The following is a 46,567-nucleotide window of genomic DNA, read 5'->3' on the forward strand; positions in this document are numbered from 1 at the left end:
GGAGAACCATCCTCAACGGGTGGCTGCGTATTTTAGAGATCCGAAGGTGAAGTATGCTGCATAAACATTTCAATATTTAATTGCCGAATCAATAGCTTACTTTTTTGAATTGGTATAAAAGGTTAATAAATTTAACCATTGATTTGAGGTCGCCGCTGAAGCAAATCTGCTCAGGCAACCAAGAAAGTTGTCGATTGGATATTTGTATCCGACACTTGTTCGCAGAACAAGGCACGCACATCGCTTTGGCCGTTGACCAAACGTCGGATTCGAGAATCCGACCTACGCGGATGATGCTGCCGAACTGCTTTTATTTTGTAAGGTTATTTTTTTGGATTGGTATAAAACCGTGCCGGTTTATTTGTTTGCATGCAAATGATGCGGCGCCAAACCGGGCGTATGCTTCCAACACGCTGCGGTGTGTTCTGCGGTGCCGGCCAGCGGCGGCACTTGCTCGGCGCAGGCGGTTTCGGCTTCGGGGCAGCGGGTGCGGAACACGCAGCCGGCGGGCGGCTTGAGCGGGCTCGGCAAATCTCCGGGCAAGAGCTGGATTACTTTATGCCGTTGGGCTTCAGGGTCGGGAATGGGCACGGCGCTGATTAAGGCGCGGGTGTAGGGGTGGGCGGGGCAGTCATACACAGCCTGCTTGCTGCCAAGCTCGACGGCGCGGCCGAGATACATCACCAGCACGCGCTCGGCGATGTGTTTCACCACCGATAAATCGTGGGCGATAAAAATCATCGCCAAGCCCATTTCACGCTGAACCTGTTTCAATAAATTGACCACCTGCGCCTGAATCGATACATCCAAGGCCGACACCGGCTCGTCGCAAATCAGCAGTTTGGGCTTTAAAATCAAGGCGCGGGCAATGCCGATGCGCTGGCATTGGCCGCCTGAAAATTCGTGCGGATAGCGGTTGATCTGGTTGGGCAGCAAGCCCACTTTCTGCATGATTTCCTGCACTTGCCGCATGATGTCGGCTTTTTTTAACTCAGGATGAAAGGTGCGCAGCGGCTCGGCGATGATGTCGCCCACGGTCATGCGCGGATTGAGCGAGGCCAATGGGTCTTGAAAAATCATCTGGATATCGCGCCGTTGCAGCCGCAGCGCTTTGCTGCTCAGTGCGGCTAAATCCTGCCCCTGCCACAACACGCTGCCGCTATGCACTTTGGCCAGCCCGATAATCGCGCGCGCCAGCGTGGATTTGCCGCAGCCCGATTCGCCCACAATGCCCAGCGTTTCGCCGGCCTGCAAGGTAAACGACACGCCGTTTACCGCTTTGAGCGCAGCCGCTTTATGCCACGGCCGGCTGCCGGCGGCGCGCACGGCAAATTGCACATGCAAATCGTTTACAGCCAACAAAGCTTCTTGTTTCATGCGCCCGCTCCTTGTGCCTGCCAATGGCAGGCGCGGCGGCCGCCGTCGGCCAAGGTGGCCAGCGGCGGCATTTCGTGCCGGCAGATTTCCTGCACTTTTTCACAACGTGCCTGAAACGGGCAGCCCGGCGGCAGCGCGGCCAAATTGGGCGGGTTGCCTACGATGGTGGGCAATTCGGCGGCTTCATCGTCGAGGCGCGGCACGGCACCCAGCAGGCCGATGGTGTAGGGGTGGGTGGGGCGGTAAAAAATCTGTGCCACCGAGCCGTATTCCATGGTTTGGCCGGCATACATCACCAGCACATGATCGCAAATGCCGGCCACCACGCCCAAATCGTGGGTGATCAGCATAATGGTGGTGCCGAAATCGCGCTTTAATTCGTTGAGCAGCGCCATAATCTGCGCCTGCACGGTCACGTCCAGCGCGGTGGTGGGCTCGTCTGCAATCAGCAGCTTCGGGCGGCACAGCAGCGCCATCGCAATCATCACCCGCTGGCGCATGCCGCCTGAACATTCGTGCGGATACATATCCATGCGTTTTTGCGCTTCAGGGATTTTCACCGCTTCGAGCATGCGCAGCGCTTCGGCGCGCGCCGTCGCTTTGCTCATTCCTTGGTGCTGCACCAACACTTCGGCCAGCTGTGCGCCCACTTTCATATAAGGGTTGAGCGAAGTCATCGGGTCTTGAAAAATCATCGCAATTTCGCGGGCGCGGATTCGGTTCAGACGGCCTTCGCTCAGATTGAGGATTTCCCGGCCATCAAAGCGCACCGAGCCTTGCGCGCGCCCGTTTTTCGCCAGCAAGCCCATAATGGCAAAGGCCGTTTGCGATTTGCCCGAGCCCGATTCGCCCACGATGCCCAGCGTTTCACCTTGCTGCAAAGCGAAGTTCAGCTTGTTTACAGCGGTGATGTTGCCCTCTTCCGTGTGGAAGGCCACCTGCAAATCCTGTATGTTTAAAAGGCTCATGATTATCTGTCTTTCGGGTCGAGCGCATCGCGCAGGCCGTCGCCGATAAAGTTGAAACAAAACAGCGTGGCCACCAAAAACACGCTGGGCACCAAAAGCTGCCACGGTGCCACCTGCATGGTTTGCGCGCCCTCTTGCAAAAGCGCGCCCCAGCTCGTCATCGGCTCTTGCACGCCCAAGCCCAAAAAGCTCAAAAACGATTCAAACAAAATCATGCCCGGCACCAAAAGCGAGGCATACACCACCACCACGCCGAGCACATTGGGCACGATGTGGCGGAACACAATCGCCGTGTTTGACACGCCGCTCACTTCGGCCGCTTCCACAAATTCTTTGCGCTTGAGGCTCAGCGTTTGGCCGCGCACAATCCGCGCCACATCCAGCCACGACACCATGCCGATGGCCACAAAAATAAACGCCAGATTGCGGCCGAAAAACGTTACCAGCAAAATCACGAAAAACATAAACGGAAAAGCATTTAAAATTTCCAGAAAGCGCATCATCAGCATATCGGTTTTGCCGCCGAAAAAGCCCGACACCGCGCCGTAAACCGTGCCCAGCAACACCGCCACCAGCGCACCGGCCAGCCCCACCGTGAGCGACACCCGCCCGCCCACCGCCGTGCGCACCAGCAAATCGCGGCCGAGCGAATCGGTGCCGAAATAATGGCCGTCTGAAAAAGAAGGCGGCATCTGCATGGCGCTCCAATCGGTGTAATCGTAGGCAAAAGGCGAGAGCAGCGGTGCGATGCACACAAACAGCGTAATCAGCAGCAACAGCACCATGCTCGACACCGCCGCCCGATTGCGTTTAAAGCGCCGCCAGGCATCTTGCCGCAGGCTGCGGCCTTTGATGGCGGGGGCTTCTGCCGGCGTTTGAAGTGCGGCGGGTTGATGGAAAATGGGTTTCATAAGGTGTTTGCTTGCGGTGGATGGGGTTGAGTTTAGGGCAAACTTTGCAGCTTGCGGCGCTCTGTGTGGGCAATAATTTCAGGCCGTCTGAAACTTGGCCGTTGCAGCAATCGGTTCTCTCTCCCTGAGAAAGAGGGCGGCAAACGCAAGGTTTGCATCAAACTTCAGGCCGTCTGAAAAAAATGCAAAGCAAATCGTTCAGACGGCCTCAATCAATAGCGTATTTTCGGATCAATCAGCGCATAAAGAATATCCACCACCGCATTAAACGCAATCGTGAGTGCGCCCACCAAAATGGTGAGGCTCAACACCATGCCGTAATCGCGGTTGAGCGCGCCGTTGACAAACAATTGGCCGATGCCGGGCAGGCCGAAAATGGTTTCAATCACAATCGAGCCGGTGATGATGCCCACAAAAGCCGGCCCCAAATAGGAAACAACCGGCAGCATGGCCGGGCGCAGCGCATGGCGCAACACGATGTGGCGCATCGGCAGCCCTTTGGCGCGGGCGGTGCGGATAAAGGGGCTGTTCATCACCTCTATCATCGAGCCGCGCATAATGCGGGCGATGCTCGCCACATAAGCCAGCGAGAGCGCGGCCACCGGCAGCACCAGATTGGGCAGCGCGCCGCCGTTCCAGCCGCCGGCGGGCAGCCATTTGAGCGTAATCGCAAACACCAGCACCAAAAGCGGCGCTTTCACAAAGCCGGGCACCACCACGCCGGTCATCGCCACGCCCATCAGCGTATAATCCAGCCACGAATTGTGTTTCAAAGCCGCCCACACGCCCAGCGCCATGCCCAGCAGCAGCGCCACGATAAAAGCATAAACGCCCAATTCGAGCGACACGGGAAAAGCCTGCGCGAGCAATTCGTTGACAGTGTAATCTTTATATTTGAACGAAGGGCCGAAATCGCCTTGCGCAAGCTGCTTCAAATAATGGAAATATTGCAGATAAAGCGGGTCGTTAAGATGATATTTGGCTTCAATATTGGCCAGCACCGCCGGCGGCAGATTGCGCTCGCCGGTAAACGGGCTGCCCGGCGCCAGCCGCATCATAAAAAACGACACGGTAATCAGCACCAAAAGCGTGGGCACGGCCTCGAGCAGGCGGCGGAAGATTAATTTCAACATAACATTCTTTCAGACGGCCTCATCTGTGTGTTTTACCGTGGCACGATGAAAATCAGCGCAAGGCAACGCAACGCTGTATTGATTTGAATCGCGCCCCTTTCGGGTAGAAAAACGATTGTTTGAAACCTTGCGCACAAATGAAACAGAAACCTTAAATGTCCGCAAGCTTGGCCTGCACCGCCTGCCACACCGCATCTGTGGGAATGGCTTCGAGCAGGCGCGTTTCATCGTCGGTGTTGATGCTGTCGGGGTGGGGCAGCGGGCCGAAATCGCCCGCCCAAATCACGGTGGCGCGCTCGGAATAAGGCCGCCAGCGCGCCAAATGGCTGGGGCCGAATAAAGCCACTTGCGGCTTGTCGAGCGCAGCGGCCATGTGCATGGGCACAGAATCCACGCCGATAAACAATTTGGCACCATCAATCGCAGCGGCCAATTCGCGCAGATTGAGGCAGCCCGAAAGCCGCCACACTTTGGCTGGGCCTGTGGGCTTCAGACGGCCGGCAATATCATCCAGCATGGTCTGCTCGCGCGCATCGGGGGCGGCGGTGAACACGATATTTTCACCGGCATCGAGCAGCTTTTGCGCCAGCGCGGCGGTTTTGTCGTTGCCCCAGCATTTAAAAAACCAGCGCGAGCCCGGGTGTAGCAACACATAATCTTCGCCTCGCCGGCCTTGTTCGGCAAGCTTGGCGTGCAGGCTTTGGCGCTGCTCGGGCGAAATTTCCATGCGCACTTTCGGCACATGGCCGGCTTGAGGCAGCCCCAGCGGTGCGAGGGCGGCCAAATGGTGCGCCACCATGGGGTGCTCGTGCCCCAAATCGGTGGCGAGCCGGCTGTGCGCCCAGCGCCACAAAGCCCCGTGGCGCTTTTCAAAGCCTATGCCTATGCTTTGTTTGCCGCAAAATTTGGCCACCCAAGCGGCGCGCCATTGGCCGGAAAGATTGATTACCCAGTCATAATGTTGCGCACGCAAATCGGCAAATAAAGCATATTCGCGGGCAAGATGGTGGCGCGCACCGAGTTTTTTCCATTGGCGGTCGATGCCGAACACATGCCGCAATTGGCGGTTGTCGCGGAGCACATCGGCGGTGGCGGCATACACCAGCATATCGATTTCGCAATCGGGCCAGGCCTGTTTGAGCGCATCGGCCACCGGCGTGGCCAAAAGCACATCGCCGTGGTGTTGCAGCTTGATAATCAAAACCCGCTTGGGCGCAGAAGCATTGAGCATAAGATTTGCCGGCTGTTCAGACGGCCTTTCATAAAGAAAAGATTGTAATTTTGATGAGGAGATACGTCAATTTCAAGTGTGATTGCCGCTTTAATGGGTATAAGGCCGTCTGAAAGATTGCTATAGTAACAGCATTACCCAGTTTTGATACCGCAAACGGAAACCCCATGCGCCCCACCGACATCGCCCGCCGCCATTCCCACTATCTCGACCGCCATCTCACCAACGGCAAGCTTGATCCGGCCACGCTCGAGCCGATGCTGGGCAAAGCGCTGGGCAGCGAAGATTTTCAGCAATTTGCCGATTGGCAGGCCTTTCAGACGGCCTTTGACGAAGCCGGGCTGGCGCGCCAATTGCGTGTGTTGCGCCGCTATGTGATGGCGCAAATCATCAGTCGCGATGTGTGTCGCATCAGCGATTTGGCCGAAGTTACCCGCACCATCACCCTGTTTGCCGATTTTGCCGTCAATACCGCACTTGAATTTGCCCACGCCTATTATGAAGATCTTTACGGCACGCCCATCGGCCGCCACAGCGGCCTGCCGCAGCATTTGAGCGTGGTGGCGATGGGCAAGGCCGGCGGCTACGAATTAAACGTATCCTCCGATATCGACCTGATTTTCATTTATCCCGAAAGCGGCGACACCAACGGCAAACGCGAGCGCAGCAATCAGGAATTTTTCACCAAAGTGGGGCAGAAGCTCATCAGCCTGCTCAACGACATCACCGACGAGGGGCAAGTGTTCCGCGTAGACATGCGCCTGCGCCCCGACGGCGATGCCGGCGCCTTGGTGCTGAGCGAAACCGCGCTGGAGCAATACCTGATTCAGCAAGGGCGCGAATGGGAGCGCTATGCCTGGTGCAAAGGCCGCGTGATCACCCCTTATGCCAACGATATTGCCGCGCTGGTGCGCCCGTTTGTGTTCCGCAAATACCTCGATTTCAACGCCTATGAAGCCATGAGGGGGCTGCACCGGCAAATCCGCCAAGAAGTGAGCCGCAAAGGCATGGCCGGCAATGTGAAGCTGGGCGCAGGCGGCATACGCGAAGTGGAATTTATCGCCCAGATTTTCCAAATGATACGCGGCGGCCAAATCCGCGCCCTGCAGCTCAAAGGCACGCAGGAAACCCTGCTCAAGCTGCAAGAGCTGGATATATTGGATTCGGAAACCGCCGCCGCCCTGCTGGCGGCCTACCGCTTTTTGCGCGATGTCGAACACCGCCTGCAATATTGGGACGACCAGCAAACCCAAACCCTGCCCGACAGCCCCGAGCAGCAGCAATTGTTGGCCGAAAGCATGGGCTTTGCCGATTACGCCGCTTTTTCAGACGGCCTCAACGCCCACCGTGAAAAAGTAAACACCATCTTCAATGAAATCCTCACCGATCCCAACGAACAAGCCCCCGCGCTCGATGGCTGCTGGCATTGCGTGTGGCAGGAAAACCCCGACGAAGAAGCCCGCTTCAACCAGCTCTCCGCCCACGGCTTTGAAGCCGGTGCCATTGCCAAGCGCCTCGACCAGCTGCACGCCGGCCACAAATACCGCCAGCTCTCGCGCACCGCCCAGCCGCGCTTTGATGCCATCGTGCCGCTTTTGGTGCAGGCCGCCGCCAAACAAGCCCGCCCCACCGATACCTTATTGCGCCTGCTCGACTTTCTCGAAAACATCAGCCGCCGCTCTTCTTACCTCGCCCTTTTGCACGAACACCCGCAGGCGCTCGAGCAGCTCGCCGCACTGATGAGCCAAAGCACCTGGGTGGCCGGCTATCTGATGCAGCACCCGATATTGCTCGACGAATTATTGAGCGCCCAATTGATGCAGGCCCGCAACGATTGGCCCAAGCTTGCTGCCGAGCTTTCAGACGGCCTCTCCAATGCCCGCGGCGACACCGAAGCGCAAATGGACGTGTTGCGCCATTTTCAGCACGCCCAAGTTTTCCGCCTTGCCGTGCAGGATTTGGCCGGCTTGTGGACAGTAGAAGCCCTATCGGACGAGCTTTCCGCGCTGGCCGACACCATTCTGGCCGCCGCCATTCCCTGCGTGTGGGCCGACACCCCCAAAACCCACACCGACACGCCCCAAATCGGCATCATCGGCTACGGCAAGCTCGGCGGCAAAGAGCTCGGCTACACCTCCGACCTCGATTTGGTGTATGTGTATGACGACCCACACCCCGACGCCCCCGATATTTACGGCCGCTTCGCCCGCCGCCTCACCAACTGGCTCTCCGCCGCCACCGGTGCCGGCACGCTCTACGATGTTGATTTGCGCCTGCGCCCCAACGGCGATTCCGGCTTTCTCGCCTGCTCCGTGGCCGCTTTTGAAAAATACCAGCGCGAAAGCGCCTGGACTTGGGAGCACCAATCGCTCACCCGCGCCCGTTTTATCACAGGTTTTGAAAAAGTCGGCCAAGCCTTCGACACCATCCGCGCCGAAATCCTCACCCAAGCGCGCGACCTGCCCGCGCTCGCCCAAGAAATCATCGCCATGCGCGAAAAAATGTTCGCCACCCACCCACCCAAAGACAGCGATGTGAAATACGCCCGCGGCGGCGTGGTCGATGTCGAATTCATCGTGCAATACCTGATTTTGGCGTATGCAAACAAACTGCCGCAGCTGCTCGACAACTACGGCAACATCGCCTTGCTCCACATCGCCGCCGACGCCGGCCTCATCAGCCACACCCTCGCCGACCAAGCCCGCACCGCCTACCGCTTCTACCGCCAGCAACAACACAACACCCGCCTGCGCGATGCCGATAAAGTGGAAATCAATGAAGAAGTGATGGGCTATTACCAAAGCGTGCGCGAATTGTGGACGCAGGTGTTTGGGGAAGAAGTAAGGTTTGCGGCGCGGTGATTTAGTGGGCAAGGCCGTCTGAAAACCAAACGTAGGTACGATTAGCTTTGTGAAAACAAAGCGTAATCGTACGCATGGCACACAGAGGCCGTCTGAAACCTTTCTTCAGACGGCCTGATAATTATTGCAAAATCTGCAAATGTTTTTTCACAAACCCCCGCTTTTTAGCAAAAACATTTGCGTCTATAATCTGCCGTGTTTGAAACCCATGACCAGCAAAACCACTATGAACATTTTATTGTTAAACGGCGGCAAATCATTCGGCCACTCGCATGGTCGTTTGAACGCCACTTTGCACGATGTTGCCAAAGAAACCTTAAGCGGCCTCGGCCACGTAATTCAAGAGACCGTTATCGATGCGGGCTACGACATTGAAGCCGAAATCGAAAAATACCTGTGGGCCGATGCCATTGTGTATCAAATGCCCGGTTGGTGGATGGGCGAGCCGTGGATTGTGAAAAAATACATCGATGAAGTGTTCACCATCGGCCACGGCAGGCTTTATGCCAGCGATGGCCGCAGCCGCCGCGATGCGGCAAAAAAATACGGCAGCGGCGGCCTGCTGCAAGGACGCAAGCATATGCTTTCACTCACTTGGAATGCGCCGCTGGAGGCTTTTATCGAGCCGGATCAATTTTTCAACGGCACGGGCGTGGATAATGTTTATATGCATTTTCACCGCGCCAATGAATTTCTCGGCACCGAAGCGCTGCCCACTTTTTTGTGCAACGATGTGATTAAAGCGCCCGATGTGCCGAAATATACCGCCGCTTATCAGGCGCATTTGCAGCAAGTGTTCGGGCTTGCAGGATAAAAGGTATACCAAATCAAAGGCCGTCTGAAGCGTTTCAGCAAGCGCAGGTACAGTTATCTTTTTGAAAACAAAGCGCAATCGTAGACATGGCACACAGATGCCGTCTGAAATTTTTTTCAGACGGCCTCATTTTGTTTCCCGTATTCAAGGCAGCAAAATGTAACAAGCTTATTTTTTGGATGGGTGCAACCTGCACAGAAATAACGGGTTTAAGCAAGCGTAGCTACGATTATCTTTGTGAAAACAAAGCGCAATCGTACGCATGAAATACATAGGCCGTCTGAAACTTTTTTCAGACGGCCTTTTGCCGGTAAATTAAGCCAAACACATCAATCATAAGAAATCGGCGTACTGCTGTTTTTCTTGTTGCGGAAATAGCCGCGCATCGAAGTGTCGGCTTGGCCGACGGGCACATCTTCGCTGAATTGCCACGTTACCTGATTGCTGCCGCCGATGGGATGTGAGCCGCGCAGGCCGATGTGGCTGCCCAAATCGTCTACCGAAGTGGTGGTGAAGCGCTCATTGCCGATTTTGGTTTGCGACACGCTCACGCCGCTGCGGATGGTGCCGTAAAGCTGCACATCGGCCAAGGCCAGCGCGGGCAGGGCAGCCGATAAAACGAGCAGGGTTTTTTTCATGGCGGTTTCTTTTCAAGTGGGATTTGGTTAAAGTCTAGCATAAGCGCCGCGCCGCGATTTTTAAGAAAGCATAAAGCCGTGTAAGGCCGTCTGAAAAATTAAAATCAAAAGGAGCAAAACCATGCATACCCTCACCGCCGCCGCCGTGCAAATGGTGTCGGGCACGCACCCCGAAACCAATATCGACACCATGCGCCGCTTGGTGCGCCAGGCCGCCGAGCGCGGCGCAGATTGGGTGCTCTTGCCCGAATATTGGCCGCTGATGGGCGCACGCGACACCGACAAGCTCGCTTTTGCCGAGCCTTTGGGCGCGGGGGCGTTTCAGACGGCCATGAGCGAAATTGCGCGCGAATGCAACATTGTGCTTTTTGGCGGCACCGTGCCCCTGCAAAGCGGCGAGGCGGGCAAAGTGCTCAACACCCTGCTGGTGTATGGGCGCGACGGTGCACCCATCGGCGCTTACGATAAAATGCATTTATTCGGCTATTCCGGCTTGGGCGAGCGCTATGCCGAGGCCGACACAATTGCCGCAGGCGCCGCCGTGCCGCGCTTGTCGGCCGATGGCATAAACGTGGCGGCTGGCGTGTGCTACGATGTGCGCTTTCCCGAATTTTTCCGCGCCCAGCAGCCATTCGAGGTGCTGCTGCTGCCCGCCGCTTTCACCCACACCACAGGCCAGGCGCATTGGACGCTGCTGCTGCGCGCCCGTGCGGTGGAAAACCAATGCTATGTGGTGGCCGCTGCACAAGGCGGGCTGCATGAAAGCGGCCGGCGCACCTTCGGCCACAGCATGATTATCGACCCGTGGGGCGAAGTGATCGACGAGCTGCCCGAAGGCGAAGGCGTGGTAATCGCCCCGCTCGATGCCGCCCGCCTGGCCAGCGTGCGCACCCGCCTGCCCGCGCTGGCGCACCGTTTGCTTTAGTGCACGGGCAGGTTTTCAGACGGCCTTTTCGAGAGCTGATTGGGTTAGGTTGCAGGTTGTACAGCAGCGTAGGTACGATTAGCCGCCCAAAGGCGGCGTAATCGTACGCATGCGTGCTACGATGTTGCAGCAGGGTTGCGGTGGTTATTGCGACAAAAATCCATCCCGTTTAACCATCAAGTTAAACGGGATGGATTTTTGTCGGCTGCCGGTTTAGATAATTTCGCGCCAGCTGATGCGGCGGATGGACGACACGCATTGCGGGCCGGAAATGCCCAGTTTGTCCAAACTCACGTTGTTGTCGGAGTTGGATGGGTTGTTGGTGTCGGAAGCGCTGTTACGCAAGGTATTGATCAGGCGGGCAGATTTTCCGGAGAAACAATGGTTTTTGGGCAGACCCGTGCCGCTATTCTCGCCCAACTCCAAATCGGTGCCCGAGCCGCCGGCATCACCGTCAACCGTGGTGCTGGGGTCGGCCAAGGTTTTGCCATCAGCACCGAGGCGGTTGGTATCGGTATAGGTGAAGCTAAGTATGCCTTGGCTTTTGCGGCCGTTGGCATAATAGCTGGCATTGCCGGAAGCATCGGTTTGCACCACTTTGAAATCAATGTAAGCATCTTTCTTGGTGAGCGCGCCGCCGGTTTCGGCGTTCAAGCCCATCAACCAGCTAGCGCTGTTGGTGGTGCTGGAGCTGCTGGTGGGCAGGCACACATCACCCATGCCATTGTTATTCGGGTTGGTTTGGGTGGTTTCGGTTTTGTACATGCGGCTGCTGACAATGGCGGTGCGCAAAATCATGGTGGGCTTGACCACCACGCGCTCGCCTGTGTCGGGCAGCGCCACCTTCCAGCCTTTGTTGGTGTCGCTGATGGCATTGTTGCTGAGAAAGCGGTATTCATCGTTGCCCGTTTTGCTCACGGTAATGGTTTGCGCCAATAAATCGGCTTGCGTAGCAGCGCTGGCCGGCTTTGTGGTGTCGTCAAAAATGCCATACACCGCCTGCGGGTCATTTCTGCCCAGATCTTCCTGATAAATATCGCTGCCGGTGCCGAAAATCACCACATATTTGCCATAGGTTCGGCGCGACACGGCCGGTGCCGAGGTGATGGGCTGGCTGTTGCTGCCCTGATAAATGCGGCTTACCGACCATTGCTCCGGCTTGGTGTCGGTGGCGGCTTGGCTGGTGTTGGTGGCGTGTGCACCGCGCAAATCGAAGCGATACATATTGCCGCCATAATCGCCGGCATAAACCACGTCCACCAAGCCATCGAAGTCAACATCCACCAACGTGGGTGAAGAGAGGCCGCCCACGCCACCGGGCACGGTGATTTTGCGGATAAGCGTGCCCGGCGTGCCGACCACAGCGCCGCTGCGGGCTTCCTGCCCCAGTGTGTCGTAGATATAGAGCGCGGTTTCGTTGTTGTCGGTGGCGGCCTTATTGCTGCGGTAACCGCTGGCGAGGAAGGTGGCGTAGCGGATGTCTTTATCCATGGCGATGCTGCCGGCGGCGCGGTTGATCGACACGCGGCCGATTTGCGGCGTGCCTATGGTGTAGCCCAGCGTGTTGGTTGCGCCTTTGGCGGTTTCAAACAGCGGCACGTCTCTCAGCATATCGCCGCCGTTGAGCGCCAAGCCGCTGCCGCTCACGCGGTTTTTGCCGCCGATATTGAGCGCATAAGCGCCGCGCCCGCCTTGCCCCATCGCGCCGGCCATAAAGATTTGCTGGCCTTTGGAATGGCTGCTGTCGGGCGTTTGGCGCAGCGTGAAGCCGCCGTTGACCATATAGCGGTGGGATTTATCAAGGTTGCCATAGCCTTCTTGCGCCAGCTCTTTCAGGGTTTTGCCCATGGTGTCGCCGCCATTGTCGCCATCGCGCTGCATATCGGCGGGGATATAGCTCAATTTCAAATGATAGGGATTGGGGGCGCCGGCGGAAGCATCGCTTTGAAACAGATGCACCATGCCATCGTTGGCCGCCGTAACCAAAAATTCCTGGCGGCCGCCTACGCGGTTGCCGATGGCGCTCACGGGGCTGTCGAGAATATCGCCCAGGTTGCGCTGGTCGGGGCTGGTGTTGCGCACGCGGTAGGCTTGGCTGTATTTTTTATTGGCGGCTTCTGCCTGTATGGCGGCATCGGTTTGGGTGGCGGAGCGGGCTGTCCACGGCAGCAGCGCGTTTTGCCATTCTTTATTATCGGTGGGATTGCCACCGCTGATAGCGAAATCGCTGTTGGCCAAGTCGGTGAAGTCGGCTATTTTTTTCACTTGGCCTTTGGTGCTCAGCAATACCGTGCGCTGGCTAAACGAAGGTTGTTTGTAGGTTTTGCTGTTTAAATTGCCTTGGGCATCTAAATCGAAAAAGCGCAGCTGGCTGCTCCACGATGAAGTGTCCAAATGCACAGCAGCGGCCATATTGGGCACATTACTGCTCATGATTGCCGGCGCTACCGTGCCATAGGAGGCAGTCGGGTTGGTCATACCGATTTCGATTTTGTCGAAAATATTATTGAAAGCGTCCACCAGATTTTGTGGATTATCGGCATGAAAATAATACTCGGGCTTGCTGGCTCCTTGGAGAAGATAATTACGCCCCCGTTCGGTAAAGGCAGAGCCAAAACCCACGGTGAAGGTTTCGACCAATTGGTTTTTATAAATGCTCTGACCGTCGCTACCTTTGAGATCATCAGGGTGGCCGTTCCAATATTTATTGCCGCTTGAGCCGTCTATATCTTTGAAATCTTTGGTGGCTAGGGTTTGGCTAAAAAAGCGCAAACCATCGTTTGCATCCCACACGGTATCGTAATAGCCATTACTGCCTTGATCCCAGCGGCAGACGCCGCCCGCTTGGTTGCCAAAATAAGGGTCGCCCCGATAATTGAAAGTAATGCCATTGGAAGAGCGGCAGCTGGTGTTGGCATCGCCATCCGACATCATCACGATATAGCTTTTTTGGCATCGGTGTTGCAGGCTGTTGCGCACCAAGCTTTGAATTTCATAATAGCGGCGTGTGGTGGGGGTGCCGGCATTAGGCCATAAAGCATTAACATGCTTTTGAACGGTTTCCCATTGATCGGTAAAGCCGGCCATATTCGGGCGCAGCCTGCTGGGATTGGTGGAGTTTGTGTCGCGGGTATCGATATTGTTGTGCAGGGTTTGCAGATTCCAATTGATTTTATCTTGGTGTGTGTCAAGCAGGCCGTGTAAGGCCTTTTTGGTGATGTCTATCTTTTGCTGTCCACCAATCAACCGTTTCATACTGCCCGAATCGTCGATAAACAGCATCACATTGGGCTTGGGGAAGTTGCTGTTGGTGACAAGCGTTTGGTTTTGCAGATAAAACGGGGTTTGCGCCAGTGTATCCGCCGCTTGCGCCGCACCGGTGGCCAAAGCGGCAGCGATGCTCAAAACCAGCGGTTTGCAGATGCCCGTAAAGTGAGTGGGTGATTTTTTTGTTTTCATTATGGTATTCCTTGCATGGCGGGCGGCGGCTTGGCCGGCCCGCAAATGGCTCGAAAATATCGCGTGAGTAATCAGGGGATTATTTTAGCATAGCTTTACGTTTTGCCATGCGTTGGCTGCATCGGGCGGTGTGTGAGTGTTGCCAATATCCGACTGGCCGCCGTGCACGCTTTTCAGACGGCCTGCGATTCTTTCCTTGAGCCTAGCGGCGATTTCGTTTAAAATGCATTGCTTCTACAGGCATGCGCGCCATGCCCCAAAAAGCACGTCACCCCATTTTCGAAATGGCGGCGCGTGTTTTTTTTTAGCCAAATATTTTGAGGCCGTCTGAAGCCTGCTTGCGCAAATATTTTCAGACGGCCTGTTCTAGGGCATCCTAGGCATACTATAGTGAAATGCAAGAAAAAGTGATACAAAACCACGCACTATCACGGAGTAGGTTGGGTTGATAAACCCAACGTTTCAGACGACCTGTGGGCTTGTTGGGTTTTCAACCCAACCTACTCGTTGTGTCACTTTTTTATGCATTCCACTATATCGACAAACATCAGGCACAGGAAATCATCATGACAACGAGCGCCATTCTTGTATTGGCAGACGGCAGCGTGTTTCACGGCACTTCGGTCGGCCACCACGGCACCACTTCGGGCGAGGTGGTGTTCAACACTTCGATGACCGGCTATCAGGAAATTCTCACCGACCCCTCTTATGCCAAGCAAATCGTTACCCTCACTTATCCGCACATCGGCAACACCGGCACCAACGGCGAAGATGAAGAGAGCCGCGGCGTGTTTGCCGCCGGCCTGATTATCCGCGACCTGCCGCTTTTGCACAGCAATTTCCGCGCCGGCGAAAGCCTGCAAGAATATTTGGTGCGCCACCAAACCGTGGCCATTGCCGACATCGACACCCGCCGCCTCACCCGCATCTTGCGCGACAAAGGCGCGCAAGCGGGTGCGATTCTCACCGGCGCAGACGCCACCGAAGAAAAAGCGCAGGCGCTGATTGCCGAATTCGGCAGCATGGTGGGCAAGGATTTGGCCAAAGAAGTGAGCTGCGATAAGGCTTATGAATGGAACGAAGGCGAATGGAAGCTCGGCGAAGGCTTTGGCAATCCGGTCAAGCAATTTCATGTGGTGGCTTATGATTTCGGCGTGAAAACCAATATCTTGCGCATGCTGGCCGAGCGCGGCTGCCGCCTCACCGTGGTGCCGGCGCAAACACCGGCTAAAGACGTGTTGGCAATGAACCCCGACGGCGTGTTTTTATCCAACGGCCCGGGCGACCCCGAGCCGTGCGATTACGCCATTGCGGCGGTGCAAGAGATTTTGGCGACGAAAAAGCCGCTGTTCGGCATTTGCTTAGGCCACCAATTATTGGGCTTGGCGGTGGGCGGGCAAACCCGCAAAATGCCGTTCGGCCACCACGGCGCCAACCATCCGGTGCAGGATTTGGATAGTGAAAAAGTGATGATCACCAGCCAAAACCACGGTTTTGAAGTGGATGCGGCCAGCCTGCCGCAGAATGTGCGCATCACGCACAAATCGTTGTTTGACGGCTCGCTGCAAGGCATCGAGCTAGCAGATCAGGCGGCATTTTCATTCCAGGGCCACCCCGAAGCCAGCCCCGGCCCGAACGATGTGGCATATTTGTTCGACAAGTTTATCGACAGCATGAAAGCGGCCAAGGCCGTCTGAAAGCAGCGCCGTAGGTTGGATTCTTGAATCCGGCATTTGGCCGCAAGGCCGAAAAGAATGGCGGGAGATGGGAAAATCTTGTTCTGCGAACAAGTGTCGGATTCGAGAATCTGATTTTAAAATACGCTTAAAGGCCGTCTGAAAAGAAACGCACCATCATGTTCGGCATCACCGATTTACCCACTTATATTATCGGCACCATTGCCGTGATTCTGCTGCCCGGCCCCAATTCGATGTATTGCCTGGCAATGGCGGGGCAACACGGCGTGCGGACGGCTTACCGCTCGGTGGCGGGCATTTTGCTGGGCGACAATGTGTTGATGCTGGCCACGGCGCTGGGCGCGGGCGCGTTGCTCAAAGCGGTGCCGGAATTGTTTCACGCGGTGAAGCTGGTCGGCGGCTTATATTTGGCCTATATCGGTTGGAATCTGTTGCGCGGCGCGGTGAAAAAATGGCAGGCGCATTTAAGGCCGTCTGAAAGCGCCGCACCGAGCGTGCATAACACGGCACCTGCGCATGTGTTCAAACGCGCTTTGCTGCTGAGCCTCACCAACCCTAAGGCGATATTGTTTTTGCTGTCGTTTTTCGTGCAGTTTGTCGACCCGGCCTATGCCCACCCGGGGCTGACCTTTTTGGCGCTGGCGCTGATTTTGCAAATCATCAGCTTTATTTACCTGAGCGTGCTGGTGTTTGCCGGCTTCCACCTCACGCAGGTGTTCAGACGGCATCAAAAAACCGCCGCCGCCGGCATGGGCATCGTGGGCGCGGCCTTTATCGGCTTTGCGGTGAAAATGTGGACGGCCACTTTGTGAGGCCGTCTGAAAAGGAAAAGAAAGCGATGCGCGAATATCCGTTTCAATTGGTGAATGTGTTTGCCGAAAGCCATTTCGGCGGCAACCCGCTGGCGGTGTTCCCCGATGCGGCGGGTTTGAGCGATGGTGATATGCTGCAAATTGCGCGCCAGTTTAATTTGAGCGAAACCGTGTTTGCCTTTGGCGGCAGCGCGGGCGCGGCGGCAGATTTGCGCATTTTCACGCCCGGTGGCGAATTGCCGCTGGCCGGCCATCCCACGCTGGGCGCGGCGTTTGTGTTGCAACAACAGCGCGGGCTACCTGAAAATTTTGTGCTGAATACCCGCGCCAAACCGGTCAAGTTGCATGGTGTAAATGGCAGCATAACATTGCACATCAGCGGCTATACCTGTGAAGCCAGTGCCACCGGCGCTGCGCCATTGGCAGCAGCGACAGGTATTGATGCGGATAAGATGGCTGCACAAGCATTTTGGGTAAACAGCGGCTCGGCGCAATTATTGCTGCAAGTGTATGATTTAGCGGCTTTGCAACATGCGCGCCCCGATTTGCGCGCTTTGCGTGAAATTTGCCAAGCCGATGGCCATTGCACGGTGGTTTATTTATGGTGCGAGCAAGGTGAAAAAGCATTCGTGCGCCTGTTTGCCGAAGTAAACGGGGCGTTGATTGAAGACAGTGGCACCGGTTCGGCCGCCGCCAATCTCGGCGCTTATTATGCCGCCCAAGGCTGTGTGCCGTTGGTGCGCCATATTTACCAAGGCGATGAAATGGGCCGCCCCAACCGCCTGTATTTGCGCGTGGATGCAGAGCAGCATATTTTTGTCGGCGGGCAGGTGGTGGCGGTGGGCGAGGGTGTGTTCCGTTTGCCCTGAATGGTTGAAAGCAGGCTTGAGGCCGTCTGAAAAAGAAAAGAAACAAAGTTTGATAATCCGTCATCAAAAGAAAAAAGCGGCTGCAGCCTGTTTGCTGGCTTTGTTGTCGGCAGGCGCGTTGCCGAGCGCCCATGCAGCGCCGAGCGTTGCCGCTGTGGCATGGCAAAGCTGCCGTGCGCCGGCGTTTAAAGGCTGGTTCAGCAAAGAGGCGCCGGCGGCGCGCGGCTTGGAGTGTGCGGTGTTGGCAGTGCCTTTGTCTTACCAGCCGCAAGAGGCCGCACATCAGCGCGAAGTGAAGCTGGCGCTTACCCGCCAGCGGGCTAAAAACAGCCACGGCGCATTGTTGTTTATTGCCGGCGGGCCGGGGCAGGCGGGGATTAACCCGCTGGCGAGTAAAAGCGCGGCCACGCAGCAATTATTGAGTGAATACGATATTATCGGCTATTCCCCGCGCGGCGTGGCGCCCTCGCTGCCCACCATTGCCTGCCCCGCACCGGAAGAGAGCGGGCAAGTGTATGAAAGCAAAATGTTTGTCGACAGCTGCATCCGGCATATGGGCGCGGACACACTCAAATACATGAGCGCCCGTGATGCGGTGGAAGATGTGGAATCCATCCGCCGCGCGCTGGGCAACGAGCGCCTGAATTTGGTGAGCTATTCCTACGGCACCAAAGTGGCCGCGCTTTATGCCCAACGCTATCCCGCCCATGTGCGCAGCGCCGTGCTCGACGGCGTGGTGGATTTGGCCGAAGACTACACCACGCAGCGCTTAACCCAAGAGCAAGGCTATCAGCATACGTTTGAACAATTTGCCGCTTGGTGCGCACACAGCCGCCCAGATTGCCCGCTGGCCGCCGAGCCTGAAGCCGCCAACCAGCGCATGCACACTTTATTGGCCAAGCTGAATGCGCATCCGCTCACCGACAAACAAGGCGAAGCCATCGACAGCGATGCCTTAATCGGGCTGATGAGCACCGAAATATTGTGGCAGGAAGGCTGGCCGGATTTGGCCCAAACCCTGCGCGATTTGCAAAAAGGCCGCACCGGCAGCTACAACCGCCTGAAATACCAAAGCCCGATGGGCGAGCACGAACAAGATGCGCTCACCGTGATCAGCTGCGCCGATGCCGCCCTGCAACTGCCGCGCGAGCAGGAATTGCAGCGCCTGCGCCAAATCGATGATGCTTCGCGCTTTGACAACTACCGAGCCAAAAGCGACGAAGAATTGCTGGAACCCTGCTCTTATTGGCCGCATGCAGGCACCGATATTGTGCACACGCCCAAGCCCGACCCGAGCCTGCCCAAGCTGCTTTTTGTGGCGCAAACCCACGACGGCACCACGCCCTACCGCAACGCACAGGCCATGGCCGCCGCCTTTAGCGGCCACCTGCTCACCCGCGAAGGCACCGGCCATACATTGGTGCTAAACGGCTTAAGCGAGTGTGTGGATAAACAAGTTTCGGATTATTTGCTTGATCCTGCGGGGTTTGTTGAAACGCAGGTTTGTCGGGCGGATGATTGAAGCAGAGGTAGTTTGGCCGCTAGGCCAAAGATTAGCGGCAATGGTAGGAAAGCTTGTTCTGCGAACAAGTGTCGGATACAAGTATCCGACCTACGGTTGCTACTTGTTCTGGCGAACAAGTGTCGGATACTGCGCGGAAAATGACCGGTATCGGCCAACGTGTAGGTCGGATTCTCGAATCCGACATTTGGCCGCAAGGCCAAAGATTTGGTAGCAATGGTGGCAACTTGTTCTGGCGAACAAGTGTCGGATACGACTATCCGACCTACTCTGTATGAGGGAAATGACATGGATTATCGGCGCTATTACCAAGCTGGCGGCACCTACTTTTTCACCGTGGTGTCGTATCGGCGTGAGCCGATATTAATCCAACCCGAAGTGCGCGTGGCGGTGCGCCAAGCGATTGAAACCGTGCGGAAGCGCTATCCGTTTGAAATTTCGGCATGGGTGCTGCTGCCGGACCATTTGCATACCATTTGGCAATTGCCGGAAAATGATGTGGATTTTTCCGAGCGCTGGCGACAGATTAAGCGGCATAGCCAATATATTTTGAAAAATGAATATCCCAAGCTTTGGCAACCGCGTTTTTGGGAGCATTATATTCGTGATGAAAAAGATTTTGCCCGCCATTATGATTATGTGCATTTTAATCCCGTGAAGCATGGTTATGTGCAGCAGGCCGCCGATTGGCCGTATTCCACCTTTCATCGTTGTGTGAAGCAAGGTATTTATTCGCACAATTGGGGCGGCGGCCAACAGGATTTTACGGCTGATTATGATGAGTAGGTCGGATTCTTGAATCCGACATTTGGCCGCTAGGCCAAAGATTAGCGGCAATGGTAGGAAAGCTTGTTCTTGCAAACAAGTGTCGGATACGAGTATCCGACCTACGGCTGAACAACAATATTTTTCAGGTAGCCTGAAACCGATAAAATTGAAATAACCCGAAGCGAGAGAAAAAAATGCCCAAACGTACCGACCTAAAATCCATCCTCATCATCGGCGCCGGCCCTATTGTTATCGGCCAAGCCTGTGAATTCGACTATTCCGGCGCGCAGGCCTGTAAGGCTTTGCGCGAAGAGGGCTATAAAGTCATCCTCGTCAATTCCAATCCGGCCACGATTATGACCGACCCCGATATGGCCGATGTCACCTATATCGAGCCGATTATGTGGCAAACGGTGGAAAAGATTATCGCCAAAGAGCGCCCCGATGCCATTTTGCCCACCATGGGCGGGCAAACGGCGCTCAATTGCGCGCTGGATTTGGCCAAACACGGCGTGTTGGCGAAATACGATGTGGAGCTGATTGGCGCCACGGAAGATGCGATTGATAAAGCCGAAGACCGCGGCCGCTTTAAAGAGGCGATGGCGAAAATCGGCCTGCACACGCCGCAATCGTTTGTGTGCCACACCATGGAAGAATCGCTGGCGGCGCAGGCCGAAGTGGGCTTTCCCACGCTGATTCGCCCCTCGTTTACCATGGGCGGCTCCGGCGGCGGCATTGCTTATAATAAAGACGAATTTCTGGCCATTTGCGAGCGCGGTTTCGATGCGTCGCCCACGCATGAGTTGCTGATTGAGCAATCGGTGTTGGGCTGGAAAGAATATGAAATGGAAGTGGTGCGCGACCGCAACGACAACTGCATCATCATCTGCTCGATTGAAAACTTCGACCCGATGGGCGTACACACGGGCGACTCGATTACGGTTGCCCCCGCGCAAACGCTCACCGACAAAGAATACCAAATCATGCGCAATGCCAGCTTGGCGGTGTTGCGTGAAATCGGTGTCGACACCGGCGGCTCGAATGTGCAGTTTGCGGTGAATCCGGCCAACGGCGAGATGATTGTGATTGAGATGAACCCGCGCGTGAGCCGTTCTTCCGCGCTGGCCTCCAAAGCCACCGGTTTTCCGATTGCCAAAGTGGCGGCCAAGCTGGCGGTGGGCTACACGCTCAATGAATTGCAAAACGACATCACCGGCGGGCGCACGCCGGCTTCGTTTGAGCCGAGTATTGATTATGTGGTCACCAAAATCCCGCGTTTTGCGTTTGAAAAATTCCCCGCCGCCGACGACCGCCTCACCACGCAGATGAAATCGGTGGGCGAGGTGATGGCGATGGGGCGCACCATTCAAGAATCAATGCAGAAAGCCTTGCGCGGCCTGGAAACAGGCTTGTGCGGCTTTAACCCGAAAAGCGCCGATAAATCGCTGATTCGCAGCGAATTGGCCAACCCCGGCCCCGACCGCATTTTATATGTGGCCGATGCGTTCCGCGCCGGTTTCAGCGCAGAAGAAATCCACGAAATCTGCGCCATCGACCCGTGGTTTTTGGCGCAAATCGAAGACATTGTGCAAGAAGAGCAAAAAGTTTCAGACGGCCTGTTAAGCGATTTGGATTATGACACCTTGCGCCGCTTGAAACGCAAAGGCTTTGCCGACCAGCGCTTGGCGCAATTGCTCAATATCAGCGAAACCGAAGTGCGCGCACACCGCTATGGTTTGAACTTGCATCCGGTGTATAAACGTGTCGACACCTGCGCGGCCGAGTTCCAATCCGACACCGCTTATCTTTATTCCACTTATGAAGAAGAATGCGAAGCGAGGCCGTCTGAAAACAAAAAAGTGATGATTTTAGGCGGCGGCCCCAACCGCATCGGCCAGGGCATCGAGTTTGACTATTGCTGCGTGCACGCCGCTTTGGCGCTGCGCGAATCGGGCTTTGAAACCATTATGGTCAATTGCAACCCCGAAACCGTGTCCACCGATTTCGACACTTCCGACCGCCTCTATTTCGAGCCGCTCACGCTGGAAGACGTGCTCGAAATCGTGCGCACCGAAAACCCGTGGGGCGTGATTGTGCATTACGGCGGCCAAACCCCGCTTAAATTGGCCAACGCGCTGGTGGAAAACGGCGTGAACATTATCGGCACCTCTGCCGACAGCATCGACGCCGCCGAAGACCGCGAGCGCTTCCAAAAAGTGCTCAACGATTTGGGCTTGCGCCAGCCGCCCAACCGCACCGCCCGCGCCGAAGAAGAAGCGCTGGTGTTGGCCGAAGAAATCGGCTATCCGCTGGTGGTGCGCCCCTCTTATGTGCTCGGCGGCCGCGCCATGCAGGTGGTGCACTCGGCCGATGATTTGAAAACCTATATGCGCGAAGCGGTGCAGGTGTCGAACGACAGCCCTGTGTTGCTCGACTTTTTCTTGAACAACGCCATCGAAGTGGACGTGGATTGCGTTTCAGACGGCCAACAAGTGGTGATTGGCGGCATTATGCAGCACGTTGAACAAGCCGGCATCCACTCGGGCGATTCGGGCTGCTCGTTGCCGCCTTATTCGCTTAGCGAAGAAGTGCAAGACGAAATCCGCCGCCAAACCCGCGCCATGGCTGAAGCCTTGGGCGTGGTGGGCTTGATGAACGTGCAATTTGCCGTGCAAGACGGCGTGGTGTATGTGCTCGAGGTCAACCCGCGCGCCAGCCGCACCGTGCCTTTTGTGTCCAAAGCCACCAGCGTGCCGCTGGCCAAAGTGGGCGCGCGCGCCATGGCGGGCATCAGCTTGCAGGCGCAAGGCGTTGAAAAAGAAGTGATTCCTGATTTTTATGCGGTGAAAGAAGCGGTGTTCCCGTTTATCAAATTCCCCGGTGTCGACACCATTCTCGGCCCCGAGATGCGCTCCACCGGCGAAGTGATGGGCGTGGGCGCTACCTTCTCCGAAGCCTACCTGAAAGCGCAATTGGGCGCAGGCGAGCGCCTGCCCGAAAGCGGCAAAGTGTTTATCGCCGTGCGCGATGAAGACAAACCGCTCACCGTCAAAACCGCGAAAAACTTCCAAGCGCTGGGCTACGATTTAATCGCCACCCGCGGCACCGCAGGCTACCTGAAAGCGCACGGCGTGGAAAATGTGGAAGTGGTCAACAAGGTAACAGAAGGCCGCCCGCACATTGTCGATGCGATTAAAAACGGCGAAATCGCCGTGGTGATCAACACCGTGAGCAGCGACGCGCAAGGCGTGAAAGACAGCCACAGCATCCGCCGCACCTCGCTCACCCAGCGCGTGCCGCAATACACCACCATCGCCGGCGGCGAAGCCCTGAGCGAAGGCGCCAAAAGCCTGAACAATATGGGCGTGTATAGTGTGCAGGAATTGCACGGGCGTTTGAAGAAATGATGTTTTAAACTTTTGAAGTGAAGCAGCAGGCCGTCTGAAAAGGGTTTCAGACGGCCTGTTGCTATTGTGCCATAGCCTGTAGGTCGGATTCTCGAATCCGACACTTGTTCGCAGAACAAGACACGCACATTGCTTTGGCCGATGGCCAAACGTCGGATTCAAGAATCCGACCTACGCGGTTGGTGCTATCGAACTGCTTTTATTTTGTAAGGTTATTTTTTAGAATTGGTATAACAAATGAAAAGGATGGATGATGCTGGAAAAGCTTACGATGGAAACGGCAATTGCCCACAGGATATACGAAGTTGCAGACAAACCGGGAGAAGAAGTGCAAATATTCATCGGCAAGCCGGTGCAATATGATCTGAATGAATGGCATTGTCCTTATCGGATTGTTGGCGCCGGAAAGGATTTGAATTTTCACATTGCTGCTGTTGACAGCATTCAGGCATTGCAATTGATTTGGCCTGTGGTTGATAGCGCCATCAGCGGCGCTGATTTATCGCTATTGTGGGGTGGTGGTAAAAACTTGGGTTTGGTATCTGAATAAGCCTTAAATCGGTTTGCCAAAGCCCTCTTGGCTTTGGATTTCAGCTGAAAGAGGTTTCATGCCAAACATCAAAAGTAATATATAAACAGGCAGACCTACGCGGATGGTGCTGTTTAACTGATTGTATTTTTTAATATTATTTTTTGAATTGGTATCATGCCTATCCCAAAAAAATCACCTTACTGCGTTGACTCGCCTTGCCATACTATCTGTATTGTCGCAGGCGCGCCGCCTTGTAAGCTTACTGTTTGAATGGGTTTCAGACGGCCTATTTGATGATTTATCTCAATGTGATTGACACAGAAAAAGCCTGTCTGAAAACCTTTCAAACAGGTTTTTTCAATACCAATCAACCCGCTGCCGCAACCATCAGCATCACCCCCAAACCCATCAGCAATATGCCGATAACGCGGTTGACCACCTGCTGTTTTTGCAGCAAACGGTTGCGCACGGCGGGGCTGGAGAGCACCACGGCCACAAAGGCAAACCACAGCAAATGCGCGGCGGACATAAACGCACCGTAGCCGATTTGAATGCCCAAAGGCGTGGCGGGGCTGACGATTTGGGTGAAGGTGCTGAGCACAAACAGCGTGGTTTTCGGGTTGAGCGCATTGGTGGCCAAGCCGTTTTTAAAGGCCGCCCAATCGCCGATGGCCTGTCCGCCGGCCTGCATCGCGGCCGATACGGGGCGGTGGCGGAAAGTGGTGTAGCCGATATACACCAAATAAGCCGCACCCAAGAGCTTCACCGCGTGGAAAAGGTTGGGCGATTGCAGCAGCAGAATGCTCACGCCCAAAAGCGTGTAGCCCACGTGTATCCACACCGCGGCGGCGATGCCGATGGCGGTGAAAATGCCGGCGCGGCGGCCGTAAAGATAGCTGTTGCGCGTGACCATGGCGAAATCGCCGCCGGGGCTGACAACGGCAAGCAGGGTGATGGCGGCAACGGCGAAAAGCTCTTGCATGGTGGGGTTCCTTTGGGGTGGGTTGATTTTGTTGGAGGTAAGGCAAACCTTGCGGTTTGCTGCCCTCTCCCTAACCCTCTCCCGCGGGAGAGGGAACTCGGATGCAGAAGCTGGAAATATTACAGACCACCTGAAATATTCTATGATTAATCATCTGTTTTAATTTTGCTATTTTTCAGACGGCCTACAACAGTTATTGCAGCAGAAATCTAATCCCCTCTCCGGCGGGAGAGGGCAGCAAGCCACAGGCTTGCATTCTGTGGCATACAGATACCAATCATTGCTTATCAAATCTATGTTCCAAAACCGAATTCTGCTTTAAGATAGGCCGTCTGAAAATCGATATATTTTCAATATAAAGGTGAGATTTTGGAACAGATTAAACGGCTGCCGCTCAAGGCGCTGAAGTTTTTCTTTTTTACTGCCAAACACGGCAGCCTCACGGCGGCCGCGGAGGCTTTGCACGTTACTCACGGGGCGGTGAGCAAGCAGCTGAAGCTGCTGGAAGCGCATCTGGGCACGGCTTTGTGGTTGAAAGAAGGCCGCCGGCTGCGGCTCTCGCCGGCGGGGCGGCAGTTGCAAGCGGCTTGCGGCGAGGCGTTTGCCGGGTTGGACGAGGTGCTGGGGCGTTTGCAGGGCGGCAAGAGCCGTGATTTGGTGGTGTCGTGCGAGCCGACTTTGGCGATGAAATGGCTGATTCCGCGCATCACCGCGTTTCCGCAAGATGCGGGTTTCAACGTGGTGATTTTGGCGGCCGGCGGCGCGGTGGATTTCGGGCGGCAATCGGTGGATGTGGCGATTCGGCGCAACGATTTTGCTTGGCCGGCAGGCATCGCGGCAGAGCGCTTGGGCGATGAAAAAATGGGCGCGGTGCAGATTCCCGCTTTGGCGCATTTCAGACGGCTGCACAGCCACAGCCGCCCCGAAGCCTGGAATGCGTGGCTGCAACACGGCGGGGCAGGCGCGGAAATGGCGGAAGACATGTATTTCGAGCATTTTTACCTGTCGATACAGGCCGCGGTGGCCGGGCTGGGCGTGGCGATGGCTTCGCAATGGATGGTGGTCGATGAAATTGAAAACGGGGTGTTGGCCGCACCCGAAGGCTTCAAACCCGACGGTTCGGCTTATTATCTGCTCTCGGCCGAGCCATTTGAAGCAGATGAGCGCAAACAGCGCTTTTTGGCTTGGATTCAGGCGCAGATGGGCGGGTAGCCGCTGCGGATTTTTGCCTGAGATTTGTTTTGCGAGAAGGAAGCGGAGGCCGTCTGAAAAATTTTCAGACGGCCTTGTGTTGTGTTGCCGCCGCAATACGGGTTGTTTGTCACGGTATCGGCTATCTGTTGCGGCAGTTTCGGCTATATGTAGTGAAATGCATAAAAAAGTGGCGCAACCTACGCGGTTGCTGAAATATTGATGTTTCAGACGGCCTTGTTACCGGCTGAAAAAAACGCGTGTGTGGATGAGCCACATCGTGTTCAGGTGACGGGTGGTTGTTTTCAGACGGCCATCAATCATGATGTTGAATCAATAGCTTGAGCGGTTTATCGCAGCATCGGCCATTGATTGCGGCAGCTTTGGTTGCGCAATGGTGCATATCGGGCATATTGTTTCAGACGGCCTTTTCCAGCAAGGCCGTCTGAATCTTTTTTAAGATTGCAACTATTTGATAAATCATATATAAACCGTTTTGTTGGTAAATATTAATATCAACACAACAAGAGGGCGGAAAATCAATGGATATTGTTGCGCGGCTGCAAAGCCTGCCGGTGGGCAGGTTTCACTACAAGCTTTTGGTGCTGGTGGGCTTGGGCTGGCTGTTTGATGCGATGGACACGGGCATGGTGTCGTTTGTGTTGGCCACGCTGGGCAAGGAATGGGGCTTGAGCCCGAAAGAATTGGGCTGGGTGGTGAGCATCGGCTTTGTGGGCATGGCCATCGGCGCGGTGATGGGCGGGCGCACGGCGGATAAAATCGGCCGCAAAACCGTGTTTGCGGTGAGCTTGGTGGTGTATAGCATTGCCACGGCTTTGTGTGCCGTGGCGCCGGATTTGGGCTGGCTGTTGGTGTTTCGCTTTTTTGTGGGCGTGGGGCTGGGGGCGCAATTGCCGGTGGCGGTGACGCTGGTGAGCGAATATGTGCCGGCCAAGGTGCGCGGGCGCTTTATTGTGCTGCTGGAGAGCTTTTGGGGCTTGGGCTGGCTGGCGGCGGCGCTGGTGTCTTACTTTTTCATTCCGCAATATGGCTGGCACAGCGCGTTTTTAATCGGCGGCTTGCCGATTTTTTATGTGTTTTTCATTTGGAAATACATTCCCGAATCGGTGCCTTATCTGATTAATAAAGGCCGGGTGGACGAGGCGCATGCGATTGTGAGCCGGCTTGAAGCCGAGGCGGGTTTGCCGGTGGCGGAAAAAGCGCTGGTGGCGCAGGCGGCATCAAAAGAGCCGTTGCGCTTCGGGCAACTCTGGCAGCCGCCGTTTGCCAAGCGCACGTTGATGTTGTGGCTGATTTGGTTTGGCATTGTGTTTTCGTATTACGGCATTTTCACTTGGCTGCCCAAGCTTTTGGTGGACCAGGGCTACACGGTAATCAAAACCTTCGAATATGTGTTGGTGATGATTCTGGCGCAGCTGCCGGGCTATTTTGCGGCGGCGGTGTTGGTGGAAAAAATCGGCCGCAAGGCCACGCTGGCGGGCTTTTTGTTTGCCTGCGCCATCTGCGCTTATTTTTTCGGCCAAGGCGGCAGCGTGACGGCGGTGGTGGTGTGGGGCTGTTTGATGTCGTTTTTCAACCTCGGCGCCTGGGGCGTGCTCTATACTTACACCCCCGAGCTTTATCCGGTGCGCTTTCGCGCTTTCGGCTCGGGCTGGGCGGGCGCGGTGGGGCGCGTGGGCGGCATTCTCGCGCCGATGGCTGTGGCCGCGCTGATCACGCAGCCTGAGGGCTTCAGCAAAATCTTTATGATGTTTACCGGTGTGTTGCTGGCGGTGGTGGCGGTGATTGTGCTTTTGGGCGAGGAAACGCGCGGGCGCACGCTGGAAGACATCAGCAGTTAGCATGAAAGTTATCGTGGAATGCATGAAAAACGATACGGGCTGTGTGTGGCAAACCATACACGCATAAGCCGTTTGACCCGCGTGCGCGGCTGCACCACACACGCTACGCACGGTTTGAGATTTATTTTTTGCGGCCGTTTTTCTTTGGCTTCACTTTCACTATAGAATGGATAGCAGGTCGTCTGAAAGAAAGGCTTCAGACGGCCTTTTTATGCGTGTGTGATGCGGTGGGCAAACGCTTTGTGTTAAGATTATGCAAATATATGCCGTCTGAAATTATTTCATACCCAACCTAAAAAAATAAGATAACAAGGCGACGAGCCGCAGACAGTACAGCGAATACGGCAAGGTGAGGCAACGCAGTTGGGTTGTTTTTTTAGGTTGGGTTTCAGACGGCCTCAATTAATGATGGGTTGATTTAGCATGAATGTTTCTATCGAAAAAGCGTTGCAGCAGCTCGACGGCCTGATTTTGGGCAAGCAGGCGGTGTTGCGCCAGTTGCTCGCCTGCATTTTGGCCGGCGGTCATGTGCTGCTCGAAGATGTGCCGGGCGTGGGCAAAACCACGTTGGCGCATGCGCTGGCGGCGGTGCTGGGGCTTGATTACCGGCGGGTGCAGTTTACCAACGATATGTTGCCGGCCGATTTGCTCGGCGTGAATGTTTACCGCCCCAATGAAGGGCGCTTTGAGTTTCATCCGGGGCCGGTGTTTCATTCGTTTTTGCTGGCCGACGAAATCAACCGCGCTTCGCCCAAGCTGCAATCGGCGCTGCTCGAAGCGATGGAGGAGCGTCAGGTGTCGGTGGACGGGCAAACTTATATGCTGCCCGCGCCTTTTGTGGTGGTGGCTACGCAAAATCCGAGCGAGCAGCTGGGCACATTTGCGCTGCCCGAATCGCAGCTCGACCGCTTTATGATGCGCTTGAGCCTGGGCTATCCGGATGCGGCGGCCGAAAAGCAGCTTTATGTACACGGCGACCGCCGCCGCGCGCTGCCGGCTTTGCAGGCGGTGTGTGATGCGCCGCTGTTGCAGCAATGGCAGCAGCAGGCGGCAGAGGTGAAATTTGCGCCGGCGGCGGCCGATTATGTGTATCGGCTGGTGCAGGCCACGCGCCAGCCGGGGCGCTTTGTGTTGGGTTTGAGCCCGCGGGCGGGGCTGGCGGTGGTGAATGCGGCCAAGGCGTGGGCGTTTATGCAGGGCAGGGGGCATGTGTTGCCCGACGACATCAAGGCGGTGTGGGTGGCGGTGGCGAATCACCGCTTGCAGCCGGTGCAGCAAGGGCCTGCCGGCGCGCAGATTTTGGCGGATTTGCTCCAGCATGTGGCCGTTGCCTAAGCCGCAGCCGCCGCTGGCGGCGGGACGCACACCGGCTTTGCGCGATCTGCATTGCCGCCCCACCGGGCTGGGCGCGGGGCTGGCGGTGATGGTGGGGCTTTTGTGGCTGGTGGGGCTCAATTATCAGGTGAATCTGGCTTATGCGGCGGCTTTTTGGCTGGCGGGCTTTGCCTTGGTGGCGGTGTTGATGAATCTGCGCCAGCTTTTGGGCGTGCAGATTGATGTGGTGCTGCCGCAGGAAGTGTTTGCCGGCGGCGAGGCCTGTTTGCGCCTGAGCATGCCGGATAATGTGCGTGCGCGCTGGCTGTGGCTTTGCAATGAAGACGATTATCTGCAAAGGCCGTCTGAAAGTGCTTTGTGGCAGCCTTGGCATGCGCAGGCTTTCGGGGGCGAAGCGGCATTTGAATGGCGTGTGCCGGCCGGGCGGCGCGGCTATTTGCGTGTGCCGCCGCTGCGCACCGCCGCCATTGCGCCTTTCGGCCTGAGTATGGTGCAATGTGTGTGGCATTGGCCGAGCGATGCGCTGGTGTATCCCGCACCCATATCGCATGATGTGCCTGCCCGAGCCGCCGGCACCGATGACACCGACCGCACGCGGGCGCCTTTGAGTGGCGGCGAGGATTTGGCTTATTTGCAGGCGCACCAGCCCGGTGCATCGTTGCAGCATGTGGCTTGGAAAAGCTATGCCAAAACCGGTGAAATGCTCGACAAGCGTTTTGAGAGCGAGCCGGCGGCGGTGGATAACACGGTGTTGTCTTATCTCGATTATCCGCCCGACACGCCCAAAGAGCGCCTGGCCGGCCTGCTCTGCCACCGTGTGCTCGAAGCCGAGCGGCGCGGGCTGGCTTATTCGCTGCAATTGCCCGAGCGCGTGATTGCGCCGCAAAACGGCCGGCGCGAACGCTGCTTGAGTGCGCTGGCTTTGTGGTAGGCATTCCGCAGGCTTTCAGACGGCCTGTTTTTATGGCGGCACGATTTAAACCGGCACAGTGCTTTTCTGCTTTGCCGTGTTATACCCATTCAAAAAAGTAAGCTGACAAGGCGGCGAGCCGCAAGCAGTACAGATAGTACGGCAAGGCGAGGCAACGAAGTTAGGTTATTTTTGGATTGGTATTATCTATGCAGACCCCAGCTTGCTGCTTGGTTGTGATTTAAACCGTGTCGCTATGCATTTTAAGTTTTTTCAAACCGATGGTTTCCATGTATATCCTCAATCCGCCTTTTCTGCGCCAAACGCCGCCGCGGCGCACGCAATTTGCCGTGCTGCTGGTGTTGTTGTGCTCGGCGCTGCCGCTGGCCGCTTCGTTGCCGCTGGTGGTGATGGCGCTGTTTGGCGGCCTGTGGCTGCTGCGGCTGGCTTTGTTGCGCTTGAACATCAGCAAAATCCCGCTGGCGGCGATGCTGCTGCTGATGGTGATGGCCGCGGTGTTGGTGTGGCAGCAGCTGGGCACGCTTTTCGGGCGTGAGGGCGGCATTGCTTTTTTGCTGCTGATGGTGATGCTCAAAGCGTTTGAGGGCAACACGCGGCGCGATTGGCAGGTGTTGCTTTTGGCGATGCTTTTCTTGGCGGGTGCGGGGGTGCTGTTGAACCAAAGCCTGCCGGTGGGCATTTGGCTGGTGCTCACGCTCGCGGCGGTGGGCGCCTGCATGGCGATGCTGGGCGGGTTGCCGCCCATGCAGGCGCTGCGGCGCGGCGCTTGGGCTTTGTTGCTCACGCTGCCTTTGATGGCGTTGCTGTTTGTGAGCGTGCCACGCTTAAGCGAGCCTTTGTGGCGCATTCCGCAGCAAAGCGGTGCAGCAGCGCAAACGGGTTTGTCCGACACCATGCAGCCGGGCAGCATCAGCAATCTTGTGCAGAGCAATGAATGGGTGGCGAATATCACGTTTTCAGACGGCTATATGCCGCAGCCGGGCGATTTATATTGGCGCGCCATTATTATGGGCGCGTTTGACGGCACGCGCTGGCAGGCGTTTGACGGTACTTATATCGATAGCGCCGAAGTGCCGGCCGCACCGCGCAGCGTGCATTATCAAATGATAGTGCGCGATCAGCAGGGCGTGCTGCCCGCGCTGGATTATCCGACCGATGTGCCGCCGGGTCTGACCGGCCGCCTGGGGCGGGTGGTGCGCGCCGAGCGCAGCCGCGAAGGTTTGCGCCGCATCGAATTGGCCGCCGCTTTGAGCGACACCTTGCCGCATCGCTTGAATGAGGGCGAGCGCGCTTATTACACCCGCCTGCCCGAGGGCAATCTGCAAACGCGGCTGCTGGCCGAGCGCTTGTGGCAGCAATCGGCGCACGAGCGCCAGTTTATCGACAATGTGCTGCATTATTACCGGCGCCAATCGTTTGCCTACACTTTGCAGCCGCCGAAAATGCCGGGCAGCAACGGCATCGATGAATTTATGTTTCAAGCGCGGCGCGGCTTTTGCGAACATTATGCGCAAAGCTTCGTGGTGATGATGCGCGCCGCCGGCCTGCCCGCGCGGGTGGTCACCGGCTATCACGGCGGCGAATACCATCAGGCCGGCGGCTTTTGGCAGCTGCGCAGCAAAGATGCACATGCGTGGGCAGAAGTGTGGCTGGCCGGTGAAGCGGCATGGTTGCGCGTGGATCCGACCGCGGCCGCCGCTTCGGTGCGCCCCGGCGCCAATCTGGAAGAAGCCCTGCCCGAAAGCGAGCGCGCCTTGTTGGCCGGCCACAGCGGCGCTTGGTCGCGCTGGAGCGAAACCGGCCAATATTACTGGCAGCAATGGGTGGTGAATTATGACCAAAGCAAGCAAAACAGCCTGTTTGCCGCGCTGGGCTTGGGCGGCTTCAATTGGAAAACGCTGCTGTTGGTGCTGCCCGTGGGGCTGCTGCTGGCGCTGTTGCCGCTTCTGCGCTGGTGGGCGGCCGGGCGGCGGCGCGATGTGTTGAATGAAGGCTTTATGCTGTTGAAATCGGCCTTGTTGGGCGATGACAACGAGCAGCTGGCCGCCGCCAGCGCAGGCGAAATCAAAGCCTTGTTGCAGCAGCACGGTATCGACGATGCACAATTGGTGCGGCTTTTGGATGAATACGAGCATTGGCTTTATGCCGCCGAGCCGCCGGCCGCGCGGGTGCAGCGGCGCTGGCTGCGCCAGGTACGCCGCGCGGCCGCGCGCTATCGGCGCTCGGCGCGGCAGGCCGTCTGAAAGGTTTTCAGACGGCCTCTGCATGCCGGTTGTAGATACCATCCCAGCATCATGCATACGATTGCGCCGTAAAAAAGCACGGTGTGCCTAGGGTCTGTTCACAATTCATCTCGTGGCAATCTTTTGGCTCAAAAACGCGCCTGCCGTGTTGAAAATGCTCGAAAGGTGTCCAACCTTGCTGCGCTTTTCGCCTTGCAAGCGCGCTTTTGCGCTCAAAATCTTACGCACGGATGAAATGTGAACAGACCCTAACTACGCATTAATTGTTGATTTTAATAGATGATATTTTGGTTAACTTGATTGGCAAACAAAAAGGCCGTCTGAAAGAAAATTTTCAGACGGCCTTTTTGTTTTTAACGATGGCCGCACACGCGGCAGGCGGGGTTTTTGTCGAAAGCGAGCCGCTGCCATTCGTTGGCGAGCGCATCGTAAAGCAGCAACTCGCCGCTTGCGTTTGCGCCTATGCCCATCAAGAGCTTGAGCGCTTCGGCCGCCTGTGTGGTGCCGATAATGCCCACCAAGGGTGAAAACACGCCGAACACGGCACAAGCGCCGTCGTTGGCAGATTCGCCGTCAAACAGGCAGGCGTAGCAGGGGGTGTCGGGCAGGTCGGGGCGGTAAACGGCAATCTGCCCCTCAAAGCGCACGGCGGCGCCGGAAACCAGCGGCGTGCGGGCGGCCACGCAGGCGCGGTTGACGGCTTGGCGGGTGGCGAAGTTGTCGCAACAGTCGAGCACAAGATCAACGCTTTGTGCCAGCTCAAGCAGGTGCGCTTCGCTCAGGCGCTCGTTGAGGGCGCTGATTTGTGTGCGGCTGTTGAGGGCATTCAGACGGCCTTGCAAAACCTCTGCCTTGCTTTGGCCGATGTCGGCTTCGCAAAAAGCGGTTTGGCGTTGCAGGTTGGTGTCGTCGATGGTGTCATCGTCGGCAATGATCAGCCGCCCCACGCCTGCTGCGGCCAAAAAGGGCAGTGCCGCCGCACCTAAGCCGCCGCAGCCGACCACCAACACGGCGGCATTGAGCAACTTTTGTTGGCCTTCGATGCCGATTTCGTCCAGCAGCAGGTGGCGGCTGTAGCGCAGCAGGTCGCGATCGTCCATGGCTTAGTAATCGATGTTTTCGAATTGGTCGGTAAAGGTGAAGGGGCCGCTTTTGCCGCCGCTTTTTTCTTCCAGATGAATTTGGCTGATCACCATGCTTTTATCCACGGCTTTGAGCATGTCGTAAATGGTGAGCAGGGCGATGTTGACGCCGGTGAGCGCTTCCATTTCCACGCCGGTTTGGCCTTCGGTGCTGGCGGTGACGCTGGCTTTAACGCGGCTCAATTCGGCATCCACTTCAAAATCCACCCGTACATGGGTGAGCGTAATCGGGTGACACAGCGGAATCAGAAAGCCGGTTTGTTTGGTGGCCTGAATGGCGGCGATGCGGGCAATGCCCAACACGTCGCCTTTTTTGGCGGAGCCTTCAATTACGGCATCGAGCGCGGGTCGGCTCATATTGATGATGCCGCTGGCACGAGCGCTGCGCACGCTGGGCGCTTTGCCGCCGATATCGACCATATGGGCTTCGAGGTTTTCGTTGAAATGGGTGAGGTTGGACATAATGGTTTTCCTGAATGTGTTGGCAACAAGCCGAAGGCCGTCTGAAAGCGGCAAATGTGCAGCTTGCGTATTTTAAAAGATTTTGCCCGCCACGCCTATGAAAACTGCATCCAAGCGGCTGTAAAATCAGCATCTTCTCTAAAATAAACTCAACTGATTGATTGTTATGTAAATTTAAATTTTATCAGTGATTATTTTAAATAATAAAAAATGAATTGCCGACTGTCGGCAATAGAAGCCGCTGAGGTAATTGTCATAATTACATGCCATTACAGCGGTAGCATGGCACCCGCAGTAATTATATAAAACACCATTCAATATCAAAAAAACAGCCTTAAAAAGCTCGACGCCACACGGAAAACGCAGGCCGCCCGCCGGCTGCATACTCTTTTTAAAATCGAACCAAGCTGTTTTATTGCCGGGCAGGCATTAACCTGAGGCCGGTATTTTAAATTATTAAAACATGAATAGATTACATCATTTTTCCCGCATGGCCGTATGCCTGGCTTTGGCATGGGCAGGTGCCGCGCCGGCGTGGGCAGACGATATCCAGGCCGAGCGCGAGCATTGGGCGGCGCATGCCCGTCAAAGCGAAGCGGCGCTGGGCGAATCGGTGGCCGCTTTGCAAAAACTCTATGCCCAAAGTGGCGATGCCAAAGTGCGCGCCGATCTGATTGCGCTGTTGGTGCGGCAGGGGCGCGCGGAAGCGGCGTTGGCCGTGTGCAGCCGCTGTGTGCCGGAAGATTACCGTGCCGATGAATTGGAAAATCTGGCCAAGGCCGCGCGCGACAAACATCAGTTTGTGCGCGCTGTGATGCTTTATCAGGCGCTGCAACAACAAGCGCCGCAGCAGAAAATCGGCTGGCTGGGCGCGGCTTTAGCCAATGTGGATGCGCACGAATATGCCGCCGCCAAATTGAGCATTGCCGCTTACCGGCAGCGCTTTGGCAACGATGAAGCCATCGGTGCGGCCGAGCAATATCTCAACGAGCAATCGAAAACCCTCGCCGAGCGCTTGGGCGAGTTGCAGCAGCAGCTCAGTGCGCAGCCGGGCAATCACGAAGTGGTGATGCAGCTTTACCGCACCGCGGGCGGCTTGCAGGCTTATCCCGTGCAAGAGGGGCTGATGGCGCAATATCCGCAGCTTTTCGGCCGCAACGACCGCTTGTGGCTCAATCATGCCGAAGCGGTTACACAATTGCGCGCCTCGAAAGAAGCGGGCAACCGCAGCGAAGGCCTTGATGCCTATCGGCGCTTGAGCGAATTGGTGAAGGAAAGTGTGCCCGGCAGCGATTTGCACACACGTGCGCTGCGCGACCGCATGCTCGCGGCGGTGACGGTGGGGCAGGGCAAGCAAGCCTTGCGCGATTATCAGCAGCTCACCGCAAAAGGCGCGGTGCAGCCTAATTATGTGGAAGATGCTTACGCACGTGCGCTGGTGATGGAAGGCAGCCCGCGCAAAGCGCTCAAGGTTTTTCAGGCGCAAGAGCAAAAGCAGCTGGCGCAAAGCGGTCGGGTGGATCCGGAGCTGGTGGAAAAGCTGGTGCAGGCGCAGGCCGATATGGGGCAGTTTGACCGCGCCCAAGCGCAGCTCAACACCTTCAGCCCCAACCGCAAGCGGCCCGATTTTACCCACACCACACAAATCAACAACCCCTATTACGAGCGCCAATATTTCTGGCAAGTGCGCCTCGATGCCTGGAACGGCAACATGAAAAACGCCATTGCGCTGATGGACAGATGGCTCGCCGAGCACCCGGGCGACCCGTGGGCGATGATTTTGCGCGGTGAATTGGCTTATTGGAACGGCCGCAACGATGAGGCCGAATATTGGTTCAACGAAGCCATGCTGTTGCTGCCGCCCGAAGGTCAAAGCTGGGCGCGCAGCAACCGCGGCAATATTCTGATGGCCAACGGCAATTGGAAAGGCGCCGCCGCCGAATTGGCCGCCTTGCCGCCGGACAATCCCGATTACGATGATTTGCGCCAACGCAACCGCGAAGCGCGCGCGGCGCAATTGAGCGTGTCGGCCGGCATCTTTCGCGCCACTTCGCCTAAAGACAGCGGCAACGAATGGCAGCACAACAGCGTGCTTTATTCGCCGCGCAGCACGGGCGGCCACCGCGCTTATGTGCGCTGGCAAAACGGCTATGTGCCCAATCACGGCGATGAATTGCGCTTCGGCCGCGTGGGCGCGGGCGGCGAACTGAGCTTTTATCCGTTTAATGTAAGCCTTGAGGCCGGCCACGGCTTGCAGCTGAACAACAAAGCCTATTTTTCGGCCGGCGCGGGCTACCGCGTCAACCAGCATTGGTCGCTCTCGGCCAATGCCGCGCTCAACAGCGCCAACACACCGGCCAAAGCGCTCAATCAAGATGTGTATGCCGATGAATACACGCTGGGCGCCAATTATGTGCACAACGCCGACACCCGCCTAGGCGCAGGCTTGGGCTGGATGGATTTCGACGACGGCAACTTGCGCCAAAGCGCTTATTTATGGGCTTCGCAAACCTTGTGGCAGCGCAACCGCTGGAAGCTTAACGGCGCTTTGTGGGCGGATTACAGCCGCAATAAAGACATTCCCGCCGCCGCTTACTACAACCCGAAAAACAGCAAAAGTGTGAGCGGCGATTTGAGCCTTTCTTATGCCCTGCCGCTCGATGGCGGCATCAGCCTCACCCAGCAGCTGGGTTTGGGCAGCGGCCGCTATTGGCAGGCCGAGCAAAATGGTGAAAACACCTGGACGCTCAAATACGGCCACGATTGGCGCTTGGGCAAACGCGTGAACCTCAGCTACGAAGCCGGCCGCAAAAAAGCCATTTACGATGGCGACGCCGAATACCAATTATTCGGCAATGTGGGCCTGAATGTGCGTTTTCAGTAATCAACCCAAAATTTGAAAAGGCCGTCTGAAAGATGAAATTAAGCAAATTATTCCTGGTAGCGCTTGTGGGCATGCTGCTGGCCGGTATGGCTCGTGCAGCCGATATCCGCACCGACGATATCCGCTTTGGCGCTTTGTGCTACCACGATGTGGTAGACGAAAGCCCGCAAGGCTTGGCGCGCGGCGAACAGGTGTTTGTCGGCGAGATGCAGCGCCAGTATTTTCCGCAAACCATCACGGTGCAAAAGCTGGTGGCGCATTTCAACTGGCTCAAAGCCAACGGCTACACGCCGGTGAGCTGGCAGCAGGTGGAAGATGCCCGCGCCGGCCGCAGCCGCCTGCCTGAAAAGCCCGTGTTGCTCACATTTGACGATGGCTACGAGAGCTTTTACCGGCTCGTGTTTCCGCTGCTCAAGGCTTACCAATATCCGGCCGTGTTTGCCGTGGTGACCGGCTGGCTCGACACGCCTTCGGGCGGCAGCATCGCCTATGGCAACCGCCAATTGCCGCGCAGCGCTTTTGTGAGCTGGGCGCAAATACGCGAAATGCAGCAAAGCGGCTTGGTGGAAATCGCCTCGCACACCGATGATTTGCACCGCAGCCTCATCGGCAACCCGTTTGGCTCGCAATTTGCCGCGGTGATGCCGGGCAATTACCGCAACGGCCGCTATGAAACCGAAGCCGAATACCGCAACCGCATCCGCACCGATTTCCGCCGCTCGGCCGATTCGATTGCGCGCAACACCGGCAAGCGCCCGCGCGTGTTGGTGTGGCCTTACGGACAGTTTAACGAAACTGCTGTGGCGATTGCCCGCGAAGAAGGCTTTGATAGCGACTTAACCCTCAACGACCGCAAAGCCAACACCGCCCAAACCCGCAATGTCGGCCGTGAGCTGATCGATCAGGAAAGCAATCTGGGCTTTATCAAGGATTATCTCGAAGCGCGCCTGTTTGACCACGGCATGGAGCGCGTGGTGCATGTGGATTTGGATTATGTTTACGACACCGATGCCCGTCAGATGGAGCGCAATTTCGACAAACTGGTAGAACGCATCGCCAACTATGGCGCCACCACCGTGTATTTGCAGGCTTATGCCGATGATGATGGCAACGGCGTGGCCGAAGCGGTGTATTTCCCCAACCGCCACATCAAAATGAAGGCCGATTTGTTCAGCCGCACCGCTTGGCAGCTGATCACCCGCGCCGGTGTGAAAGTGTATGCCTGGATGCCGATGATGGCATTTGATTTGGGTGAAGGGCATGAATATGTGGCCCACAACCAAACCGGCCGCCCCGACCCCAAGCATTATCTGCGCCTCTCGCCTTATAACGACACTAATCGGCGCAAAGTGGCTGAAATCTATCGCGATTTGGCTTTTCACAGCCGCTTCAACGGCATTTTGTTTCACGACGACGGCTTCTTAACCGATTACGAAGACCCGCGCCACGCCGTCACGCAAACGCAGGCTGCCGCCGAAGCCAAAACCGACGACCTGATTGCTTATTCAGACGGCCTCAAGCAAGCCCTGCTCGCCTACAGCTTCAACGGTGCCGACAAGCTGCAAACCGCGCGCAACGTGTATGCAAGCATTTTGACCGATGCCGAGGCGGAAAAATGGTTTGCCCAAAGCCTGCCCAAATTCACCCGCCATTACGACTACACCGCCATCATGGCCATGCCTTATATGGAACACGAAGAGCCGATTTCCCCCGCCGAAGCCAAACGCTGGCTCAAAGAGCTGGCCGGCACGGTGAAACAAAGCGGCGTGCCGTTGGAAAAAACCCTGTTTGAGCTGCAAGCGAGCAATTGGCGCACCGAAAAGCCGATACCCGATGCCGAGCTGGCCGGCTGGATGCAGCTGCTCAAGCAAGAGGGCATACGCAATTTCGGCTATTACCCCGATGATTTTTTAAACGACCGCCCGAGCATGCAAGCCCTGCGCCCGTATTTTTCATTGAGAAGATAAGCCGCATCAGGCTTTCAGACGGCCTGCCTTGATTGAGGCCGTCTGAAAAGAAGTGAGATTGGTGATGAACTTAAGCTGGTATGAATATCTGGGCGTGTTTGTGATGCTCTATCCCGGGGTGATGGCTGCTTATTGGACGATTTCGGGCATTTTGTATTTCGTGTTTTTCGAAAACCGCGCCGAAGCACCCGACTTCGATTATGCCGATGGCGTGGAGATGCCGATGGTGAGCGTGCTGATTCCCTGTTTCAACGAGGAAGACAATCTCGAAGACTCTATTCCGCACCTGCTCAGGCTCAATTATCCGAATTACGAATTGGTGTTTATCAACGACGGCAGCCGCGATACCACGCTGGAAATCATCGAAAAATGGGCGGCACGCGAGCACAAAATCGTGGCCTTGACGCAAAGCAATTCCGGCAAGGCCGCCGCCATGAACAACGGCCTCAAGCACGCCCACGGCCGCTACATCGTCGGCATCGACGGCGACGCCGTGCTTGACTACCACGCGCTCGACTACATCGTGCAAACGCTCGAAGCCAACCCCATGCTCGGCGCCGTGACCGGCAACCCGCGCGTGCGCAACCGCAGCACCGTGCTGGGCAAACTGCAAGTGGCCGAATTCAGCTCGATTATCGGCTTAATCAAGCGCTCGCAAAGCATTATGGGCACACTTTTCACCGTGTCGGGCGTGATTGTGGGGCTGCGCAAAGAAGTGATTGAAAAAGTGGGCGGCTGGAGCACCAATATGATTACCGACGATATTGATGTGAGCTGGAAAATCCAAACCGCCGGCCACAACATCGCTTACGAGCCGCGCGCGCTTTGCTGGGTGCTGATGCCCGAAACCCTGCGCGGCCTTTATAAACAGCGCCTGCGTTGGGCGCAGGGCGGCGCAGAAGTGGTTTTGAAATATTTCCGCCAGGTGTGGCGGCTGCGCAATTTCCGCCTGTGGCCGCTTTATATCGAATATCTGGTCACGCTGGTGTGGGCTTATTCGATGTTTGCCTTTATGGGCATCGGCCTGTATCAGGGCATACGCCACGGCACGTTTAACCCGCATTGGTTTGAAGTGAGTAGCATTGTGACGCTGGTGATGTTTGCGATTCAGTTTTCCGTGAGCATCGCCATCGACAACCGCTACGAAAAAGGGCTGTGGCGCTACTTTATCAGCTGCATTTGGTATCCATATGCGTTTTGGATAATCAACAGCCTCACCTTGGTGCACGGCCTGCCCAAAGCGATTTTACGCAATAAAAACAAGCTGGCCGTGTGGGTGAGCCCCGATCGCGGCGTGCAATAACACCTATATTTATTCAAACACAACACCAAACGGCCAACGTCTTACCCGTATTGCCAACCTTCGACACAGAAAGGAAACACGATGGATCAAGCCCGAGAATTACGCGATTTGATGGTGATCGACAAAGCCCGCCACCGCAACTACAAAATCAGCATCAAAAGCTGGCTGATTATGGTGATTACATGGTCGCTGTGGCTCTATGCGCTCTATCACCTCGGCGATAAATACGTTTTGCTGCTGAGCCGCCCGCTGGTGGCGGGTTGGTCGTTTTTGGATGTGCTGCAAAGCGTGAGCATTATTTTGCTGGTGCAGCTCAATTTTTTGTTTGTGTGGTCGATTATCGTGCAAAAGCGCGTGCGCACACTGCATAAAGGCTGAGTAAACAAACAGGCCGTCTGAAAGCTTTTTTGTGCTTTCAGACGGCCTTATTTTATTGTAATACCAATTCAAAAAAATAATCTTACAAAATAAAAGCAGTTCGATAGCACCAACCGCGTAGGTCGGATTCTCGAATCCGACGTTTGGCCATCGGCCAAAGCGATGTGCGTGTCTTGTTCTACGAACAAGTGTCGGATTCAAGAATCCGACCTACGGCCTTTCGTTCAAACCATCAAGGTTGCGGCGCATTCATCATGCCGTTTACCTGCTCGCTGATGCTTTGCAGATCGAGCCAGCCCATCGCGCCGAACAGCATCATCAAAAGCGAGCCGGCCAGCATCAGCACCACCAGATAAGCTGCATAGCCCAGCAACACTTTCCACATCGACTGCCCGCTCATTTTCATAAAGCCGATGGCCTGCACCCAAAAAGTCCACATCTGCCAAAAAAGCCCGAGCAGCGCCAGCACCGGTGCATAAAGCATGGCCAGCGCCGGAATAATCAAGGCTTCGCTCACCAGCACAAAGCCCCACAATGGCAGGCGCGGTGCACCGTAATATTGCAGCACTCCGCGCATCACGCGGCCGAGTATCAGCCATTTGATAAAGGTGAGCGCCACCGCAAAAGCCACCGCACCGGCGCTCTTGCCAAACAGCGGCGACATGCTGGCCGCGTTCACCAGGCCAATCAGCAGCAGCACCGCCAAAATCACCGGCGTGGTGTAGCGGTAGTCGTCGGGGGCTTTATAACGCAGGCGCAACACATCGAGCATGTCGCGTAAAAATTGATACAGCATCAGTCGGATACCAAAAATAATTGTGAAAAAAGCGGCGGTGCCGGCGAAAACGCGTATTGTAGCGGAAATCATTGAGGCCGTCTGAAACACTTTTGAAAAGTGTTTCAGACGGCCTCAATGCATGAAACGTTCAGATTGTTGTTTTTAAGCCGGGCATCAAGCCTGATCGTGCAATTGCGCCGCCTGCAAAGTGTTTTCCAGCAGCGTGGCAATCGTCATCGGCCCCACGCCGCCGGGCACGGGCGTGATCATGGCGGCGCGCTCTTTGGCGATATCGAATTCCACATCGCCGCACAGTTTGCCGTTGTCGAGCCGGTTGATGCCCACATCAATCACTACCGCGCCGGGCTTGATCCATTCGCCTTTCACAAAATTCGGAATGCCCACGCCGGCCACCACGATATCGGCGGCGGCCACTTCGGCGGCCAGGTTTTGCGTTTTGCTGTGGCAAATGGTTACCGTGGCGCGCGCCAGCAGCAATTCGAGCATTTGCGGGCGGCCGACAATATTCGATGCGCCCACCACCACCGCTTTTTTGCCCTCCACATTCACGCCGTAGGCTTCCAAGAGCGTCATCACGCCTTTGGGTGTGCAGGGGCGCATCAGCGGCATTTTTACCACCAAACGGCCGACGTTGTAAGGGTGGAAGCCGTCCACATCTTTATGCGGCAAAATGCGCTCGAGCACGGCTTGGCTGTCGATTTGTTGGGGCAGTGGCAGCTGCACCAAAATGCCGTCCACTTCCGGGTCGGCATTTAATTGATCCACCAGCGCGAGCAGCTCGGCTTCCGAGGTGTCGGCGCCCAATTCATAGGAGAGCGATTTGAAGCCCACTTTTTCGCAGGCCAGCTTTTTGTTGCGCACATAAACGGCGCTGGCCGGGTCTTCACCCACCAGCACCACCGCCAAACAAGGCGTGCGCAGGCCGGCGGCTTGGCGCGCAGCCACTTTTTCGGCCACCTGGGCCAAACGTTGCTGGGAAACTTCTTTACCGTTGATTAATTGGGCGCTCATATGAGAATGTTCTTCCTTGGCAGTCGGGTGGAAAAAGTGGATGGCGAAGCCGCGGTATTGTCGCATTTTTCGGCGGCTTTTTCATCTGTTTTGCACACAATCTGCGCCAAAAAACAAGGCCGTCTGAAAGCATAAAAGCCGGTGTGTGATAATAATGTCGATATAAAACAATAAAATAATCGGATTGATATGGTTTGCTGATAAAAGAGGGCTTGACCTTTTTGCGCCGCCTCGGTATAGTTCGCTTCTCTCGTCGGGGCGTAGCGCAGCCTGGTTAGCGCACCTGTTTTGGGAACAGGGGGTCGTGAGTTCGAATCCCACCGCCCCGACCAGGTTTAACACTCCGGCAGATTCAGTCCGACACAAGGTAGAGCGCCCGTAGCTCAACCGGATAGAGCACCCGCCTTCTAAGCGGGCGGTTACAGGTTCGATTCCTGTCGGGCGTGCCAAATAAAGTTTATTTTGCGGTGGCTATAGCTCAGTTGGTAGAGCCCCGGATTGTGATTCCGGTTGTCGTGGGTTCGAGCCCCATTAGCCACCCCAATATTGAAAAGCCCGCTTCAATCGAAGCGGGCTTTTTTTCCCGTTTGCCTTTCATGGGTATTTATAAAGCATAAAAAGCAACATAAAATGATAAGCTTGCCCGAGGCCGTCTGAATTCAGACGGCCTCAATTGTATAAACACCCGCCCTTCGGTATCATGCCGCCATGCCCTTTATTTGAAAGCTTTTATCATGCAATCTTGGCCGCTGCCCGATTTCGAACACAAAATCTGCCCGCCCGAAAACCTGCCCGAGCGCTTGGCCGCTTTGCCGCGCCCGCTGGTGTTTACCAATGGCTGCTTCGATATTCTGCACCGCGGCCATGTTACCTATCTGGCGCAGGCGCGCGCCACCGGCGCGGCCATGATTTTGGCGCTCAACACCGATGCTTCCGTGCGCCGCCAAGGCAAAGGGGATGATCGGCCGATTAATCCGCTCGCCAACCGCGCCGCCGTGGCCGCTGCGCTGGCGAGTGTGGACATCGTTACCTGGTTTGACAGCGACACGCCCGCCGTGCTGATTGAAGCGGTGCAGCCCGATATTTTGGTGAAAGGCGGCGATTGGGCGCCGCAAAATATCGTGGGCGCTGCCGAAACGCTGGCACGCGGCGGCCAGGTGTATTCCATTCCGTTTTTGCACCAAACGTCCACCACGCAAACGCTGGCGAAAATCCGCGCGGCAGAAGGCAAAAAATGAGCGCCTTGCAGCCGCGCCATTGGCAGCTTTTGGCCGCGCTGGCCGACGGCGCGCCGCAGCATGTGTTTGCCCTGAGCAAGATGCTCGGCCTGAAGCCGCAGCAAATCAACGGCTTGTGGCAGCAGATGCCGCCGCACATCCGCGGCCTTTTGCGCCAACACGACGGCCAATGGCGGCTGGTGCGGCCTTTGGCGGTGTTTGATGAAGTGCGGGTGCAACAAATCGCCGCCGCGCACGGCTTTCAGACGGCCTTGTTGAATGAATGCCCCTCCAGCAACGATTGCGTGCTGGAAAAGGCCAAACAATCGCCGCAAGCCGCCCACCGTGCGCTGGTGGTGGCGCACCAGCAAAGCCGCGGCCGCGGGCGGCAGGGCAAAAGCTGGCAAAACCGCTTGGGCGAATGCCTGATGTTTAGCTTGGGCTGGGCTTTTGAGCGGGCGCAGCACGAATTGGGCGCGCTGGCATTGGTGGCGGCGCTTGCCTGCCGGCAGGCTTTGCACAAGCTGGGCGTGCAGGCGCAAATCAAGTGGCCGAATGATTTGGTGATGGGCGCGGATAAATTGGGCGGCATTTTGATTGAAACCGTGCGCAGCGGCGGCCGCAGCGTGGCGGTGATCGGCATCGGCATCAATTTTGTGCTGCCCAAAGAAGTGGCGCAGGCCGCTTCGGTGCAGGCGGCGCTGTCGGCTGAGCGCAAAGCCGGCGTGAGCGCCGAAGCCTTGCTCGATGCCTTGCTGGCCGAGTTGGCGGCCTTGCTGCCCGTGTTTGACACGCAAGGTTTTGCGCCCATGTTGGCAGACTATCAGGCGGCCAACCGCGATCAGGGCCGGCCGGTGCGCTTGTTGCAGCACGGGCAAACCGTGCACGAAGGCGTGGTGGCCGGCGTCACCGAAGTGGGTGCTTTGAGGTTGCTCACCGAAGAAGGCGAGCGCATCGTGGTGAGTGGCGAAATCAGCCTACGCCTGCCCGAAGCAGCCGCGCCAGCACCGAATGCGCCCGAGGGTTATTTGCTCTTAGATGGCGGCAACAGCCAGCTCAAATGGGCATGGGTGCACGGCGGCCAAATCGGTGAAATCGGCCGTGCGCCTTATCGCGATTTGGGCAAATTGGGTGAAGAATGGCGTGCGCGTTCAGACGGCATCAGCCGAATCATCGGCAGCGCCGTGTGCGGCGAAGCCAAAAAAGCCTTGGTGGCGGCGCAATTGCCGCAGCCGATTGAGTGGTTGGCCTCCATGCCGCAAGGCTTGGGCATACGCAACCACTACCGCAACCCGGCCGAGCATGGTGCCGACCGCTGGTTTAATGCCTTGGGCGCGCGCCGTTTCAGCAGCCATGCCTGCGTGGTGGTGAGCTGCGGCACGGCGGTGACCATTGATGCGCTCACTGAAGACAATCACTATCTGGGCGGCACCATTATGCCCGGCTTTCACTTGATGAAAGAGGCGATGGCGCAGAAAACCGCCAACCTCAACCGCCCGATCGGGCGCGTGTATCCTTTTCCCACCACCACCGCTAATGCGCTGGCCAGCGGCATGATGGATGCGGTGTGCGGCTCGATTTTGCTGATGCATGCGCGTTTGCAGGAAAAGGCGGGTGCAGGGCGGCAGGTGGATGTGGTGCTCACCGGCGGCGGCGCGGCGAAAGTGGCGCAGGCCTTGCCATCAGCATTTACTTTGGACAATACCGTGAAAATTGTTGATAATCTCGTGATTTACGGTTTACTCAACTGGGTAGAAAAACGATGAAATGGCTCTTTGCCTTTTTAGTGGCGCTGAATATTATTGTGTTTGCGGGCATGGTGGCCGGACGTGTGGCCGAGCGCCAAAAGGAAGCGCTTGCGCCCGCCGTGCCGATGGCATCTGGCACGCAGGAATTGGGGCTGCCCTCATCGGTGCAGCGCCCGAGCGTTGCCGCCGGTGCGGCTTCAGCGCCCGGCTGGGTGCATGGTGCGGATGAAATGCCGGCCTCTGCCGTGGCGGTTGTCGATGAAGCAGCCGAGCGCGCCCGCGAGCAGGAAAACAAAGAAAAAGAGCGCAAAGCGCGCGAAGAAAAAGCCCGTCGCGAGCAGCTGGCGCAGGAAAAAGCGCAGCAAGATGCACCTTCGCCGCCGGCGCAATGCCGCCCCACAGCCAGCATCACGCTGGATGAAGACGATTATCACCGCATCAAAGGCCTGCTTGCCCAATGGCCGCATGCGGCCACCCGCACCGTGGAGCAGCGCCGCAGCGCGCCCGCCAAGCCTGCCGCGGCAAGCAAAAGCTACCGCGTGCTATTGCCGAGCGGCGGCGATGCCATGGCACAGCTGGGTGAGTTGTCGGATAAAGGCTTTGGCGGCACTTTGCATCAGGGCGAAATCAGCGTGGGCGTGGTGGGCAGCAAATCGGCCGCGCAAGTGCTGGTGTCGCGCTTGGCCACAGCCGGCTTCAGCGGCGCGTATGTGGCCGAGCAGCAAGAGAGCGCCAAAGCCGCACCTGCCGACAACAGCTTGGGCGTGTCGCGGATGCAGGTGTTGTTTATGTCGGTGGACGACAAAGCCGCCAAAGGCATTCAAGCCGTGGTGGGCGGCTATGGCAAGCTGAACCGCACCGAGTGCAAATAATCGGTGCGCAAACCATGCAACCCCGGCTGCCGATTGTGTTTTAGCGCCGGATGCAGCAAGCGCGTGACGGTTATAAGCGTATGAATGGCGCAATGGAAATGCCGTTATAAAATCAAACAGGCCGTCTGAAACTTTAAAGTTTCAGACGGCCTGTTTGATTTGTAAAAAAGCCCAGCCCCCAAATAATGCCGGTTAAAGTCAATCAGCCATTGCCACATTGCGGCATAAGGGACAAAAAAGGTGCTAAAAATTGCTGAAAGTCTTACGCTATAAGGATTTCAAGGATTCAAAGGTTTTGAATACAAAAAATGCCCTT

At 56.5% G+C, this 46,567-nt stretch carries 35 protein-coding genes and 3 tRNA genes; 25 read left to right on the forward strand and 13 right to left on the reverse strand.

Features of this window, described 5'->3' with window-relative positions:
• Window positions 1-357: 357 nt before the first annotated feature.
• The 5 genes from oppF to rfaQ form a co-directional block, all read right to left on the reverse strand.
• Complete coding sequence (gene oppF, locus EV680_RS08180) at window positions 358-1,377, reverse strand: murein tripeptide/oligopeptide ABC transporter ATP binding protein OppF (RefSeq protein WP_132954264.1); 1,020 nt, start codon at window positions 1,375-1,377, stop codon at window positions 358-360.
• Complete coding sequence (locus EV680_RS08185) at window positions 1,374-2,345, reverse strand: oligopeptide/dipeptide ABC transporter ATP-binding protein (RefSeq protein WP_165870926.1); 972 nt, start codon at window positions 2,343-2,345, stop codon at window positions 1,374-1,376. The genes oppF and EV680_RS08185 overlap by 4 nt, the downstream gene beginning before the upstream one ends.
• A gap of 2 nt (window positions 2,346-2,347) precedes the next feature.
• A complete protein-coding gene (oppC, locus tag EV680_RS08190) occupies window positions 2,348-3,256 on the reverse strand; it encodes an oligopeptide ABC transporter permease OppC (RefSeq protein ID WP_132954265.1) in 909 nt (302 codons plus the stop codon).
• Between the two features lie 212 nt (window positions 3,257-3,468).
• Entirely contained in the window at window positions 3,469-4,389 is a 921-nt protein-coding gene (gene oppB / locus EV680_RS08195) for an oligopeptide ABC transporter permease OppB (protein ID WP_132954266.1), read from the reverse strand.
• A 151-nt stretch (window positions 4,390-4,540) separates the two neighbouring features.
• Window positions 4,541-5,620, reverse strand: coding sequence for a putative lipopolysaccharide heptosyltransferase III (gene rfaQ / locus EV680_RS08200; protein WP_132954267.1), 1,080 nt, complete (start codon window positions 5,618-5,620; stop codon window positions 4,541-4,543).
• Window positions 5,621-5,787: 167 nt separating this feature from the next.
• On the opposite strand from rfaQ, the gene glnE reads away from it, so the two are divergent.
• Together glnE and EV680_RS08210 are read left to right on the forward strand one after the other, a co-directional pair.
• Window positions 5,788-8,481, forward strand: coding sequence for a bifunctional [glutamate--ammonia ligase]-adenylyl-L-tyrosine phosphorylase/[glutamate--ammonia-ligase] adenylyltransferase (glnE, locus tag EV680_RS08205; protein ID WP_132954268.1), 2,694 nt, complete (start codon window positions 5,788-5,790; stop codon window positions 8,479-8,481).
• Window positions 8,482-8,707: 226 nt separating this feature from the next.
• On the forward strand, window positions 8,708-9,295 hold the full coding sequence (locus EV680_RS08210) for an NAD(P)H-dependent oxidoreductase (RefSeq protein ID WP_132954269.1): 588 nt from the start codon (window positions 8,708-8,710) through the stop codon (window positions 9,293-9,295).
• 329 nt (window positions 9,296-9,624) lie between these two features.
• On the opposite strand, the gene EV680_RS08215 is transcribed toward EV680_RS08210, so the two are convergent.
• On the reverse strand, window positions 9,625-9,933 hold the full coding sequence (locus EV680_RS08215) for a porin (RefSeq protein WP_132954270.1): 309 nt from the start codon (window positions 9,931-9,933) through the stop codon (window positions 9,625-9,627).
• A 121-nt stretch (window positions 9,934-10,054) separates the two neighbouring features.
• On the opposite strand from EV680_RS08215, the gene EV680_RS08220 reads away from it, so the two are divergent.
• A complete protein-coding gene (locus EV680_RS08220) occupies window positions 10,055-10,858 on the forward strand; it encodes a carbon-nitrogen hydrolase family protein (RefSeq protein WP_132954271.1) in 804 nt (267 codons plus the stop codon).
• A 213-nt stretch (window positions 10,859-11,071) separates the two neighbouring features.
• On the opposite strand, the gene pilC is transcribed toward EV680_RS08220, so the two are convergent.
• Window positions 11,072-14,317, reverse strand: a complete 3,246-nt coding sequence (gene pilC, locus EV680_RS08225) for a PilC family type IV pilus tip adhesin (protein ID WP_132954272.1) — start codon at window positions 14,315-14,317, stop codon at window positions 11,072-11,074.
• Window positions 14,318-14,883: 566 nt separating this feature from the next.
• Here pilC and carA point away from each other — a divergent pair.
• The 7 genes from carA (at window position 14,884) to EV680_RS08260 (ending at window position 23,942) form a co-directional block, all read left to right on the forward strand.
• A complete protein-coding gene (gene carA / locus EV680_RS08230; RefSeq protein ID WP_132954273.1) occupies window positions 14,884-16,014 on the forward strand; it encodes a glutamine-hydrolyzing carbamoyl-phosphate synthase small subunit in 1,131 nt (376 codons plus the stop codon).
• 158 nt (window positions 16,015-16,172) lie between these two features.
• On the forward strand, window positions 16,173-16,826 hold the full coding sequence (gene leuE / locus EV680_RS08235; protein ID WP_132954274.1) for a leucine efflux protein LeuE: 654 nt from the start codon (window positions 16,173-16,175) through the stop codon (window positions 16,824-16,826).
• Between the two features lie 26 nt (window positions 16,827-16,852).
• Window positions 16,853-17,695 (forward strand): PhzF family phenazine biosynthesis protein, encoded by an 843-nt coding sequence (locus EV680_RS08240; RefSeq protein WP_132954275.1) that lies wholly within the window; start codon window positions 16,853-16,855, stop codon window positions 17,693-17,695.
• A gap of 49 nt (window positions 17,696-17,744) precedes the next feature.
• Entirely contained in the window at window positions 17,745-19,217 is a 1,473-nt protein-coding gene (locus EV680_RS08245) for an alpha/beta hydrolase (RefSeq protein ID WP_165870927.1), read from the forward strand.
• A 288-nt stretch (window positions 19,218-19,505) separates the two neighbouring features.
• Window positions 19,506-20,003, forward strand: a complete 498-nt coding sequence (locus tag EV680_RS08250) for an REP-associated tyrosine transposase (protein ID WP_132954277.1) — start codon at window positions 19,506-19,508, stop codon at window positions 20,001-20,003.
• A 176-nt stretch (window positions 20,004-20,179) separates the two neighbouring features.
• On the forward strand, window positions 20,180-23,392 hold the full coding sequence (carB, locus tag EV680_RS08255) for a carbamoyl-phosphate synthase large subunit (protein WP_132954278.1): 3,213 nt from the start codon (window positions 20,180-20,182) through the stop codon (window positions 23,390-23,392).
• Between the two features lie 250 nt (window positions 23,393-23,642).
• The gene (locus EV680_RS08260) at window positions 23,643-23,942 is read left to right on the forward strand and encodes a DUF6968 family protein (protein WP_243650364.1); all 300 of its coding nucleotides are present in this window, start codon (window positions 23,643-23,645) and stop codon (window positions 23,940-23,942) included.
• A gap of 349 nt (window positions 23,943-24,291) precedes the next feature.
• Here the strand turns inward: EV680_RS08260 and EV680_RS08265 are convergent, their stop codons facing one another.
• Window positions 24,292-24,906: a LysE family translocator gene (locus tag EV680_RS08265; protein WP_132954279.1), complete on the reverse strand. Its 615-nt coding sequence runs from the start codon at window positions 24,904-24,906 to the stop codon at window positions 24,292-24,294.
• Window positions 24,907-25,275: 369 nt separating this feature from the next.
• Here EV680_RS08265 and EV680_RS08270 point away from each other — a divergent pair, with 369 nt between their 5' ends.
• On the forward strand, window positions 25,276-26,118 hold the full coding sequence (locus tag EV680_RS08270) for a LysR family transcriptional regulator (protein WP_132954280.1): 843 nt from the start codon (window positions 25,276-25,278) through the stop codon (window positions 26,116-26,118).
• Here EV680_RS08270 and EV680_RS12190 read toward each other — a convergent pair.
• Window positions 26,097-26,231 (reverse strand): hypothetical protein, encoded by a 135-nt coding sequence (locus EV680_RS12190; protein ID WP_279387855.1) that lies wholly within the window; start codon window positions 26,229-26,231, stop codon window positions 26,097-26,099. The genes EV680_RS08270 and EV680_RS12190 overlap by 22 nt on opposite strands.
• 408 nt (window positions 26,232-26,639) lie before the next feature.
• Here EV680_RS12190 and EV680_RS08275 point away from each other — a divergent pair, with 408 nt between their 5' ends.
• The 4 genes from EV680_RS08275 (at window position 26,640) to EV680_RS08290 (ending at window position 32,468) form a co-directional block, all read left to right on the forward strand.
• Entirely contained in the window at window positions 26,640-27,959 is a 1,320-nt protein-coding gene (locus tag EV680_RS08275; RefSeq protein WP_132954281.1) for an MFS transporter, read from the forward strand.
• Between the two features lie 423 nt (window positions 27,960-28,382).
• Entirely contained in the window at window positions 28,383-29,294 is a 912-nt protein-coding gene (locus EV680_RS08280; RefSeq protein ID WP_132954282.1) for an AAA family ATPase, read from the forward strand.
• Complete coding sequence (locus EV680_RS08285) at window positions 29,278-30,225, forward strand: DUF58 domain-containing protein (RefSeq protein WP_132954283.1); 948 nt, start codon at window positions 29,278-29,280, stop codon at window positions 30,223-30,225. The genes EV680_RS08280 and EV680_RS08285 overlap by 17 nt, the downstream gene beginning before the upstream one ends.
• 269 nt (window positions 30,226-30,494) lie before the next feature.
• Window positions 30,495-32,468, forward strand: coding sequence for a transglutaminase TgpA family protein (locus EV680_RS08290; protein ID WP_132954284.1), 1,974 nt, complete (start codon window positions 30,495-30,497; stop codon window positions 32,466-32,468).
• 353 nt (window positions 32,469-32,821) lie between these two features.
• Here the strand turns inward: EV680_RS08290 and EV680_RS08295 are convergent, their stop codons facing one another.
• Together EV680_RS08295 and moaC are read right to left on the reverse strand one after the other, a co-directional pair.
• The gene (locus EV680_RS08295) at window positions 32,822-33,568 is read right to left on the reverse strand and encodes a HesA/MoeB/ThiF family protein (protein ID WP_132954285.1); all 747 of its coding nucleotides are present in this window, start codon (window positions 33,566-33,568) and stop codon (window positions 32,822-32,824) included.
• Between the two features lie 3 nt (window positions 33,569-33,571).
• Window positions 33,572-34,072, reverse strand: coding sequence for a cyclic pyranopterin monophosphate synthase MoaC (gene moaC, locus EV680_RS08300; protein WP_132954286.1), 501 nt, complete (start codon window positions 34,070-34,072; stop codon window positions 33,572-33,574).
• A 490-nt stretch (window positions 34,073-34,562) separates the two neighbouring features.
• On the opposite strand from moaC, the gene pgaA reads away from it, so the two are divergent.
• The 4 genes from pgaA to EV680_RS08320 all read left to right on the forward strand — a co-directional run bounded on the left by pgaA (window position 34,563) and on the right by EV680_RS08320 (window position 40,604).
• Window positions 34,563-36,956, forward strand: a complete 2,394-nt coding sequence (gene pgaA / locus EV680_RS08305; RefSeq protein ID WP_165870928.1) for a poly-beta-1,6 N-acetyl-D-glucosamine export porin PgaA — start codon at window positions 34,563-34,565, stop codon at window positions 36,954-36,956.
• A gap of 32 nt (window positions 36,957-36,988) precedes the next feature.
• Entirely contained in the window at window positions 36,989-38,923 is a 1,935-nt protein-coding gene (pgaB, locus tag EV680_RS08310) for a poly-beta-1,6-N-acetyl-D-glucosamine N-deacetylase PgaB (RefSeq protein WP_132954288.1), read from the forward strand.
• Window positions 38,924-38,987: 64 nt separating this feature from the next.
• Window positions 38,988-40,226, forward strand: coding sequence for a poly-beta-1,6-N-acetyl-D-glucosamine synthase (pgaC, locus tag EV680_RS08315; protein ID WP_132954289.1), 1,239 nt, complete (start codon window positions 38,988-38,990; stop codon window positions 40,224-40,226).
• Between the two features lie 81 nt (window positions 40,227-40,307).
• Complete coding sequence (locus EV680_RS08320) at window positions 40,308-40,604, forward strand: hypothetical protein (protein WP_132954290.1); 297 nt, start codon at window positions 40,308-40,310, stop codon at window positions 40,602-40,604.
• Window positions 40,605-40,836: 232 nt separating this feature from the next.
• On the opposite strand, the gene EV680_RS08325 is transcribed toward EV680_RS08320, so the two are convergent.
• Together EV680_RS08325 and folD are read right to left on the reverse strand one after the other, a co-directional pair.
• Window positions 40,837-41,400 (reverse strand): hypothetical protein, encoded by a 564-nt coding sequence (locus tag EV680_RS08325; protein WP_132954291.1) that lies wholly within the window; start codon window positions 41,398-41,400, stop codon window positions 40,837-40,839.
• Window positions 41,401-41,556: 156 nt separating this feature from the next.
• Complete coding sequence (gene folD, locus EV680_RS08330) at window positions 41,557-42,414, reverse strand: bifunctional methylenetetrahydrofolate dehydrogenase/methenyltetrahydrofolate cyclohydrolase FolD (RefSeq protein ID WP_132954292.1); 858 nt, start codon at window positions 42,412-42,414, stop codon at window positions 41,557-41,559.
• Window positions 42,415-42,668: 254 nt separating this feature from the next.
• Here folD and EV680_RS08335 point away from each other — a divergent pair.
• From EV680_RS08335 to EV680_RS08360, 6 genes are all read left to right on the forward strand, one after another.
• A tRNA-Pro gene (locus EV680_RS08335) sits at window positions 42,669-42,746 on the forward strand.
• A gap of 40 nt (window positions 42,747-42,786) precedes the next feature.
• Window positions 42,787-42,863: transfer RNA gene (locus tag EV680_RS08340), tRNA-Arg, on the forward strand.
• An 18-nt stretch (window positions 42,864-42,881) separates the two neighbouring features.
• Window positions 42,882-42,957 (forward strand) — tRNA-His (locus EV680_RS08345).
• A gap of 191 nt (window positions 42,958-43,148) precedes the next feature.
• Window positions 43,149-43,652 carry an adenylyltransferase/cytidyltransferase family protein gene (locus EV680_RS08350; protein WP_165870929.1) on the forward strand — a complete coding sequence of 168 codons (504 nt, stop codon included), beginning with the start codon at window positions 43,149-43,151 and terminating at the stop codon, window positions 43,650-43,652.
• Window positions 43,649-45,397, forward strand: coding sequence for a bifunctional biotin--[acetyl-CoA-carboxylase] ligase/type III pantothenate kinase (locus EV680_RS08355; RefSeq protein WP_132954293.1), 1,749 nt, complete (start codon window positions 43,649-43,651; stop codon window positions 45,395-45,397). Before EV680_RS08350 ends, EV680_RS08355 begins: the two co-directional genes overlap by 4 nt.
• Complete coding sequence (locus tag EV680_RS08360; RefSeq protein ID WP_132954294.1) at window positions 45,394-46,251, forward strand: hypothetical protein; 858 nt, start codon at window positions 45,394-45,396, stop codon at window positions 46,249-46,251. The genes EV680_RS08355 and EV680_RS08360 overlap by 4 nt, the downstream gene beginning before the upstream one ends.
• Window positions 46,252-46,567 lie beyond the last annotated feature (316 nt).

The sequence above is a fragment of the Uruburuella suis genome, assembly GCF_004341385.1.
Lineage (GTDB): Bacteria > Pseudomonadota > Gammaproteobacteria > Burkholderiales > Neisseriaceae > Neisseria > Neisseria suis.

Coding starts and splice junctions, on each gene's coding strand:
- glnE (WP_132954268.1), top strand. CDS start 5,788: ATGCGCCCCACCGACATCGCCCGCCGCCATTCCCACTATCTCGACCGC.
- leuE (WP_132954274.1), top strand. CDS start 16,173: ATGTTCGGCATCACCGATTTACCCACTTATATTATCGGCACCATTGCC.
- EV680_RS08280 (WP_132954282.1), top strand. CDS start 28,383: ATGAATGTTTCTATCGAAAAAGCGTTGCAGCAGCTCGACGGCCTGATT.
- oppB (WP_132954266.1), bottom strand. CDS start 4,389: ATGTTGAAATTAATCTTCCGCCGCCTGCTCGAGGCCGTGCCCACGCTT.
- EV680_RS08210 (WP_132954269.1), top strand. CDS start 8,708: ATGAACATTTTATTGTTAAACGGCGGCAAATCATTCGGCCACTCGCAT.
- EV680_RS08285 (WP_132954283.1), top strand. CDS start 29,278: ATGTGGCCGTTGCCTAAGCCGCAGCCGCCGCTGGCGGCGGGACGCACA.
- EV680_RS08325 (WP_132954291.1), bottom strand. CDS start 41,400: ATGCTGTATCAATTTTTACGCGACATGCTCGATGTGTTGCGCCTGCGT.
- folD (WP_132954292.1), bottom strand. CDS start 42,414: ATGAGCGCCCAATTAATCAACGGTAAAGAAGTTTCCCAGCAACGTTTG.
- EV680_RS08260 (WP_243650364.1), top strand. CDS start 23,643: ATGATGCTGGAAAAGCTTACGATGGAAACGGCAATTGCCCACAGGATA.
- carA (WP_132954273.1), top strand. CDS start 14,884: ATGACAACGAGCGCCATTCTTGTATTGGCAGACGGCAGCGTGTTTCAC.
- EV680_RS08360 (WP_132954294.1), top strand. CDS start 45,394: ATGAAATGGCTCTTTGCCTTTTTAGTGGCGCTGAATATTATTGTGTTT.
- EV680_RS08215 (WP_132954270.1), bottom strand. CDS start 9,933: ATGAAAAAAACCCTGCTCGTTTTATCGGCTGCCCTGCCCGCGCTGGCC.
- pgaA (WP_165870928.1), top strand. CDS start 34,563: ATGGCCGTATGCCTGGCTTTGGCATGGGCAGGTGCCGCGCCGGCGTGG.
- pilC (WP_132954272.1), bottom strand. CDS start 14,317: ATGAAAACAAAAAAATCACCCACTCACTTTACGGGCATCTGCAAACCG.
- carB (WP_132954278.1), top strand. CDS start 20,180: ATGCCCAAACGTACCGACCTAAAATCCATCCTCATCATCGGCGCCGGC.
- EV680_RS08185 (WP_165870926.1), bottom strand. CDS start 2,345: ATGAGCCTTTTAAACATACAGGATTTGCAGGTGGCCTTCCACACGGAA.
- EV680_RS08250 (WP_132954277.1), top strand. CDS start 19,506: ATGGATTATCGGCGCTATTACCAAGCTGGCGGCACCTACTTTTTCACC.
- pgaC (WP_132954289.1), top strand. CDS start 38,988: ATGAACTTAAGCTGGTATGAATATCTGGGCGTGTTTGTGATGCTCTAT.
- EV680_RS08265 (WP_132954279.1), bottom strand. CDS start 24,906: ATGCAAGAGCTTTTCGCCGTTGCCGCCATCACCCTGCTTGCCGTTGTC.
- EV680_RS08290 (WP_132954284.1), top strand. CDS start 30,495: ATGTATATCCTCAATCCGCCTTTTCTGCGCCAAACGCCGCCGCGGCGC.
- EV680_RS08220 (WP_132954271.1), top strand. CDS start 10,055: ATGCATACCCTCACCGCCGCCGCCGTGCAAATGGTGTCGGGCACGCAC.
- pgaB (WP_132954288.1), top strand. CDS start 36,989: ATGAAATTAAGCAAATTATTCCTGGTAGCGCTTGTGGGCATGCTGCTG.
- EV680_RS08320 (WP_132954290.1), top strand. CDS start 40,308: ATGGATCAAGCCCGAGAATTACGCGATTTGATGGTGATCGACAAAGCC.
- EV680_RS08350 (WP_165870929.1), top strand. CDS start 43,149: ATGCAATCTTGGCCGCTGCCCGATTTCGAACACAAAATCTGCCCGCCC.
- EV680_RS08240 (WP_132954275.1), top strand. CDS start 16,853: ATGCGCGAATATCCGTTTCAATTGGTGAATGTGTTTGCCGAAAGCCAT.
- moaC (WP_132954286.1), bottom strand. CDS start 34,072: ATGTCCAACCTCACCCATTTCAACGAAAACCTCGAAGCCCATATGGTC.
- EV680_RS08275 (WP_132954281.1), top strand. CDS start 26,640: ATGGATATTGTTGCGCGGCTGCAAAGCCTGCCGGTGGGCAGGTTTCAC.
- oppF (WP_132954264.1), bottom strand. CDS start 1,377: ATGAAACAAGAAGCTTTGTTGGCTGTAAACGATTTGCATGTGCAATTT.
- rfaQ (WP_132954267.1), bottom strand. CDS start 5,620: ATGCTCAATGCTTCTGCGCCCAAGCGGGTTTTGATTATCAAGCTGCAA.
- EV680_RS08295 (WP_132954285.1), bottom strand. CDS start 33,568: ATGGACGATCGCGACCTGCTGCGCTACAGCCGCCACCTGCTGCTGGAC.
- oppC (WP_132954265.1), bottom strand. CDS start 3,256: ATGAAACCCATTTTCCATCAACCCGCCGCACTTCAAACGCCGGCAGAA.
- EV680_RS08355 (WP_132954293.1), top strand. CDS start 43,649: ATGAGCGCCTTGCAGCCGCGCCATTGGCAGCTTTTGGCCGCGCTGGCC.